Annotated in this window: 37 protein-coding genes; 17 read left to right on the forward strand and 20 right to left on the reverse strand. The window is 70.5% G+C overall.

Features of this window, described 5'->3' with window-relative positions:
• Positions 1-132: 132 nt before the first annotated feature.
• Positions 133-1,554: a bifunctional glutamate N-acetyltransferase/amino-acid acetyltransferase ArgJ gene (gene argJ / locus RTL41_RS19740; RefSeq protein WP_312166953.1), complete on the reverse strand. Its 1,422-nt coding sequence runs from the start codon at positions 1,552-1,554 to the stop codon at positions 133-135.
• Positions 1,551-2,537 (reverse strand): peptidyl-prolyl cis-trans isomerase, encoded by a 987-nt coding sequence (locus RTL41_RS19745; protein WP_312166954.1) that lies wholly within the window; start codon positions 2,535-2,537, stop codon positions 1,551-1,553. The genes argJ and RTL41_RS19745 overlap by 4 nt, the downstream gene beginning before the upstream one ends.
• A 151-nt stretch (positions 2,538-2,688) precedes the next feature.
• On the opposite strand from RTL41_RS19745, the gene RTL41_RS19750 reads away from it, so the two are divergent.
• The 4 genes from RTL41_RS19750 to RTL41_RS19765 all read left to right on the forward strand — a co-directional run bounded on the left by RTL41_RS19750 (position 2,689) and on the right by RTL41_RS19765 (position 9,057).
• Positions 2,689-3,864, forward strand: coding sequence for an acetyl-CoA C-acyltransferase (locus RTL41_RS19750; protein ID WP_312166955.1), 1,176 nt, complete (start codon positions 2,689-2,691; stop codon positions 3,862-3,864).
• Between the two features lie 419 nt (positions 3,865-4,283).
• On the forward strand, positions 4,284-7,046 hold the full coding sequence (gene secA / locus RTL41_RS19755) for a preprotein translocase subunit SecA (protein WP_312166956.1): 2,763 nt from the start codon (positions 4,284-4,286) through the stop codon (positions 7,044-7,046).
• Positions 7,047-7,056: 10 nt separating this feature from the next.
• Positions 7,057-7,851, forward strand: coding sequence for a class I SAM-dependent methyltransferase (locus tag RTL41_RS19760; RefSeq protein WP_312166957.1), 795 nt, complete (start codon positions 7,057-7,059; stop codon positions 7,849-7,851).
• Positions 7,852-7,917: 66 nt separating this feature from the next.
• Positions 7,918-9,057: a serine hydrolase domain-containing protein gene (locus tag RTL41_RS19765; RefSeq protein ID WP_312166958.1), complete on the forward strand. Its 1,140-nt coding sequence runs from the start codon at positions 7,918-7,920 to the stop codon at positions 9,055-9,057.
• A gap of 52 nt (positions 9,058-9,109) precedes the next feature.
• Here RTL41_RS19765 and RTL41_RS19770 read toward each other — a convergent pair whose 3' ends face one another.
• Positions 9,110-9,574 carry a hypothetical protein gene (locus tag RTL41_RS19770; protein WP_312166959.1) on the reverse strand — a complete coding sequence of 155 codons (465 nt, stop codon included), beginning with the start codon at positions 9,572-9,574 and terminating at the stop codon, positions 9,110-9,112.
• An 8-nt stretch (positions 9,575-9,582) separates the two neighbouring features.
• Positions 9,583-10,380: a DUF4198 domain-containing protein gene (locus RTL41_RS19775; RefSeq protein WP_312166960.1), complete on the reverse strand. Its 798-nt coding sequence runs from the start codon at positions 10,378-10,380 to the stop codon at positions 9,583-9,585.
• A 176-nt stretch (positions 10,381-10,556) separates the two neighbouring features.
• Between RTL41_RS19775 and RTL41_RS19780 the strand changes: the two genes are divergently transcribed.
• Both RTL41_RS19780 and RTL41_RS19785 read left to right on the forward strand, forming a co-directional pair.
• The gene (locus tag RTL41_RS19780; protein WP_312166961.1) at positions 10,557-12,599 is read left to right on the forward strand and encodes a TonB-dependent receptor domain-containing protein; all 2,043 of its coding nucleotides are present in this window, start codon (positions 10,557-10,559) and stop codon (positions 12,597-12,599) included.
• On the forward strand, positions 12,599-13,303 hold the full coding sequence (locus tag RTL41_RS19785; RefSeq protein ID WP_312166962.1) for an energy transducer TonB: 705 nt from the start codon (positions 12,599-12,601) through the stop codon (positions 13,301-13,303). Before RTL41_RS19780 ends, RTL41_RS19785 begins: the two co-directional genes overlap by 1 nt.
• Positions 13,304-13,527: 224 nt before the next feature.
• On the opposite strand, the gene leuA is transcribed toward RTL41_RS19785, so the two are convergent.
• Positions 13,528-15,195, reverse strand: coding sequence for a 2-isopropylmalate synthase (gene leuA / locus RTL41_RS19790; RefSeq protein WP_312166963.1), 1,668 nt, complete (start codon positions 15,193-15,195; stop codon positions 13,528-13,530).
• Between the two features lie 242 nt (positions 15,196-15,437).
• Here leuA and RTL41_RS19795 point away from each other — a divergent pair, with 242 nt between their 5' ends.
• Positions 15,438-15,641 (forward strand): hypothetical protein, encoded by a 204-nt coding sequence (locus RTL41_RS19795; RefSeq protein ID WP_312166964.1) that lies wholly within the window; start codon positions 15,438-15,440, stop codon positions 15,639-15,641.
• 12 nt (positions 15,642-15,653) lie between these two features.
• Here RTL41_RS19795 and RTL41_RS19800 read toward each other — a convergent pair whose 3' ends face one another.
• From RTL41_RS19800 to RTL41_RS19815, 4 genes are all read right to left on the reverse strand, one after another.
• Complete coding sequence (locus RTL41_RS19800; RefSeq protein ID WP_312166965.1) at positions 15,654-16,028, reverse strand: nuclear transport factor 2 family protein; 375 nt, start codon at positions 16,026-16,028, stop codon at positions 15,654-15,656.
• A complete protein-coding gene (locus RTL41_RS19805) occupies positions 16,025-17,005 on the reverse strand; it encodes an NADPH:quinone reductase (RefSeq protein WP_312166966.1) in 981 nt (326 codons plus the stop codon). Before RTL41_RS19805 ends, RTL41_RS19800 begins: the two co-directional genes overlap by 4 nt.
• Before the next feature lie 192 nt (positions 17,006-17,197).
• Positions 17,198-18,589: a carotenoid oxygenase family protein gene (locus RTL41_RS19810; protein ID WP_312166967.1), complete on the reverse strand. Its 1,392-nt coding sequence runs from the start codon at positions 18,587-18,589 to the stop codon at positions 17,198-17,200.
• Positions 18,590-18,615: 26 nt separating this feature from the next.
• Positions 18,616-19,665 carry a DUF2855 family protein gene (locus RTL41_RS19815; RefSeq protein ID WP_312166968.1) on the reverse strand — a complete coding sequence of 350 codons (1,050 nt, stop codon included), beginning with the start codon at positions 19,663-19,665 and terminating at the stop codon, positions 18,616-18,618.
• An 82-nt stretch (positions 19,666-19,747) separates the two neighbouring features.
• Here RTL41_RS19815 and RTL41_RS19820 point away from each other — a divergent pair, with 82 nt between their 5' ends.
• From RTL41_RS19820 to RTL41_RS19830, 3 genes are all read left to right on the forward strand, one after another.
• Positions 19,748-20,350 carry a TetR/AcrR family transcriptional regulator gene (locus RTL41_RS19820; protein WP_312166969.1) on the forward strand — a complete coding sequence of 201 codons (603 nt, stop codon included), beginning with the start codon at positions 19,748-19,750 and terminating at the stop codon, positions 20,348-20,350.
• 80 nt (positions 20,351-20,430) lie between these two features.
• A complete protein-coding gene (locus RTL41_RS19825; protein ID WP_312166970.1) occupies positions 20,431-20,766 on the forward strand; it encodes a hypothetical protein in 336 nt (111 codons plus the stop codon).
• A 77-nt stretch (positions 20,767-20,843) separates the two neighbouring features.
• Complete coding sequence (locus RTL41_RS19830) at positions 20,844-21,986, forward strand: alpha/beta fold hydrolase (RefSeq protein WP_312166971.1); 1,143 nt, start codon at positions 20,844-20,846, stop codon at positions 21,984-21,986.
• Positions 21,987-22,002: 16 nt separating this feature from the next.
• Here the strand turns inward: RTL41_RS19830 and RTL41_RS19835 are convergent, their stop codons facing one another.
• Positions 22,003-24,315: an ATP-binding protein gene (locus RTL41_RS19835; protein WP_312166972.1), complete on the reverse strand. Its 2,313-nt coding sequence runs from the start codon at positions 24,313-24,315 to the stop codon at positions 22,003-22,005.
• Positions 24,316-24,408: 93 nt separating this feature from the next.
• On the opposite strand from RTL41_RS19835, the gene RTL41_RS19840 reads away from it, so the two are divergent.
• Positions 24,409-25,416 (forward strand): beta-eliminating lyase-related protein, encoded by a 1,008-nt coding sequence (locus tag RTL41_RS19840; RefSeq protein ID WP_312166988.1) that lies wholly within the window; start codon positions 24,409-24,411, stop codon positions 25,414-25,416.
• 516 nt (positions 25,417-25,932) lie between these two features.
• Here RTL41_RS19840 and RTL41_RS19845 read toward each other — a convergent pair.
• Complete coding sequence (locus RTL41_RS19845; RefSeq protein ID WP_312166973.1) at positions 25,933-26,928, reverse strand: nitronate monooxygenase family protein; 996 nt, start codon at positions 26,926-26,928, stop codon at positions 25,933-25,935.
• A 270-nt stretch (positions 26,929-27,198) separates the two neighbouring features.
• A complete protein-coding gene (locus RTL41_RS19850; RefSeq protein ID WP_312166974.1) occupies positions 27,199-28,161 on the reverse strand; it encodes an acetyl-CoA carboxylase carboxyltransferase subunit alpha in 963 nt (320 codons plus the stop codon).
• A gap of 169 nt (positions 28,162-28,330) precedes the next feature.
• Between RTL41_RS19850 and RTL41_RS19855 the strand changes: the two genes are divergently transcribed.
• Complete coding sequence (locus RTL41_RS19855) at positions 28,331-29,236, forward strand: hypothetical protein (RefSeq protein WP_312166975.1); 906 nt, start codon at positions 28,331-28,333, stop codon at positions 29,234-29,236.
• A 48-nt stretch (positions 29,237-29,284) separates the two neighbouring features.
• Here RTL41_RS19855 and RTL41_RS19860 read toward each other — a convergent pair whose 3' ends face one another.
• Positions 29,285-30,193 carry a site-specific tyrosine recombinase XerD gene (locus RTL41_RS19860; RefSeq protein WP_312166976.1) on the reverse strand — a complete coding sequence of 303 codons (909 nt, stop codon included), beginning with the start codon at positions 30,191-30,193 and terminating at the stop codon, positions 29,285-29,287.
• Positions 30,190-31,476, reverse strand: coding sequence for a hypothetical protein (locus RTL41_RS19865; protein ID WP_312166977.1), 1,287 nt, complete (start codon positions 31,474-31,476; stop codon positions 30,190-30,192). The genes RTL41_RS19860 and RTL41_RS19865 overlap by 4 nt, the downstream gene beginning before the upstream one ends.
• 57 nt (positions 31,477-31,533) lie before the next feature.
• On the opposite strand from RTL41_RS19865, the gene RTL41_RS19870 reads away from it, so the two are divergent.
• From RTL41_RS19870 to RTL41_RS19885, 4 genes are all read left to right on the forward strand, one after another.
• Positions 31,534-32,115, forward strand: coding sequence for a shikimate kinase (locus RTL41_RS19870; RefSeq protein WP_312166978.1), 582 nt, complete (start codon positions 31,534-31,536; stop codon positions 32,113-32,115).
• Positions 32,112-33,224: a 3-dehydroquinate synthase gene (gene aroB, locus RTL41_RS19875; RefSeq protein ID WP_312166979.1), complete on the forward strand. Its 1,113-nt coding sequence runs from the start codon at positions 32,112-32,114 to the stop codon at positions 33,222-33,224. The genes RTL41_RS19870 and aroB overlap by 4 nt, the downstream gene beginning before the upstream one ends.
• A gap of 2 nt (positions 33,225-33,226) precedes the next feature.
• Positions 33,227-34,510: an HlyC/CorC family transporter gene (locus RTL41_RS19880; protein WP_312166990.1), complete on the forward strand. Its 1,284-nt coding sequence runs from the start codon at positions 33,227-33,229 to the stop codon at positions 34,508-34,510.
• A gap of 210 nt (positions 34,511-34,720) precedes the next feature.
• Positions 34,721-35,089, forward strand: a complete 369-nt coding sequence (locus RTL41_RS19885) for a response regulator (protein ID WP_312166991.1) — start codon at positions 34,721-34,723, stop codon at positions 35,087-35,089.
• A gap of 395 nt (positions 35,090-35,484) precedes the next feature.
• Here RTL41_RS19885 and RTL41_RS19890 read toward each other — a convergent pair whose 3' ends face one another.
• The 4 genes from RTL41_RS19890 to RTL41_RS19905 all read right to left on the reverse strand — a co-directional run bounded on the left by RTL41_RS19890 (position 35,485) and on the right by RTL41_RS19905 (position 39,565).
• Complete coding sequence (locus RTL41_RS19890) at positions 35,485-37,749, reverse strand: xanthine dehydrogenase family protein molybdopterin-binding subunit (RefSeq protein WP_312166980.1); 2,265 nt, start codon at positions 37,747-37,749, stop codon at positions 35,485-35,487.
• A complete protein-coding gene (locus tag RTL41_RS19895; RefSeq protein WP_312166981.1) occupies positions 37,746-38,693 on the reverse strand; it encodes an FAD binding domain-containing protein in 948 nt (315 codons plus the stop codon). The genes RTL41_RS19890 and RTL41_RS19895 overlap by 4 nt, the downstream gene beginning before the upstream one ends.
• The gene (locus RTL41_RS19900; RefSeq protein WP_312166982.1) at positions 38,690-39,196 is read right to left on the reverse strand and encodes a 2Fe-2S iron-sulfur cluster-binding protein; all 507 of its coding nucleotides are present in this window, start codon (positions 39,194-39,196) and stop codon (positions 38,690-38,692) included. The genes RTL41_RS19895 and RTL41_RS19900 overlap by 4 nt, the downstream gene beginning before the upstream one ends.
• A gap of 93 nt (positions 39,197-39,289) precedes the next feature.
• Complete coding sequence (locus RTL41_RS19905; RefSeq protein ID WP_312166983.1) at positions 39,290-39,565, reverse strand: BolA family protein; 276 nt, start codon at positions 39,563-39,565, stop codon at positions 39,290-39,292.
• A 52-nt stretch (positions 39,566-39,617) separates the two neighbouring features.
• On the opposite strand from RTL41_RS19905, the gene RTL41_RS19910 reads away from it, so the two are divergent.
• Entirely contained in the window at positions 39,618-40,274 is a 657-nt protein-coding gene (locus RTL41_RS19910) for a J domain-containing protein (protein WP_312166984.1), read from the forward strand.
• A gap of 27 nt (positions 40,275-40,301) precedes the next feature.
• Here RTL41_RS19910 and RTL41_RS19915 read toward each other — a convergent pair whose 3' ends face one another.
• Together RTL41_RS19915 and RTL41_RS19920 are read right to left on the reverse strand one after the other, a co-directional pair.
• A complete protein-coding gene (locus RTL41_RS19915) occupies positions 40,302-40,679 on the reverse strand; it encodes a VOC family protein (protein WP_312166985.1) in 378 nt (125 codons plus the stop codon).
• A 41-nt stretch (positions 40,680-40,720) separates the two neighbouring features.
• The gene (locus tag RTL41_RS19920) at positions 40,721-40,993 is read right to left on the reverse strand and encodes a CPCC family cysteine-rich protein (RefSeq protein WP_312166987.1); all 273 of its coding nucleotides are present in this window, start codon (positions 40,991-40,993) and stop codon (positions 40,721-40,723) included.
• Positions 40,994-41,142: the final 149 nt, after the last annotated feature.

Consider the following 41,142-nt stretch of genomic DNA (forward strand, 5'->3'; position numbering starts at 1 on the left):
GCCGAGCAGCTTGCGCCAGCCGCTGCCGGAGGAAAAACAGGTGTCATCCCGGTTTCAGCCGCAGGCTGAACACCGGGCCCCATGAACACCGGATGGGTCAGGACGTGGCTCGCGCCTGGCCCAGTCAGTCGCCTACGACCGATAGTCCCCGTTGATCGCGACGTACTGCTTGGTCAGGTCGCAGGTCCACATGGTCGCCGAGGCGCGGCCGACGCCGACGTCCACCGACACCTCCAGCTCCTGCTTCTTCATGTAGGCGCTCATCTTGGCCTCGTCGTAGGTCGGCGAGATCAGGCCGTCCTGCGCGGCGACCAGCGGCCCGAACTGCACCTTCACCCGGTCGCGGTCGATCGGCTCGTCGGCCCGGCCTACGGCCATCACGATCCGGCCCCAGTTGGCGTCCTCGCCGGCGAAGGCGGTCTTGACCAGCGGGCTCTCGCAGATGGTCCGGGCGATCTTGCGCGCCGAGGCCGAGCTCGCCGCCCCGCTCACGCTCACCTTCACGAACTTGCTGGCGCCCTCGCCGTCGCGGACCAGTTGCAGCGCCAGGTCCATCAGCACCGCCTCCAGCTTCTCGCGGAAGTCGGCCAGCCGCCGGTCGCCGGCGCGGGTGATGTTCGGCGCGCCCGACTGTCCGGTGGCGAACAGCAGCAGGGTGTCGTTGGTCGAGCGGTCGCCGTCGACCGTCACCGCGTTGAAGCTGTTGCGGGTATAGAGGCTGGCCAGGGTCTGCAGCGCCGTGGACGAGATCTTGGCGTCGGTGGCCACGAAGGCCAGCATGGTCGCCATGTCCGGCGCGATCATGCCCGAGCCCTTGGCGATCCCGCCGATCCGCACCTTCTCCCCATCGATCATCGCCTCGGCATAGGCGCCCTTGGGAAAGGTGTCGGTGGTCATGATCGCCTGCGCCGCGCCGGCCCAGCCGTCGTCGGTCAGCCTGGCTTCCACGTCCGGCAGCCGCTGGGTGATCTTGGCGTCGTCCAGCAGCACGCCGATGACCCCGGTCGAGGCCACCATCACGTCGCGCTGGCGGCAGTCGAAGCGCTTGGCCACCGCCGAGGCCACCCGGCGCACCGCGTCGGCCCCCGGCTTGCCGGTGAAGGAATTGGCGCAGCCGGCGTTGACCACCAGGGCGCGCACGTCGGCCCCCTTGGTCATCTCCAGGTGCTTCCTGCACCAGTCGACCGGCGCCGAGCCGACGCCATGGCGGGTGAACACCCCGGCGCCGGCGGTGCCCTTGGCGAAGCGCATGACCAGCAGGTCCTCGCGCTCGTGCTTGTAGAAGCCGGCCCGGCCGGTCGCCAACTGCACGCCCGGGATCGGCGGCATCTTCGGGAACGGCACGGCCAGCGGCGAGACCGGCAGCGCGCCCTTGGCCGGCTTGGGCTCCTCGGGCTTGGCGGCCGGCTCGGTCTTCTTGGTGGCGCGCTTGATGGCGGTGGTCAGCGGGTCAAGCGCCCCGGCCAGCGCCTCGACGGGCTTGGTCGCGGCCTCGAAAGCCTTCTCGGCGGTGGACTTGGCGGCCTTCTTCGGCGCGGCGGGCTTCTTGGTCATGGCTGGGCGGCCTTGGCTGGGGCGGCGGACGCGGCCGGCGCGGCCTTCGTCGCGGGCGTTTGCAGAGCGGTCTTCGGCGCGTCGGCGGGTTCCTTCGGCTGGCCGGGCACGTCCTGCGGCGCGCCGATCAGGGTCTGGACCTTCGCCCGGCTTCGGAGCTTCTCCAGCAGGTCGCGGACCTGGTCATAGGTCAGGAAGCGGACGATCTGCGGCCGCGCCGCCTCGAAGGTGATCGGCTGCTCCAGCCGCCGGTCCTCGACCTTCAGGATCGCCCAGCCGCCGTCGATGGCGAAGGGGCCGACGATGTCGCCCACCTTCGAGGTCTTCAGGTTCGCCGCATAGGCGTCGGGCATGACGTCGGTGGTGAAGTAGCCGAGGTCGCCGCCGTTGAAGCGGGTCGCCGCGTCCGTCGAGCGCTCCATGGCCAGGGCGTCGAACGAGGCGCCGGTGGCCAGCAGCTTCTGCACCGCCTCGGCCTCGGCCTCGGTGGCCACGACGATCTGGCGGGCGCGGATCTCCTCCGACTGCTTGGCCAGCTTCATCTGCTCCTGGTAGAGCCCGCGGATGGCGTTGTCGTTGACCGCGTCGGACACCACGCTTTCCACCAGCATGTCGCCCAGGATGCGCTCGCGCGCCGCGGCCAGCCGCTTCTGGGCGACCGGATCCTTGTCCAGCTTGCGGTTCAGCGCCTCGGCCGCCAGCAGCTTCTGGTCGACCACCTCGTCCAGCACCCGGCGGAACAGGTCCGAGGAGGCGTCCAGCGGCTCGCCCTCGCCGATCAGGCCCTGGGCCACCGCCTCGCGCTTGACGTCCGAGGCCCAGACCGTCTTGCCGTCGACCTTGGCCACCGCGGTGTCGCCGGGGGCCGGGGCGCCCTCGGTCCCGCCGCGATCGCCGCAGGCGACCAGCAGCAGGCCGGCGGCCAGCATGACCGCGACCAACGCCAGGGCGTTCGGAACGCGACGGAAGGCGGAGTTCGTCATCGGCGACGTACCTCGTAAGCGAAAACCGCCCGCAGGCGCTTGCCCGTCCCTAGCCAACTCGGCGCTGGGATGCAAAGGTCGCGCCCGATCTAACGCCGCCCGGACCGGATAACAGCCGTCGCGGCCTCAATTTTTTCGGAGGAATCATTTCATGACGCGTGAAGCCGTAATCGTCTCCTACGCTCGGACCGGGATGGCCAAGTCCCAGCGCGGCGGGTTCAACATGACCCCCACCGTGACCATGGCCGCCCATGCGATCAAGCACGCGGTCGAGCGCGCCGGCGTCGACAAGGCCGCCGTCGAAGACGTGATCCTCGGCAACGTGGCGCACGGCGCCGGCAACCTGGGCCGCCAGGCCGCGCTGCTGGCCGGCCTGCCGATCACCACCTCGGGCGTCACCGTCAACCGCTTCTGCTCCTCGGGCCTGCAGACCATCGCCACCGCCGCCAACTACATCCGCAACGACGGCGCTGAAGTCGCCGTCGGCGCCGGCGTCGAATCCCTGTCCTTCCCGGGCGGCGGCATGGGCGGCGGCGACAACTTCGACAAGAACCTGGTCGCCCAGTACCCGGCCATCTTCATGCCGATGATCGACACCGCCGACATCGTCGCCGAGCGCTACAGCGTCAGCCGCGAAGTCCAGGACGAGTACAGCCTGGAATCCCAGCGCCGCATGGCCGCCGCCCAGCAGGCCGGCAAGTTCAAGGACGAGATCGTCCCGCTCGCGACCAAGATGAAGGTCGTGAACAAGGAAACCAAGGAAGAGAGCATCGTCGACTACGTGGTCGACCGTGACGAGTGCAACCGCCCCGACACCACCATCGAAGGCCTGCGCAAGCTCCAGCCGGTCCGCGGCGAGGGCAAGTTCATCACCGCCGGCAACGCCTCGCAGCTCTCGGACGGCGCCGCCGCCGTGGTGCTGATGGAAGCCAAGGCCGCCTCCAAGGCCGGCCTCGAGCCGCTCGGCGCCTTCCGCGGCTGGGCCGTCGCCGGCTGCGCCCCCGACGAAATGGGCATCGGCCCGGTCTTCGCCATTCCGCGCCTGCTGGAGCGCCATGGCCTGAAGGTCGACGACATCGACCTCTGGGAACTGAACGAAGCCTTCGCCTCCCAGTGCGTCTATTCGCGCGACAAGCTCGGCATCGACCCGGAAAAGTACAACGTCAACGGCGGCTCCATCGCCATCGGCCACCCCTACGGCATGACCGGCGCCCGCCTGACCGGCCACATCCTGCAGGAAGGCAAGCGCCGCGGCGCCAAGTGGGGCGTCGTCACCATGTGCATCGGCGGCGGCATGGGCGCGGCCGGCCTGATCGAAATCTACTGATTTCAATCTAGCCCACGGATCAGGCCCTCCCCCGCGGGAGGGCCTTTTTCGTTTCCATTCCCCCCATGAACGGGGAGGAAAGAGACGGCTCCCTTCTCCCCCATGGTTCGTCATGGCCGGGCCGCCCGGCCATCCATAGACGCCGAGGTCTGCCGGCGATCCCAGGCGCGTATGGATCCCCGGCACGCCTGCGCGGCCGGATATGACGACCGGAGAAGACGGGTGCGAAGCGACAGCGACCCCTGCCTGGCCCGCGTTCACATCTTCGCTCAGAGCCGCCCTTGCGACCTCGCCGCGTTGACACTGGCATGGCCGCTGCTTAAGTCTCGCGCGCCCTGAAAAGAGCGGAATTTCCGGGCAGGCGAGCAGGCTTAGAGGCGCCGCCGCCTGGCCCTCCCGCAAATCCGGAACGATTTCCCTTGAGCATCTTCCAACGCTTCTTCGGCTCTTCCAACGACCGCAAGGTCAAAGGCATGAACGCGCGGGTCGCCAAGATCAACGCGCTCGAGCCGCAGATGCAGGCGCTGTCGGACGCCGACCTCCGCGCCAAGACCCAGGAGTTCAAGGACCGCCTGGCCCGGGGCGAAACCCTCGACCAGTTGCTGGAAGAAGCCTTCGCCGTCGTGCGCGAGGCCTCGCGCCGGGTCCTGGGCCAGCGCCACTTCGACGTCCAGCTCGTCGGCGGCATCGTCCTGCACGGCGGCGGCATCGCCGAGATGCGGACCGGCGAAGGCAAGACCCTGGTCGCCACCGCCCCGACCTATCTCAACGCGCTCGCCGGCAAGGGCGTGCACGTCATCACCGTCAACGACTACCTGGCCCAACTGCACGGCGACTGGATGGCCCAGGTCTACGGCTTCCTGGGCCTGACCACCGGCGTCATCGTCCACGGCCTCAGCCAGAGCCAGCGCCAGGCCGCCTACAACGCCGACATCACCTACGGCACGAACAACGAGTTCGGCTTCGACTACCTGCGCGACAACCTGGTCTACGACGCGGGCGAGATGGTCCAGCGCGGCCATAACTTCGTGATCGTCGACGAGGTCGACTCCATCCTGATCGACGAAGCCCGCACCCCGCTGATCATCTCGGGCCCGACCGAGGACCGCAGCGAGCTCTACAAGACCATCGACCTGGTCATCAAAGAGCTGATCAAGGACCCGACCACCTTCGACCACGACGAGAAGCAGCGCCAGGTCATCCTCACCGAGGAGGGCTCGGAAAAGGTCGAGGAGCTGCTGACCGCCGGCGGCCACCTGGAGCCCGACTCGGCCGGCCTCTACGACGCGGCCAACGTCTCCATCGTCCACCACGTGAACCAGGCCCTGCGCGCCAACGTCCTCTACACCCGCGAGAAGGACTACATCGTCCGCGCCGGCGAGGTGATCCTGATCGACGAGTTCACCGGCCGCATGATGCAGGGCCGCCGCCTGTCCGAGGGCCTGCACCAGGCCATCGAGGCCAAGGAAGGCGCCAACATCCAGCCCGAGAACCAGACCCTGGCCTCGGTGACCATCCAGAACTACTTCCGCCTCTACACCAAGCTCTCGGGCATGACCGGCACCGCCGCGACCGAGGCCCAGGAGTTCGGCGACATCTACAAGATGGACGTGTCCGAGATCCCCACCAACCGCCCGGTGGCGCGGATCGACGAGGACGACGAGGTCTATCGCACCGAGCGCGAGAAGAACGCCTCGATCATCAAGCAGATCGAGGACTGCTACGTCCGCGGCCAGCCGATCCTGGTCGGCACCGTCTCGATCGAGAAGTCCGAGCACCTGTCCGAACTGCTGAAGGCTCACAAGTTCGAGCACGAGGGCAAGACCCGGAACGGCATCCCGCACAACGTCCTGAACGCCCGCTACCACGAGCAGGAAGCCATGATCGTGGCCGACGCCGGCATCCCCGGCGCGGTGACCATCGCCACCAACATGGCCGGCCGCGGCACCGACATCCAGCTCGGCGGCAACATCGACATCCGCGTGCTGAAGTGGCGCGAGGAGCAGAAGGGCCTGGGCATCGAGGTCACCCCCGAGGCCGCCGCCGAGGAGCGCGCGCGCATCGAGGCCGACACCAAGGCCCTGAAGGAACAGGCCCTGGCCGCCGGCGGGCTCTACGTGCTCGGCACCGAGCGCCACGAAAGCCGCCGGATCGACAACCAGCTCCGCGGCCGGACCGGCCGTCAGGGCGACCCCGGCCACTCGAAGTTCTTCCTGTCCTGCGAGGACGACCTGCTGCGCATCTTCGCCGGCGAGCGCCTGGACGCGATCATGCGCACCTTCGGCGTCCAGGAAGGCGAGGCGATCACCCACAAGTGGCTGAACGCCGCCATCGAGAAGGCCCAGAAGCGCGTCGAGCAGCGCAACTACGAGATCCGCAAGAACCTGCTCAAGTACGACGACGTCGTGAACGACCAGCGCAAGGCCGTGTTCGAGCAGCGCGCCGAGTTCATGACCGCCACCGACCTCTCGGAAATCATCGCCGAGATGCGCCAGGACACCGTCGAGGACCTGGTCGAGCGCCACCTGCCGCCCAAGGCCTATGCCGAGCAGTGGGACATCGAGGGCCTCAGCGAGCGGGTCAAGGAACTGCTGGGCCTGGACCTGCCCCTGGCCGCCTGGGCCGCCGAGGAAGGCATCGCCAACGAGGAGATCCAGGATCGCCTCCAGAAGGCCGCCGAGGCCCGCGCCGCCGAGCGCGAGCAGGCGATCAGCCCCGAGCAGATGCGCGGCCTGGAAAAGAGCTTCCTGCTGCAGATGATCGATCTGCAGTGGCGCGAGCACCTGATGCACCTGGACCACCTGCGCAACGTCATCGGCCTGCGCGGCTACGGCCAGCGCGACCCGCTGAACGAGTACAAGACCGAGGCCTTCTCCCTGTTCGAGAAGCTGCTGGTCGACCTGCGCCAGAACGTCACCCGCTGGCTGATGACGGTGGAGTTCCAGTTCGCCGAACCGGAGCCGATCGCGCCGCTCTCGGGCCTGACCGAGGTCCACATGGACCCGCTGACCGGCGAGAACATCGCCCAGATGGGCGCCCTGCCCGACGGCCTCTCGGCCGAGCAGCGCCAGGCCCTGCCGATCACCTCCCTGCCGGACGGCTGGGAGAACACCGGCCGCAACCAGCCCTGCCCCTGCGGCTCGGGCAAGAAGTTCAAGCACTGCCACGGCGCCCTGATCTAGGGCGCCGCCTGTGGCCGACTTCCGCCTCCAGGTCGACGGGTTCTGTCCCGTCTGCGAGCAGCAGGCCAGCTTCCTGGCCACCGATCCGTGGCTGCGCGACCACTTCCTCTGCCAGTCGTGCAACGCCCAGCCGCGCGAGCGGGCGCTGTTCTCGGTCCTGGCCCAGTTGCGCCCCGACTGGCGAGGGCTGGCGATCCACGAGAGCTCGCCCGGCACCGCCGCCAGCCGGCGCCTGGCCGACCAGGCGCCCGGCTACCGCTTCAGCCAGTACGACCCGTCCATCCCCTGGGGCTCGGTTCACCCGACCGGCGGCTGGCGGGCCGAGGACCTGGAAGCCCAGACCTTCGCCGACGAGAGCTTCGACCTGGTCGTCACCCAGGACGTCATGGAGCACGTCTTCGCGCCGGACCTGGCCGTGGCCGAGATCGCCCGCACGCTGAAGCCGGGCGGCATGCACATCTGCACCGTGCCGATCGTGAACAAGGAAAAGCCCTCGGTCCGCCGGGCGGCCCGCAACGCGGACGGCAGCGTCCGGCACCTGCTGGAGCCGGTCTATCACGGCAATCCGATGGACCCGAACGGGTCGCTGGTGACCATCGACTGGGGCTACGACATCGCCGCCTACTGGGACGCCGCCAGCGGCATGAGCACCACGATCTGGACCATCGAGGACCTCGGCCGCGGCATCCAGGCCGAGTACATCGAGGTGCTGGTCTCGCGCAAAGCCGGCCTGCCCGACCTCTCAGGCGACGTGCGCCCCACCGCCGCGCCCCGCCGCAGCCTGCTGGGCAAGCTGTTCGGCTGATCGCCCGATAGCGCCTGCGTGCGTCCTGCTGTTAGGGTGGCCGCTCCCGACATGAGGAGCCAGCCCATGGCCGACGGTTCAGTTCAGGGTCTCGTCCACGACAGGTACGCCGGCGCCCGCACGGCGTTCGAGGCCAATCTCGCCAGCGGCGCCGACCTCGGCGCCTCGTTCTGCGCCACGGTCGAGGGCGAGACGGTCGTCGACCTCTGGGGCGGCTTCGCCGACGAGGCCCGCACCCGCCCCTGGGCGCGCGACACCATCGTCAACGTCTACTCGACCACCAAGACCATGACGGCCCTGACCGCCCTGCTGCTGGCCGATCGCGGCGAGCTGGACTTCGACGCCCCGGTCGCCCGCTACTGGCCGCAGTTCGCCGCGAACGGCAAGGACGCGGTCAAGGTCAGCCACCTGATGAGCCATTCGGCCGGCCTCTCCGGCTGGAAGGAGCCGCTCGCCAAGGAAGACCTCTACGACTGGGAGAAGGCCACCTCGCTGCTCGCCGCCCAGGCGCCGTTCTGGGAACCGGGGACCGCCTCGGGCTATCACGGCCTGACCCAGGGCTACCTGGTCGGCGAGGTGGTGCGCCGCATCACCGGCAGGTCGCTGGGCACGGTGTTCCGCGAGGAGATCGCCGAGCCGCTGGGCGCCGACTTCCACATCGGCCTGCCGGCCTCGGAGGACGCCCGCGTCGCCGACCTGGTCCCGCCGCCCCCGGCGGAAGCCGGCCTCGGCGCCGGCCCGCGGACCGAGCTGCAGGCCAACATGTCCGACAACCCGCCGCTCGACGTCTCGGCCACCCGCACCCGCGCCTGGCGCGGCGCGGAGATCCCGGCCGCCGGCGGGACCGGCAACGCCCGCTCGGTCGCCGAGGTCCAGTCCATCCTCGCCAATGGCGGCGTCGCCAAGGGCAGGCGCATCATGTCCGAGGCCGGCTGCCGCAAGGCGCTGGAGCTGCAGATCGAGGGCCCCGACCTGATCCTGGGCATGACCGCGCGCTTTGGCCTGGGGTTCGGCCTGGCCGGCGGCGCGATCCCGCTGCCCAACCCCAACACCATCTATTGGGGCGGCTATGGCGGCTCGCTGGTGATCGTCGACATGGACGCGCGCACCACCTTCGCCTACGCGATGAACAAGATGGCCGGGACCACCACCGGCGACATGCGCGCCTTCAGCCTGGCCATGGCCATGTGGGAAGCGTTGGGCTGAGGCGGCGCGCCCGTACACGCCGCCCCAGCCCTCGCCTTAGGGCGCGAGCGCCCTAGTCGCCCTTCTTCTTCTCGCCGGCGGTGATCACGCCGTCGCCGTCGCCGTCCTGTTCGGCGAAGGCCCGCACGCCCGAGGCCTCGAACTCGGCCGGCGTCATCTTGCCGTCCTTGTCGCTGTCCAGCACGCCGAAGCGGACGTGGGCCTGGCGCATCTGGCGAACGCGCTGCTCCTCCTTGCGCTCGGCGCTCTCGTTCGAGGCGGCGAGCTGGGCGGTCAGCCGCCCTTCGTACTCGCCGACATATTCGGCCTCGGTCAGGACCCCGTCCTTGTCGGCGTCCATGGCCGCGAACCGCTGGTCGCGGGCGGTCTTGAACTCGGCGGCCGTCACCTTGCCGTCCTTGTCGAGGTCGTAGTCGGTGATGAAGGCCGAATGCTCGTGCGGCGCGGCCTGGGCCGAACCGGCCGACAGCGCCAGCAGCGCGGCGGTCACGGCGAGGGGGAGTCGAAGGCTGGTCATGATCGGTCCTATTGGGTGGCTTCGAAGGTCAGGGTGTAGGAGTAGCTGCGGTAGGGGGTCTCGGCCCCGGCCGGCGCGGCCGTGCGGTGGCGGATCAGCGCCAGATAGGTCCCGGCGTCGGGCGGGACGATCGCAAAGCGGCCCGCCGCATCGGTGGTGATCTCGCCGCCCACCTGCTTCTTGCCGTCATAGACGCCGGCGCTGCGGAACACCTCGACATGGGCGCCGCTGACCGGCTTGCCCTCGAACAGCAGCTCGAACTGCGCCGGCTGGGCGGCGAAGATCTCGCTGGGATGGGTGATCGGGTGCAGCTCCAGCCCCTTGCCGGTCGGCGCCAGGGCGTCCTTGGTCGGCCCGCCGCGGGTCACATAGACCTCGGCCAGGGTCATGCTCTGCACGTCCACCAGCTCGGCCCCGACGGGCTTGTCCTTGCCCTCGCCGATCACCCACTGGCCCTTGGCGTCGCGGTACATCTTGCCCTTGCGGCCGAAGCGCTCGCCCGACGAGACGCGATAGGTCCCCTTGGCCGCGATCGGCGCCTCGAACACCGCCAGGTCGCGCAGATAGGTGACGCCCGCGATCGGCGTCACCGCGCCGCCCGGCCCGCGCGTGTGCCAGGCGTCGGACTTCATCACCACCTCGGCCTGGAACGGGTCCTCGGTGAAGCTGGCCTGCACCGTCACGTGGTCGCGGTCGGTCAGGTCGAACAGGTTCGGCAGCATGTAGGGCATGTGCGCCTGCGCCATGCCCGGCGCCGCCGCCATCAATCCGGCGCCTGCCAGCGCCGCCAGTCCAATACGCCCCATCGGGTTCCCCTTCATCAATTCGTCCTTCGCCGACTAATGCAGTTGCGAGTCACTTGCAATTATCTTTCGGATGCTGCATCACCGCGTCGCTGGCCGCCCACGGGGGGCGTCTTCTGCGAGTCATATGCGATTGACTCGCACTTGCATATCATTTGGAGACTTCTATGGGGCGAAGCATGGGCCGTAGACGGAGCGGACTTCTGGCGGGCGCGTCGGTTCTGTTGCTGGCCGGGGCGGCTCATGCCCAGCAGGCGCCCGACAGCGCGGCCTCGCAACTGTCGCTCGGCCGCATCGTCGTGTCGGCCGGCGCCGAGAAGGTCGCCATCGACACGCCCCAGGCGGTGACCGCCCTCGATCAGGACGACATCGACAACGCCCAGGCCACCACCATGGGCGACCTGCTGGAGGCCATTCCCGGCGTCAGCGTGGTCGGCGGCGTCTCGGCCCTGGGCCAGGGCTTCAACATCCGCGGCCTGGGCACCGGCATCGCCGACTCCGACAGCCGCATCCTCACCCAGATCGACGGGGTGACGAAGTTCTACGAACAGTACCGGATGGGCGCGCTGTTCAGCGAGCCGGACATGTACAAGCGCGTCGAGGTCCTGCGCGGCCCGGCCTCATCCACCCTCTACGGCGCCGGCGCCCTGGCCGGGGTGGTCAACTTCACCACCAAGGACGCCTCGGACTTCCTGAAGGGCGACGACCGCTTCGCGGTCCGCCTGCGGGCCGGCTTCGAGACCAATTCCGAGGGCGTGTTCGGCTCCGCCATCGTCGCCGGCAAGCCGGCCGAGAACCTCGACGTCCTGGCCATGTACACCCGGCGCGAGGCCGACGACTACGAGAGCGGCGACGGCGCGACCGTGATCCCCTCGGGCGTCTCGTCCAGCTCCTACCTGCTGAAGGGCCGCTACTACATCGGCGGCGACAAGGACCACAGCGTCTGGGCCACCTACCAGAACTGGCTGTCCGACAGCACCCAGATCTACGACCAGGCCGAGGCCTTCGGGACCACCCCGGTCCGCCGCAAGGTCGACGACATCACCGCCACCCTCGGCTACGAGAACGACTTCGGCGGCTCCAAGCTGTTCGACCTCGAAGCCCAGGTCTCCTACGCCAACTCCAAGGTCGAGCAGCGCGAGACCACCTTCCTGCCCGGCGTCGTCTATTCCGAGTTCTCCTACGAGACCTGGCAGGGCCGCATCCAGAACACCTCGCGCTTCGACTGGGGCGAGGACTGGACCGGCTTCCTGTTCGTCGGCGCCCAGGCCTACAAGCAGGAGCGGCGCAACCCGCGCGTCACCGCGGCCGGAACCACCACCCCCGGCGCGGCGACCCACCCCGAAGGCGACATGGAGAAGTACGGCCTGTTCGCCCAGGCCGAGCTGATCTGGTCCGACAAGCTGACCATCATCCCCGGCGTCCGCGTCGACTGGACCAAGCTGCAGCCCGGCGCCGGCGTCACCACCGGCGCGAAGGTCGAGGACAGCGCCGCCTCGCCCAAGCTGGCGGTGCTCTACTCGTTCACCGACAATTTCGCGGTGTTCGGCTCGGTCGCCCGCACGGTGCGCATGCCGGTGCTGGACGAGATCTACAGCCGCACCAGCGCCACCGCCTCCAACTTCAGCCTCAACCTGAAGCCGGAAGAGTCGGACAACTTCGAGGGCGGCTTCACCCTCTCCTTCGACGACGTGCTGAACCAGGGCGACGCGGTGCGCGCCAAGGTCACCGCCTTCCGCAACGACGTCTCCAACCTGATCACCCGCGGCACGGCCAACTCGGCCTACTTCGTCAATGTCGGCGAATCGCGGTTCGAGGGCGTCGAGATCGAGGCCGAATACGCCTCGCGCAACCTCTTCGCCCGCGCCGCGGTCTCGCGGATCGAGGGCGAGAACCGCCTGACCGGCCTGCCGCTCAACACCATCCCGGCCGACGAGCTCGACATGACCGTCGGCTGGCGCTTCACCGACCTCGACCTCAGCGCCGGCTGGCGCGGCGAGTTCGCCGCCGACCAGGAGGACATCGGTCCGGGCGGCCGGCGCACCGGCGGCTACGGCGTGCACAACCTCTTCCTCACCTGGACGCCGCAGGACGGCGCCCTGCAGGGGCTGGAGGTCCGCGCCGCGGTCGACAACGTGCTCGACAAGCAGTTCCGCCGCCACCTGGCCTCCCTCGACGCCGAGGGCCGGACATTCAAGCTGACCCTGGCGCGGACCTTCTGATGATCCGCGTCACGCCCACGCGAACGCTCGCCTTCGCGGTCTCCGCGGCGCTGAACCTGGGGCTCATCGCCCTGGTCATGCGCTCGGGGGCCGAGGCGCCGCCCGTGTGGGACGAGACCGCGATGCTGGTGGAACTGGTTCAGGTCCGGGGCGGCGCGAATAACGCCCCGGTCCCTGCGTCGGCGCAGGCTCCTTCCTCCCCTCCTCGGGAGCCTGCGCCGACGACTTCCGCCGCCCAGCCGATCCCGTCCGAGGTGCGGGAAGCCGCCGCTGCGCCGTCCGCTGCGCCCGCCCAGACGCCGTCGCCGGCCCCCGCGCCGATCCAGGTCGCCGCCGCAGGCCCGCCCGCCCAGGCCGCCCCGCCCCAGCGCCAGGGAACCCGCGAGGGCCTCGACATCGACGCCAGGAACGGCGCCAGCAACGACTACGCCTCGCGCCTGCGCGCCTGGCTGGAGGCGCACAAGACCTATCCCAAGCGCGCCCGCATGCGCCGCGAGGAGGGTGTCGTGCATGTCCATTTCGCGGTCGACCGCCAGGGCCGCCTGCTCGGCGGCGACGTCACCCGCTCGTCCGGCTACGCCAGCCTCGACGCCGAGGCCATGGCCATGCTGGACCGCTCCAATCCCTTCCCCGGCGCCCCGCACACCGTCCGCGGCGAACGCATCGAGATCTCCACCCCCGTGGAGTTCTACCTCACCCGCTGACGCTCATCCCGGCGAAGACCGGGGCCCACGGCCGTGCTTGGAGTCGGTCACCGGCCCGGTCGATGCGCTGGACCCCGGTCTTCACCCGGATGAGCGGTAAAATTCCTCCCCCGCTGGGGGAGGTGGATCGCGGCGCAGCCGCGAGACGGAGGGGGCCTGTTGAGCTCGAAGTCCCCCTCAGTCCGCCATTCGGCGGCCAGCTCCCCCAGAGGGGGAGCAATGGCTCACGCCCCGTTCGCCGCGCTCAGCACCGCCCGCACCGAGGCCGTCGCCACGTCGGCGTCCATCCCGACGCCGAAGATCGTCCGCCCGTCGGGCGTCCGGCACTGCACATAGGCCGCGGCCATGGCGTCGCCGCCCGACCCGATCGCGTGCTCCTGGAAGTCGGCCACGTCGAGCTTCACCCCGCAGTCGCCCTCCAGCGCCGCCAGCAGGCTGGAGATCAGCCCGTTGCCGCGCCCGCGAATGGCCATCTCGCGCCCGTCCAGCCGCAACTGGCCGACGAACACCCTCTGGCCGTCGACGCGGGACACGCCGGACTCCTCGAAGCTGACCAGTTCGTACTTCTGGCCCGGCGTCAGGTGATAGGCGCGCTCGAACGCCTCCCAGATGTCCGCCGTGGCCAGCTCGCGGCTGGTCTCGTCGGCCAACCGCTGCACGGCGCGGCTGAAATCGGCCTGCATCGGCTTGGGCAGCTTCAGGCCCTTGTCCTGTTGCAGCACCCAGGCGACGCCGCCCTTGCCCGACTGCGAATTGACCCGGATCACCGCCTCGTAGCTGCCGCCCAGGTCGGCCGGGTCGATCGGCAGGTAGGGCATCTCCCAGTATTCGTCGTTGCGCCGCGCCCGGGCCTCGAAGCCCTTCTTGATCGCGTCCTGGTGGCTGCCCGAAAACGCCGTGAACACCAGCTCCCCGGCATAGGGATGGCGCGGGTGCACCGGCAACTGGTTGCAGTATTCGACCGTCTTCACGACGCTCTCCATGTCGGAGAAGTCCAGGCCCGGATCGACCCCTTGCGTGTAGAGGTTCAGCGCCAGGGTCACCAGGTCGACATTGCCGGTGCGCTCGCCGTTGCCGAACAGGCAGCCCTCGACCCGGTCGGCGCCGGCCATCACCGCCAGCTCGGCCGCCGCCACCCCGGTCCCGCGGTCGTTGTGCGGGTGCACCGAGATCACCACCGCCTCGCGCCGCGACAGGTGGCGATGCATCCACTCCACCTGGTCGGCATAGATGTTGGCGCTGGCCGCCTCGACCGTCGCCGGCAGGTTCAGGATCACCGGCCGCTCCGGCGTCGGCTCCAGCACGTCCAGCACCGCCTCGCAGACCTCCAGGCTGAACTCCAGCTCGGCGGTGGAAAACGTCTCGGGGCTGTATTCATAGCGCCAGTCGGTCCCGGGCCGCCGCTCGGCCTGCTCGCGCATGATGCTCGCGCCCTCGACCGCCAGCGCCTTCACGCCCGCCCGGTCCAGGCCGAACACGACGTTGCGCCAGACCGGCGAGATCGCGTTGTAGAGGTGGACCGTCGCCGCCCGCGCGCCCTCCAGGCTTTCGAAGCTGCGCTCGATCAGGTCGCGGCGCGACTGGGTCAGCACCTGGATCATCACGTCGGCCGGCACGCGGCCCTGCTCGATCAGCCCACGGATGAAGTCGAACTCGGTGGCCCCGGCCGAAGGGAAGCCGACCTCGATCTCCTTCACCCCGATGCCGACCAGCAGGTCGAAGAAGCGCTGCTTCTTCTCGGCGTTCATCGGGTCGGCCAGCGCCTGGTTGCCGTCGCGCAGGTCGGTCGACAGCCAGCGCGGCGCCTTGGTGATGGTCTTCGACGGCCACTGGCGGTCGGGCAGGTGGACCTGGGGAAACGGACGATATTTGACAGATGGGTCGCGCAGCATGGGGCGGCTCTCTCTAGGAGGCGGACAGATAGGATTGTCGATGAGGCTGGCGTGCCGCCGCCGGGGCAGCCGTCTAGGTCCGGCGGCCGCCGGTAAGTCGCGCGCTGGCGCGAAGCAGGGCTGTGAAAGCGCTGACCATGCCTCCTTCATAGCCACCGTCCGCGCGCGGTTCAACCGGGCTCGGCTCTCACCCGATCGCCATGAGCGTTGCGCGCAGTCTGCGCTTCGATAACTTCAGAGCCATGTCGAAGCTCCTCGCGCCGCCGATCCTGATCAGTCTGCTCGTCGGCCTCGCGCTGGGCTTTGCGACCCAAAGCATCGGCGTCGGCGTCTCCACGGGCGTCGGCCTCTGGATTGCTCTGCGGCTTATGGTCAAGCGGCCTTTCGCCGACCAAATGCGTGACGAAGCCGAGCGGCGTGCGAGAGAATCCGCTGACGCTGAATAGGTCCCGAGCGATCTACCCGACGGTCACGAAGGTCTCGCTCTCGATCACCCACTGGCCGACGACCTTCTTCCAGGCCGCCAGATAGGGGCCGGTGGCGGTCTGATCCTTCCAGGTCGCCAGCCAGGTCCCGGCCTCGGCGGCGCGCATCCCGTCCGCCGCCAGGGTGACGTTCTGCGTGGTCCGCAGATAGGTCACGAAGCTCGGATCGGCGAACTGCCCCTCAAAGGCGGCGATGATCGCCGGCGCGCCCATCAGCAGGCCGCCCTCGCCTGAGATCAGGTTGGCGTCGGGCGCGAAGAACGGCTTCAGCCGCTGCGCATCGTGCGCGGCGATCAGCTTGTTGGTCAGCCTGCGCCGGGCGCGGATGGCGTCTTCCGGCGCGGTCACGGCTCGACCACCACGGTGCCGACCTTGCCGCCGCTCTCGACCAGTTCGTGCGCCCCGGCGCAGTCCTCCAACGGGAAGCGCCCGGCCACCGCCAGGATGCGCTCGCCGGTCGCGATCCAACGGGTGATGTCGGCCTGCGCGCGGCGCCGCGCCTCGTGCGGCGACACCGGCAGGTAAACGCTGTTGATCTGCAGGTTCAGGCCCATGGCCGCCCCGGCCGCAAAGACCGGCTCCCGCGCCCCCTTGGTGGCGTAGTAGGCGATCGAGCCGTTCATCCGCACGCTGGCCAGGGTGGCGGCCAGGTTGCCGCCGAAGTCGACCTCGACCACGTGATGCACGCCCTGGCCGCCGGTCAGCTCGCGCACCCGCGCGGCGACGTCCTCGCGGCGATAGTCGATGACGTGGTGCGCCCCGCCCTCGCGCGCCCGCTGCGCCTTGTCCTCCGAACTCACCGTGGCGATGACCGTGGCCCCGGCCCAGGCCGCAAGCTGCACCGCATAGTGGCCCACCGCGCCCGCGCCGCCGGTGACCAGCACCGTGCGCCCCTGCACCGGCCCGGCCAGGAACAGGCTGCGGTGCGCGGTCATGCAGGGAATGCCCAGGGTCGCCCCTTGCGCGAACGACACGTCGTCCGGCAGCTCGCCCAGCAGGTCGACGTCCAGCTCGATATACTCGGCCGCCGAGCCGAACGCCCGGCCGTTGCGCTGGCCGTTGTAGAACCAGACCCGCTTGCCGACCCAGCTCTGGGCGACGCCCGGCCCGACCGCCTCGACCACGCCGGCCCCGTCGCTGTTCGGGGTGATGCGCGGGTAGGCCATCGGCGCAGGTCCCGCCCGCATGCCGGCGTCGGACGGATTGACCCCCGAGGCCCGCACCCGGATCAGCGCCTGGCCCTGCCCCGGCTGCGGCGTCGGCCGCTCGCCCAGCTCCAGCACCTCGCGCGCCGGCCCCGTCCGGTCATACCAGATCGCCCGCATGGCCCCTCCCGCTTGTTCAGGGCGACAGGTCTAGGGCCAAAGGCTCGGTACGTCAGCCTCTCGATCCAGTTGCTCCCCCTCTGGGGGAGCTGTCAGCCGAATGGCTGACTGAGGGGGCCTGCTGAGTCAGCAGAACCCCCTCCGTCGCGCTTCGCGCGCCACCTCCCCCAGAAGGGGAGGAATTTACGCCGCCTACTCCGCCACCCAGTTCCCATGGAACCCGAACGGCACGCGCCGCGGCAGGTGCGCCGTTCCGATCGGGCCCCTGGCGATGTCCTGGGCGTCGAACACCAGGAAGTCGCTGCGGTTCTCGGCCGCCCGCCAGACCACCGCGGTGATCCACCCGTCGCCCTCGTCCGCCGTGTCCGAGCGCGGCGTGAACACCGGCTCGGAGGTCATGTCGCCGCCCGACAGCTCATAGACCTGCCGCCTGCCGGTCTTCAGGTCCAGGTGCGCGATCGCCGTCTGCTTGATGGTCTTGGCGTTGGCCGGATCGGCCGCATACCAGCCGTGCCGGTAGGCCAGGCCCGCATGGCGTTCGTCGAAGCGCGGGAACTCGCCGTCCAGGTCGTCGATCGCCTCTTCCTTGATGGCGTCGGAGTTGCCCGCCAGGTCGAAGGTCCAGCGCACCAGCCGCGCGGCCGCCTTCGCGCCGGGCGAGCCGTCCGCGTTCGGGAACAGCGGCGCGCTGTCGTAGCGGAACACGTCGGCGACGATCTTGCCGTCCTCCTCCCAGGCGTTCATCGGGTGGAAGACATAGGACGGCGGGGCGTTGAACCAGCGGATGGTCGAGACGTCGGCGTCGCGGCGCATCACCGCCACGTGGCTGCCCTTCTCGGGCTCCCAGGCGAAGGCCGGCAGGCCGCTCATCGCCCGCTGCAGGCTGCCGGTCAGCGGCAGCACCGGGAACAGCACGTAGTTCTCGGTGACCAGGAAGTCGTGGATCATCGAGGAATAGGGCGCCTCGAAGTCGTCGCGCCGCACCACCTTGCCGCTGGCGTCGGTGACGCCATAGCTGATCCCCGTGCCGAACGGCATCGGCCCGATCCCATAGCCGAACCAGACCATCTCGCCGGTCTTCGGGTCGATCTTCGGGTGCGCGGTCGTGCGCCCCCTGTACTGCTCGACCGGCCCCTTCGACTCCAGGGTCCGCGGCTGCATCTCGAAGGGGGTGTGCCCCTCTTCCAGGGCCAGCAGCTTGCCGGCGTGGAAGACGATGTTGGTGTTGGCCACCCCGCCGCTGTCCTTGCCGACCACGCTCGGATCGCTGGTCATCGGATTGCCGAACGCGCCCCACAGCGCCCGGCCGGCGGCGTTCTCCGCCTCCCACTTGGGCGTGCGCACATAGCGGTTGCGGTAGCTGACCTTGCCGTCCTCGACATGGAAGGCGTGGATCATCCCGTCGCCCGAGAACCAGTGGTACTCGCCCCGCGGCTCGAACTGCGGGTTGGGCCCGGTGCGATAGAGCGTGCCGCGCAGTTCCCTGGGGATCTCCCCCGTCACGGTGAGGTCGAAGTCGTCCTCGCTGCGCACCGGAGCGAAATTGCCGGAAAGATACGGATTGATGCGAACATCGCCGTCCATGGTGCTTCCTCCTCGTTCGCCGGCGTTCAGGCCGGTCGGATGATATGGCCTTCGTCCGGGCGGGCCCGGCCCTCCAGCACGTCGCGATAGGCGGCCATCAGGCCCTCGGGGCCCGTCGATTGCTTGAGCTTCAGCCAGCCCGCCTCGGCCACGAAGGCGCGCAAGGCGGCCATGAACCGCGTGTCCAGCGCCTCCGGCCCCCACTCGGCCGCCCGCTTGCGGATCTGGTCGGGGGCGAAGAACAGCACCGGCGCGGGACCGGGCAGGTCGCCGGCCGTGCGCTCGGCGCTCCAGTGGGTGCCGCCGACGATGATGCTGCGCGACAGCTCCGCGCCCAGCGCCCGGTGCACGCCCAGCGTCACCTGCGGATCGCCGGCGAAGTCGACATAGACCGCCGGCCCCTCGACCTTCAGCCCGCCGACCTCGCCATAGGGCACGATGCGGTCATGGAGGTTCAGGCCCGCCAGGGTCTGCGCATTGCCGGGCGAGGTCAGCCCCACCACCGGCAGGCCGCGGCGGCGCGCGAACCAGGCCAGGCCCATGGCCGTCTTGCTGGACGCGCTCGACAGCACCAGCGTCCTGATCGACGCATCCTCGGCCAGGAAGTCGTCCAGCAGCCACGAGGTCATGAACAGCGGCCGCAGCAGCGCCCGGTGGTCGTCCAGCTCGTCCTCGACCGCTTCGGCATAGGCGTTGTAGGTCGGCGGCAGCTCGGCGCGGTGCGGCGCGGTGTCGACATAGCCGCCGGCCTTGCGCGCCAGCCGCGCGGTGAAGCTGGTCGACATCGGCAGGTAGCCGAACAGCCGCAGGCCCACCGGCGCATCCGGCGCCCTGGATTCCACCACCCGCGCGAAGCCCCAGACCGGGATGCGGCCGAACGCGCCCTCGGCCGGGAAGAACCGCCAATAGCCGAAGCTCTCGCCGATCATGCCGTAGGTGATGTTGTTGGCGGTCAGCGCGAACCGCTCGATCTCCAGCCGCGCCTCGCCCTCGGCCAGCGGAGCCCGATCGGGGGCATGGCGCAGCTCGATTTCGCGCAAATCGTCCCGTGCAACCAGCACATCCCAGTCCGACATCGCTTCCTCGCCTTTTTACGTTGTAAATTTATTACGTAAGAGCTAACCCAGGACAAGCACTTTCTTTGGGTCGAGTTTACCGATGCCCCGCGTCCTCTCCGAGTCCGATGTCGCCGACTTCCGCGAACGCCTGTGCGACGCGGCCGAGAAGCTGTTCGCCGAGAAGGGGCCGGACGCGGTGACCATGCGCCAGCTCGCCGCCGAGCTGGGGGTCAGCCCGATGACCCCCTACCGCTACTTCACCGACAAGGAGGACATCCTGGCGGCGGTGCGCACCAACGGCTTCAACCGCTTCGCCGAGGCGCTGGAGACCGCGCTCTCGACCACCCAGGGCAGCGCCAGGGCCAAGAGCTCGGCGGTGGGCGAGGCCTATCTCAACTTCGCCTTCGAACACCCGCAGACCTACAAGCTGATGTTCGACCTCAACCAGCCGCACGAGCAGGACTATCCCGAGCTGGTCACCGCCGCGGCCCGCGCCAACGCCATGCAGTCGGCCTACATCCGGGGCCTGGTCGAGGCCGGCGTGATGGAAGGCGACCCGGAAGAGATCGGCCGCATGTTCTGGGCCGCCACCCATGGCGCGGTGACGCTCGAACTGGCCGGCAAGCTGCCCAAGGGCATGGCCCGCGTCATCAACCGCCAGCTCGGCCACACCCTCGCCAAGGGCCTGCGCCCGGGGGCGTAGCGCCGCACGATGCCCATTGCTGAGGCCGAATCTTGGCCTTAGCGTCCGCTGCAACTTTTGGTTTCAGGGAACGACCGGGAATGGAACTGCGGACGGTGGGCGGACGCCTGAAGGCGAGCAGCGCGTTCAAGTTGGTCGCTACGGGTTACCTGGTGGGCGCAGGCGCGATCTTCATTCCATTGTTCACGCTCGTGACGGTGATGCTGGTCGCCACAGGCGCGCCCGCGAGAGTAAACGGCGAAGTTGTCGAAGGCGGCGAGCTCCTCAATCTCATGCCAATCCTCCTAGGGCCGATCATCCTGGCCATGCAGGCGGTGACGTTCGGCGTTCTTGTGGTCTTCGGCCTGTGGCTATTCCAGAAGCGTTGGCCGCTTCTGATCGTCGCGGAGGACGCCGCGCCCCCGCCGAAAGCGTAGCTTGCTTCGGCCCTTGACGCCCCCTGCGGCAAGCCCGCCATCTTCCCGATCGACGATCAGGGGAGAGGGAGCGCGGCATGGTTCAACCGTTCGAGGTCGCCTGGAGCGACGAGGCCGTGCAGGCGGTGCTGGACCAGGTCCGCGCCTATCCCTGGCCGCCGGCCCCCGAGGTTCCCGACGGCTGGGCCTATGGCTGCGACGGCGCCTACCTCAAGGACCTCTGCGCCCACTGGACCGGCGCCTATGACTGGCGCGCGGCCGTCGCCGACCTCAACCGCTTCCCCCAGTTCACCGCCAGGGTCGAGGACTACGACCTCCACTTCCTGCACGTGGTCGGCGAGGCCGGCGGCCGGCGGCCGCTGCTGCTCACCCACGGCTGGCCCGGCTCGCACTACGAGTTCTGGGGCGCCATCGAGAAGCTGGCCTTTCCCAGCCGCTTCGGCGGCGACCCCAGGGACGCCTTCGACCTGGTGATCCCGTCCCTGCCGGGCTTCGGCTTCTCGTCCAGGCCGGCCCGCCCGATCGGCCAGCGCACCACCGCGCGGTTGTTCGACGCCCTGATGACCCAGGTGCTCGGCTATTCGACCTATCTCGCCCAGGGCGGCGACTGGGGCGCGATGGTCACCTCCTGGCTCGGCCGCGACCACGCCGACCACGTCCGCGCCATCCACCTCAACATGATGGCCTTCCGCCCGTTCGGCGGCCCCAAGGACGAGGCCGAGGTCGCCTGGCTGACCCGCCAGGGCCAGATGATGGAGCTGATGGGCGCCTATTTCCGGCTCCAGGCCTCCAAGCCCCAGTCCCTGGCCTGGCTGGGCGCGGGCAACCCGGTCGGCCAGGCCGCCTGGATCGCCGAGCGCTTCCATGACTGGTCGGACCTGCGCGAGAAGCCCTTCGACCAGGTCCATCCCAAGGACAAGCTGCTGACCAACATCATGCTCTATGTGATGACCGACAGCTTCGCGACCGGCGCCTGGTACTATCGCGGCTTCCTCGAGGAGGGCGGCGTCGCCCTGGCCGAAGGCGAGCGCTGCGAGACCCCGACCGCCTTCGCCAACTTCCCGGGCGAGCCGCTCTACACCGCCCCGCCCAGGGCCTGGGCCGAGCGCGCCTACAACATCGTCCGCTGGAGCGACCAGCCCCGCGGCGGCCACTTCGCCGCCATGGAAGAACCCGACCTCTTCGTCGCCGACGTCCAGGCCTGGGGGCGGGAGCACTGACGCCGCCTGGCCGGCGCTATTCCCCCACCACCGCCGAGATCGCCCCGATCAGCCGCGCCACCTCCAGCGGCTTGGGCACCAGCACGTCCATGCCGGCGGCCAGGTATTCCGCCTCGTGGTGGGCCATGGCGTTGGCGGTCAGGGCGATGATCGGCGTGCGCGCCAGCCCCTGCGCCGCCTCGCGGGCGCGGATGTGGCGCGCGGCGGTGGGGCCGTCCATCACCGGCATCTGCACGTCCATCAGGATCACGTCCCAGGCGCCCTGCGCGGCCGCCTCGATCGCCGCCTGCCCGTCCTCGACGCAGCAGACCTCGACCCCGAGCTGGCCCAGCAGCGTCTTCAGCACCATGCGGTTGACCGGATTGTCCTCGGCCGCCAGCACCCGCAGGCCGTCGGCCGGCGCCTGCTCCAGCGGCGCGCTCACCGGCTCGGCGCCCGCCCTGGCCCGCGTCAGCGGCAGGCGGACGGTGAAGGTCGCCCCCTCGCCCGGCTGCGAGGCGACGGCGATGGTCCCGCCCATCAGCTCGGCCAGCTCGCGGCAGATCGCCAGCCCCAGGCCCGAGCCGCCATAGCGCCGGGTGGTCGAGGCGTCCTCCTGGACGAACTTCTGGAACAGCGCGCCCTGCCGCTCGGACGAGATCCCCGGCCCGGTGTCGGACACCTCGAAGACCAGCTTGCCGGCCCGCCGCACGGCCCGCGCCAGCACCCGTCCCTGGGCCGTGAACTTCACCGCGTTGGAGACCAGGTTGTGCACGATCTGGCGCATGCGGGTCGGATCCCCGGCCCAGACCCCGTTCAGGGCCGGCTCGACCTCCAGCTCCAGCGCCAGCCCCTTCTCCGCGGCCAGCGGCCCGAACGTCGCCGCCACCCCCTGCATCAGCGCCTGCAGGTCGATGACCCCGTCCTCCAGCTCCAGCCGGCCGGCCTCGATGCGCGACAGGTCCAGGAGGTCGTTGAGCAGCACCAGCAGGGTCTCGCCCGCCTGGCGGATCACGCCCAGCCGCTCGCGCTGGACCGGCGCCAGCTCGTCGCGCTCCATCGCCTGGGCCATGCCCAGCACCCCGTTCAGCGGCGTGCGGATCTCGTGGCTCATGGTCGCCAGGAACGCCGACTTGGCGACATTGGCGGCGTTGGCCTGGTCGCGCGCCCGCTTCAGCGACGTGTTCAGCACCCGCAGCCGCCGCTCCGAGCGCTTCAGGTCCTCGATCGACTGGGTGATCACCACGCAGCGCACCGGCCCCTCGCCCTGGAACCGCGCCGCGGTCAGCCGGAACCACTCGCCGTCCGTGGCCTGGTAGGCCCGGTTGAAGCTGTCGGCCGCGCCGGAGATCACCGACTTCACCCCGCGGATCAGGTGCTTGCCGCGACCGCCGGGCAGCCGCTCGAACACCTGGAACAGGTTGCGGCCCATCGGATAGACCTCGGTGTCCAGCAGGTCGGCGCCGAGTTTGCGGAAGGCCGAGTTGGCGGCGATGATCCGCCCGCCCTCGTCGACCACCGTCAGCAGCGCCGGCAGCCCGTCGATCACCCCGCGCCCGAAGCGCTCGGATTCCCGCAGTTCGGCCGTGGCCTCGCGCTGGGCGGTGACGTCCTGGCTGGCGCCGTGCAGCGCCACGCAGCGCCCGTCGACCATCCGCGGCTCGCCCATCACCCGCAGCCAGATGCGCTCGCCGTTCGGCCGCTGCGCCTGGGCCTCGAAGTCGATCGGCACGCCGGTGGCGATCGCGGCGCGCACGTGCTCCAGCACCCACTCGCGATCCTCTTCGGCATAGACCTCCAGCGACTCCAGCAGGTCGTCGACCCGCGTCGTGCGGCCGAACAGCTCGGCCAGCTCCTGGCTCCAGCGCACGACGCCCTCGACCAGGTCGACCTCCCAGCCGCCCAGCCGCGCCAGCCGCCCGGCCGAGGTCAGGGCCACCGAGGCGGCGGTCAGCCGCTCCTGCAGTTCGTGGGCGGCGGTGATGTCCGCCTGGATCGCGATGAACCCGTCCAGCTCGCCGCCGGCCCCGAAGGTCGGCCGCACGTCCAGGTCGATCCACAGCCGCCGGCCGTCCTTGGTCTGGTTCTGGACCTCGACCCGGAACCCCTGGCCCGCGGCGATCTGCGCCGACATCAGGGCGATGGTCTCGGGATCGGTTTCGGGACAATGCAGCAGCGCGCCGGGCGTGCGCCCCGCAGCCTCGTCGAGGCGAAATCCGGTCATCGCCGTGAAGCCGTCATTGACCCAGTCGATCCGCCCGGCCGGATCACACAGCACGACCGCATGCGGCGTCAGCCGGGCCACGCTGGCCAGCCGCGACGTAAGGCCTGCCGCCTTGGTTTCGCCCATACGCACCCCCTGTGGCCAGGATGGCCGCGTTCTATGAAGAAAGCAGAAAATTCCCGGCTTCGCCGTGACCAGACGCCGCGCTACGAAGAGCCCATGGCCCGCTACGACTTCGCTTCCGACAACACCGCCCCCGCCGCGCCCGAAGCGCTCGAGGCCCTGATCGCCGCCAATTCCGGTTTCACCTCGGGCTACGGGACCGATGCGGTCAGCGCTCGGGGCGCCGAGGCGGTGCGGGCCCTGCTCGACGCCGACGCCGAGGTGCGGTTCGTGGCCTCCGGCACCGCGGCCAACGCCATCGCCCTGGCCGCCCTCTGCCGCCCGTTCGAGGCGGTCCTCGCCCACCAGCACGCCCACGTCTGCACCGACGAGACCGGCGCCCCGGGATTCTTCGGCCAGGGGCTGGGCCTGGTCGGCCTGCCGGGCGCCTCGGGCCGCATCGACCCGGCCGGCCTGGCCGAGCCGCTCGGCCAGGCCGACGTGGCCCACCGCCAGTCTCCCGCCGCCCTCTCCCTGACCAACGCCACCGAGTACGGCACGGTCTATTCCCGCGACCAGCTCGCCGCCCTGATCGAACCGGCCAAGGCCAAGGGCCTCTCCGTCCACCTCGACGGCGCGCGCCTGGCCAACGCCGCGGCTGCCGGCTTCGACCTCAAGGCCATCGGCCCGCTCGGCGTCGACATCCTGGTGATCGGCGGGACCAAGGCCGGCATGACCGCGACCGAGGCGGTGGTGATCTTCGACCGCGCCCTCGCCCGCCGGTTCGACGCCAGGCTGAAGCAGGCGGGCCAGTTGCCCTCCAAGGGCCGCTTCTACGCCGCCCCCTTCATCGGCATGCTGGACAGCGGCGCCTTCGTCGCCCGCGCCGCCCACGCCAACGCCATGGCCCGGCGCCTGGCCGCGCTCTCGCCCTTCCCCCTGCGCCACCCGGTCGAGGCCAACGCCGTGTTCGTCGAAATGGACGAGCCGGCCCTGCGCCGCCTGCATCGGGCCGGCTGGTTCGCCTACCGCTTCCTGGACGGCTCGGTGCGCTTCATGTGCTCATGGGCCGTCACCCCTGAAAGCGTCGACGAACTGGGCGCGGCGCTCAAGGCGATCGCCTGACGGGCAAGGCCCCTTGTCATCAAGTCAGTTGAGCTTTTGGGGCGGGGCGGCGCCTCATTCGTCGGGCCCGGCGCGAATGGGTCCCGGACAAGCCCTCCGGGCTTTCCGGGATGACACGAGAAGCACACCCGTAACAAACGCGCCAAAGGCGCACTCCACCCCTCGCACCACGCCCGCCGTCCCCACGGCGCCTTCGTGCTCTTCGCGTCCTTCGTGGTCTTGGTGTTACAAAATCCGCCGAGCAACTTGCGCCGACCGCCACCGGAGGAAAACAGGCGTCATCCCGGTTTCGGCCGCAGGCCGAAGACCGGGACCCATGAACACCAGATCCCGCCAGCCACGGCGCAGCCGGCGCCCCATCCCGCCATCGCGGGCGTCATTGGATCCCGGTCTTGCCCCATGATCGTCATGGCCGGGCCGCCAGGTCCCGGCCATCCATAGACGCCGAGCCTCGCCGAAGCCCCCCGGCGCGCCTGCGCGGCCAGGGATGACGATCGGAGGAAGGGGGCCAGCCCCCTACGCCGGAACCGCCTGCTTGGTCGGCGCGAAGCGGGCCAGGCGGCCGTGGATGATCTCCTCGGCCTCGCGGACGATGCGGCTGACCAGTTCCTCGCAGGACGGGATGTCGTGGATCAGGCCCTGGATCTGGCCGGCCGACCAGATGCCGGCGTCGTTGTCGCCCACCTCGTAGACGCTGCGGCCCCGCGTGCCGGCCACCAGTTCGCGCACGTCCTCGAACTTGGCGCCCTGCCTCTCCAGCGCCACCACCTGCTGGCTGACGGCGTTCCTCGCCACCCGGCTGGTGTTGTGCATGGTGCGAAAGATCAGGTCGGTGGCGCGCTCGTCGTTGGCGACGATCTGTTCCTTGATCGCCTGGTGGATCGGGCTCTCCTTGGTGCACATGAAGCGGGTGCCCATGTTGATCCCCTCGGCGCCCAGCGCCAGGGCCGCGACCAGGCCGCGCCCGTCGCCGAACCCGCCCGAGGCGATCATCGGGATCTTGATCTTGTCGGCTGCGGCCGGGATCAGGATCAGGCCGGGGACGTCGTCCTCACCCGGGTGGCCGGCGCACTCGAAGCCGTCGATCGAGATGGCGTCCACGCCCATCCGCTCGGCCGACAGGCCGTGGCGCACGCTGGTGCACTTATGGATCACCACGATCCCGTGCTTCTTGAACTCCTCGACGTGCTCGGCCGGCTTGTTGCCCGCCGTCTCGACGATCTTGATCCCGCTGTCGATGATCGCCTGGCGGTATTCCGCATAGGGCGGCGGGGTGATGGCCGGCAGGATGGTCAGGTTCACCCCGAACGGCTTGTCGGTCAGCGCGCGGCAGCGCTCGATCTCCTCGCGCAGCTTGTCCGGCGTCGGCTGGGTCAGGGCGGTGATGAAGCCCAGGCCCCCGGCGTTGGCCACGGCCGCGACCAGCTCGGCCCGGCCGACCCACTGCATGCCGCCCTGGACGATCGGGTGCTCGACGCCCACGAGCTCGGTGAAACGGGTTTTCAAGGCCATCACGCCCTCCCAAACGGTTGTTTGGAAGACAGTGAACCCGGCGCCGGCGCGTCAGGCAAGCTGGTTTAGACCGGAACAATATCCGACCCCGCCGGGCAGGGCTGTCGCGCATGCCGCAGATAACCCCGAAAGACGGCGCGCAAGCGACGTCAGCATCCCACCACCAAGCACACCAAGAGCACCAAGGCCCCCGCGCTCACCGCGCCCCTTCGTGTCCTTGGTGTGCTTGGTGGTGAATCTTCAACGCTCGCCCGCTCCAGCAGGCCCCGCCTATTGAAGCCCCGAACGCCCGATCGCGTAGAACCGGTCCGCGCGCTGCTTCTTCAGTTCCTCGGGGCTCAGCCCGCCGATCTGGGCCAGCTCGTCGGCGATCGCCTCGCCCACCGCCGCGACCATCGCCTCCTTGTCGGAGTGCGCCCCGCCGGCCGGCTCGGGGATGATCCGGTCGACGATCTTCATGCCGATCAGGTCCTGGGCGGTGATCTTCATCGCCTTGGCCGCTTCCTCGGCCGTGCGCGCCCCGCGCCACAGGATCGAGTTCGCCCCCTCCGGCGGGATCACCGAATAGATGGCGTGCTCCAGGATCAGCACCCGGTTGCCGCAGGCGATGCCCAGCGCCCCGCCCGAGCCGCCCTCGCCGGTGACGATGGCGATCATCGGCACCTCCAGCATCAGGCTCTTCTCGGTCGAGCGGGCGATGGCCTCGGCCACGCCGCGTTCCTCCGAGCCGACGCCCGGATAGGCGGCCGGGGTGTCGACGAAGCTGATCACCGGCAGGTTGAACCGCTCGGCCAGCTCCATCAGGCGGATGGCCTTGCGATAGCCCTCGGGCCGCGCATAGCCGAAATTGTGCTTCACCCGGCTGACGGTGTCGCGGCCCTTCTCGTGGCCGATCACCACCACCGGCTGGCCGCGGAACCGGCCCAGGCCCCCGATCAGCGCCTGGTCGTCGGCGAACTTGCGGTCGCCGCGCAGCTCCACGAACTCGTCGATCAGCCCGCCGACATAGTCGATGAAGTGCGGCCGGTCGGGGTGGCGCGCGACCTGGGTCTTCTGCCAGGCGTCGAGCTTGGAATAGGCCTGGCGGCGGACTTCCTGGGCGCGGGCGCGCAACGCCTCGATCTCGGCGTCCAGGGTTCCCGAGCCGGTCGTCTCCGACAGCTTCGACAGTTCCTCGATCTTCGCTTCGAGGTCGGCGATGGGGCGCTCGAACTCGAGATAGTGTGCGGCCATACGAGGAATCTTCTCTTTCCGTTTGCGGAAGCGGCGGAAACTAGGCCCGAAGCGCCCGCCTCACAACCCCGAGGAACAGCCATCGCGCCCGCCGCGTCAAGCCGCGCGGCCGCCTGGACTGCAACTGGCCCGGCTCCCTCACGTTTTGTTGCGGACCAGGGAGTCGCCCATGCAACCGACCAAAGCCGTCATCGCCGTCGCCGCAGCCCTCGCGGTGATCGCCCCGCCCGCCTTCGCCCAGTACCAGGGGCCGTATCAGGGTCAGTATCCCAGCCCGACCCCCTATTCCGATCCGCGCCCGACGCCGCAACACCAGTCCGACCAGAGCCGCTACCAGGCCGACCGCGCCGCCTACGAGCAGTCGCGCCAGGACTACGAGGCCGCCCGCGCCCGCTGGGAACGCTCGCGCGAGCAGTACGACCGCCAGTACGGCTACGGCGCCTACGCCCGGTCCTACGGCCAGGCCCCGGCCCAAAACGACCTCGGCTATCAGGGGGCCGGCGGCTATCCGTCCGGCGAGAGCCGCGCCGACTTCGACCGCCGCATGGCCGCCTATGACAGCGCCCGCGCGGCCTACGACCGCCGCTGGGGTTCGGGCGCCTATGAGCGCGCCTACGGCCCGCCGCCGGTCTGGAGCGCCGACGCCTATGCCCAGGACGCCTCGACCACCGCCTACATCAGCAACGACCCGTCCTGCACCAACAGCAAGACCAACCGCTCCATCGGCGGCGCCGTGATCGGCGCCCTGCTCGGCAGCGCGCTCGGCTCCAACGTCGCCGGCCGCGGCGTGCGGACCGAAGGCGCCGTGCTGGGCGCCCTGGTCGGCGGCGGCATCGGGCTCGGCGTCGGCCGCGCCTCGGCCAAGTGCGACGAACGCGGCTACTACTACAGCTACGACCAGACCATCCCGTACCAGGAAAGCGACTACGACCGCAGCCGCCGCTCGGGCCAGTACGGCTACAGCGACTACGACCGCATGCAGTGCCGCCTCGCCCCGGCCCAGGTCTCCAGCAGCGAACAACGCTACGTCCGCGTCTGCCCCGACGGCCAGGGCAGGTATCGGATCACGGGCTGAGCCGCCGGCTTCATCCTTCTCCCGCAAGGGGAGAAGGAACGTAGCCCCCTACCTCTTCGCCAGCGGGTGCTTGGTCTCCACCACCTCGCGCAGCCGGTCGCCGGCGACGTGGGTGTAGATCTGGGTGGTGGCGATGTCGGCGTGGCCCAGCAGCTTCTGCACCACCCGCAGGTCCGCTCCGCCCTCCAGCAGGTGGGTGGCGAAGGCGTGGCGCAGCACGTGGGGGCTGACCCTGGCCGGATCGATCCCGGCGTCGGCCGCCGCCTCGTCCAGCAGTTGCGCGAACCGCCGCGGCGTCAGCCGCCGCGCCTTGCCGCGCGAGGGGAACAGCCAGGGGTTCGCCGCGTCCCCCTTCGGCAGGAAGCCCTTGCGGACCTCCAGATAGGCCTTCACCGCCGCCCGCGCGGCGTCGTTCAGCGGCGCCAGCCGCTCCTTGCCGCCCTTGCCCTTGACGATCAGATAGGCCGGGTCGCGCGCCAGCACCGACAGCGGCAGCGCCGTCAGCTCCGAGATCCGCAGGCCCGAGGCGTAGGCCAGCTCGACCATGCAGGCCAGCCGCAGCCCCTGCGCCCCGTCGCGCCCGGCCGCCGCGGCGATGATCGCGTCCATCTCCGCCCGGCTCAGCACCTTGGGCAGCGGCCGGCCCTTCTTGGGCGCGTCCACCCGCCGCGAGGGATCCTCCGCCCGCCAGCCCTCGCCCAGCACGAAGCGGTAGAACTGCCGCACCGCCGAGCGCCGCCGCGCCGCCGTGGCCGGCGACATGCCCCGGTCGCTCAGGGCCGCGAAATAGGCTTCGATCTGCCCGGCCGAGGCGCTGGCCAGGTCCGCCCCGCGCCCCTTCAGGAACGCCTGGGCGTCGGCCAGGTCCTTGCCATAGGCGGTCAGGGTGTTGCGGGCGCTGGCCCGTTCCCCGGCCATCATCTCCAGGAAGGCTTCGATCCAGCCCGCGCCGCTCATCTCTGCGCCAGCAGCCCTTCGACCGCGAAGGCCCGCGCGTCCTCGTCCAGCCCCGCGGCCCGCAGCGCCCGCACGATCCGCGCCCGGTCGCCGACCGCCGGCCCGGCCGCGCCGGCGTCGGCGCTGATCCACAGCGCCAGCAGCGCGCTCTCGCCCATCAGCTTCGCATCCCCGGCCAGGTCCAGCGCCAGGCCCCGCGCCACGCTCGCCTTGCCGGCCTCGGCGGCCGCGAACCTGGCGAACTCGCCGCGCGCCTGCGGCCCCATCGGCGCGCCCAGGGCGGCCAGCAGGATCGCCGCGTTCTGCATCTTGCCCCGCGCCTTGGCGTCCGAGACCGCGCCGCGCTCGACCAGCCGGTCCAGGGTCGGCCCGTCGGGCCTGCCGCTCGCCGCGGCGATCAGCGCGTCCAGCAGCGCCAGCTCGTTGACCGGCGTCGCATCGGCCGTCAGCCCCGCGCGCAGCGCCTGGGCCCCGGCCAGGTCGCCCGCGGCCACCGCCGCCATCGCCGCCTTCAGCTCGCCCGGGCCGTTCTCGATCGTCCAGCGGGCGGGGCCGGGCTCGGCCGCCGCCAGGGCCGCGGCCACGGCCGGCGCGGGGGTCGCCGCCTCCAGGTCGAGGCCGAGGCTGCGCGACAGCGCATAGTCCAGCCCGCCCCGCAGCGAGGCCGCGCCCGGATTTCCCGTCCCGGCCAGCTTGGCGCCCATCAGCCGCCCATAGGTCGTATCGCGCGCTACCCCCTGGGCCAGGTCGAAGGTCAGGTGCGCGGCGTCGGTCTGGCCCTCCCGCGCCTGGCAATAGGCCCGCAGCCGCAGCCAGTAGATCTCCTCGCGTCCGGTCGCCAGCCGCTCGCCGATCTCGCAGGCCCGCTCGTCCTCGCCGGCCAGCAGCGCCGCCTCGGCCCCCGCCTGGGCCAGGGCCGGCGCGCGGTCCAGGCCCGAGCTGCGCGACAGGATCGCCCCGGCGTCCTTCACCCCGCCCTGGGCGATCAGCGCCGCGATCCGCGCCCCGGCCAGGTCGCGGTCCTGCCCCGCGCCGTCGGGGCCGTCGGCGCCGGTGGCCAGCACCCGCCGGGCCAGGGCCGCGGCGGCCGGCGACAGCGGCTTGGCGGCCAGCAGCGGCAGCACCGTCCGCGCCGTCTCCACCGAGGCGCCGCGCCACAGCCCGGGCGGCAATCCGGTGTCGCGCGCGCCGTTCGAAAAGAAGTCCGGGGCGGCCAGCGGCGTCACCTCCACCGCCGTCTGCGCGGCGGCCGGGGTGCAGATCAGCAGCGCGCCGAACGTCATGCGAAGAAGCCTGCGGCTCATCATCATCTGCCCTTGTGCTACGGCCAACTTGGCGCGATGGCCCTTGCTCGTGTAAGACCTGCGCCGTTCATGGACCGTTACACACCGCTGCGCGCCCGCACCATCACCCTCGTGGGCCTGATGGGGGTCGGCAAATCAAGCGTCGGCCGTCGCCTCGCCAACGCGCTTGAACTCCCGTTCAAGGACGCCGACGTCGAGATCGAGGCCGCCGCCGGCCGGTCTATTCCCGACATCTTCGCCGAGATGGGCGAGCCCGCCTTCCGCGAGGGCGAGCGCCGGGTCATTGCCCGGCTGCTGGAGGACCCGCCCCACGTGCTGGCCACCGGCGGCGGCGCCTTCATGAACGACGAGACCCGCGCCCTGATCAAGGAGCGCTCGATCTCGGTCTGGCTGAAGGCCGACCTCGAGGTGCTGGTGCGCCGCGTCTCGCGCAAGGACAGCCGCCCCCTGCTCTCGGGCAAGGACCCGCTGGAGGTCCTGACCGAGCTGGCCGAGAAGCGCTATCCCGTCTACGCCCAGGCCGACGTCATGGTCGAGACCGGCGACACCGCCCACCACGTCACCGTCGACCAGGTGATCCGCGCCCTGACCATCTATCTCGAGGAACACCCCAGATGAGCCGCACCGTCCGCGTTGGCCTGGGCGATCGCGCCTACGACGTCGTGGTCGGCGGCGACCTGCTGGACCAGGCCGGCGTCCATCTCGCCCCGTTCCTGAAACAGGGCCGCACCGCCGTCGTCAGCGACGAAACGGTCTGGGCCCTGCACGGCCCGCGCCTGACCGCCGCCCTCGCGGCGGCGGGGATCTCGTCCCAGGCCATCGTCGTCCCGGCCGGCGAGCCCTCCAAGAGCTGGGAGGTCCTGGCCCAGGTCAGCGACCGCCTGCTGGAGCTGGAGCTCGACCGCGGCGACCTGATCGTGGCCTTCGGCGGCGGCGTGGTCGGCGACCTCGCCGGCTTCGCGGCGGCGATCTACAAGCGCGGGATCGACTTCGTGCAGATCCCCACCACCCTGCTGGCCCAGGTGGATTCGTCGGTGGGCGGAAAGACCGCCATCGACACCCCGCGCGGCAAGAACCTGATCGGCGCCTTCCACCAGCCGCGCCTGGTCCTGGCCGACCTCGACATCCTCGCCACCCTGCCCGCCCGCGAGATGCGCGCCGGCTACGCCGAGATCATCAAGTACGGCCTGCTGGGCGACTTCGCCTTCTTCGAGTGGCTGGAGGCCAACGCCGCCAAGGTGCTGGCCCGCGACCCCGACGCCCTGGCCTACGCCGTCGCCCGCTCGGTGGAGATGAAGGCCGAGATCGTCGCCGAGGACGAGAAGGAGGCCGGCCGCCGCGCCCTGCTCAATCTCGGCCACACCTTCGGCCACGCGCTGGAGGCCGAGACCGGCTACGGCGAGGCCCTGCTGCACGGCGAGGCCGTCGCCGCCGGCAGCGCCATCGCCTTCCGCTTCTCCGCCGCCCAGGGGCTCTGCGCCCGCCAGGACGCCCAGCGCGCCGAGGCCGCCATCGCCGCCGCCGGCCTGCCGACCCGCCTCGACCAGGTCGGCTCGGGCGGCTTCGACGCCAGCCGGCTCGTGCGCCACATGGCCCAGGACAAGAAAGCCGAGGGCGGCCGCCTGACCTTCATCCTCGCCCGCGCGCTGGGCGAGGCCTTCGTGGCCCGGAACGTCGACGGCCAGGCCGTGCGCGACTTCCTGGTCGCCGAAGGGGCGCTCCCGTGACGATCATCGCCGTCCTCGCGGGCCTGGCGCCCGCGCTGGTCGTCCTGCTCTCGCTCTCGGGCCTGATTTCCGCGGCCGAAACCTCGATGACCGCCGCCAGCCGCGCGCGCATGCACCAGCTTGAGCGCGAGGGCGACCGCGCCGCCCGGCGCATCAACGGGATGATGGCCGATCAGGAGAAGATGATCGGGGCCATCCTGCTGTCGAACAACGTCATCAACATCGGGGCCTCGGCCCTGACCACGGTGGCCCTGTCGACCGCCTTCCCAGGCCCGGTCGGCGCCCTGATCGCCACGGCGCTGATGACCGTGCTGATCGTCATCTTCAGCGAGATCCTGCCCAAGACCCTGGCCATCGCCCGCGCCGACGACGTCGCCCGCGCCCTCTCGATCCCGACCTGGTGGGTGGTGCGGATCTTCGGCCCGCTGGCCAACGGCGCCCAGTGGGTGGTGCGCCAGACCCTGCGCCCGTTCGGCATCAAGCTGTCGATGGAGACCGACGTCCTGGCCGCCCACGAGGAGATCCGCGGCGCGGTCGAGTACCACCACTCCGAGGGTCTGGTCGCCAGCAGCGACCGCCACATGCTGGGCGGCGTGCTCGACCTCTCGGAGATGGACGTCACCCAGGTCATGGTCCATCGCCGCTCGATCGCCATGATCGACGCCGCCCTCGGCCCCAAGGACCTGGTCGCCGAGCTGCTGGAGACCGGCCACAGCCGCGTGCCGCTCTACCGCGACGACCCGGAGAACATCGTCGGCGTCCTCCACGCCAAGGACGTGCTGGCGGCCCTGGCGGCCAGCGGCGGGAAGCTGGACGCCCTCGACATCCCCGCCCTCGCCCGCGAGCCCTGGTTCATCCCCGAGACGACGACCCTCAACGGTCAGCTCGGCGCCTTCCTCAAGCGCCAGAGCCACTTCGCCCTGGTCGTCGACGAGTACGGCGCCCTGGAGGGGCTGATCACCCTCGAAGACATCCTCGAGGAGATCGTCGGCGAGATCGAGGACGAGCACGACAGCGCCCTCGAGGGCGTGCGCCGCCAGGCCGACGGCTCGGTGGTGGTCGACGGCTGGGTGGCGATCCGCGACCTCAACCGCGCCCTGGACTGGGATCTGCCCGACGACGACGCCGTCACCGTGGCCGGCCTGGTCATCCACGAGGCCCAGACGATCCCCAAGGTCGGCCAGACCTGGACCTTCTACGGGCACCGTTTCCAGGTGGTCCGCCGCGAGCGCAACCAGATCACCGCCCTGAAGATTTCGCCGCCCCAGCCGCGCGCGCAAGACTAGCTCTTTGGACCTAGCCTCTTGACCAAGCTGGGAAAACCACCTTGGTTTGCAGCGGACCTCCGCACAAGTCTGGGGCGCCGGCAAAGTCGTGAACATGACCGACACATCATCCGCCGATGATCGCGGCGCCCGACTGGACTATCATCCGGCGGGATTGTCCCGTCGCATGGAAACCCCCTTGAAGGTTTTGGAGCCCTCGGAATGACCGGACTGAGCGACCTCGCCGGCCTGCGTGTCCTGGTGGTCGAAGACGAGATGATGGTCTCGATGCTGATCGAGGACATGCTCCAGGACCTGGGCTGCAAGGTGGTCGGGCCCGCCTCCCGGCTCGACGAGGCGATCGAACTCGCCAACAGCGTCGAGCTCGACTGCGCGGTGCTGGACGTCAACCTCGGCGGCCAGCCGATCTTCCCGCTGGCCGACCTGCTGCGCGAGCGCGGCGCCCCCTTCGCCTTCGCCACCGGCTACGGCGACGCAGGCCTGCGCGAAGCCGACAGGGGCTCCCCCGTCCTGCAGAAACCCTTCCGCGAAGGCGACCTCGCCCGCATCCTCGGCGAACTGCTGCCGCGGGTGGGGTAGGGCCAGCGGCCGTCATCGCGGTTGCAGCAGAACCGCACCCACGGCCGCCATCGCGGTTTGCGCAGCAGAACAGCACCACGGCTGTCATCCCGGTTTGCGAAGCAAGACCGGGACCCATGAACACCAGATCTCGCAGGTTGGGCGCGGCCGAACCATCGTCCCCGGCCACCGCACGAATGGATCCCGGACAGCCGCTGCGCGACTTCCGGGACGACACCCCCAACAGCCCCCCTTTTCCTCCCCTGCGCAGCGGGGGAGGGGGACCGCCCGAAGGGTGGTGGAGGGGGCGAGCCGCAAGCTCGGCACCAGCCGCCGCCCCCTCCACCGGCTGCGCCGGTCCCCCTCCCCCATCACGATGGGGGAGGAAAAGATCCCGACAGTCCCGCTCGCAGGCCCTACAGCCCCTTCGCCATCAACCCCGCCAGCACCTTGTCCGGCGTCATCGGATAATCCCGCAGCCGCACGCCGGTGGCGTTGTAGATGGCGTTGGCGATCGCCGCCCCGGCCCCGGCGATGCCCAGTTCGCCGACCCCCTTGATGCCCATCGGATTGGCCTTGTCGTCGGCCTCCTCCAGGAACATCGAGTCCAGGTCGACGATGTCGGCATGCACCGGGACCAGGTACTCGGCCATGTCCTGACTGGCGAACGAGCCGAAGCGCGGATCGACGGCGTTGGACTCGGTCAGGGCCGCGCCCACGCCCCAGATCATCCCGCCGGTGATCTGGCTCTTGGCGGTCTTGGCGTTGAGGATCCGCCCGGCCGCGAACACCCCGAACATCTTCCGCAGCCGCACCTCGCCGGTCACCTGGTTCACCCCAACCTCGGCGAAGTGGGCGCCGTAGGTGTGCTGGGAATAGTCGCGCGCGTCGGCCGCCGGCGAGATCGAGCCCTCGACATAGACCCCATCCGGCGCGGGGCGGGCGACCAGGGCCGCCAGCGTCTCGCTGCGGTTCTCGATGGCGATGTTCCCGTTCTCGAAGGTCACGTACTCCGCCGGCCCGCCATAGAGCGGCGAGCGCGGATCGCCCACCGCCAGCTCGGTCAGCGCCCGGCGCAGGTTCATCCCGGCCTCGAACGCCGCCGATCCGGCCGTCGCCGCCCCGAACTGCCCGCCCGAGCCGGGCGCCGGCGGGAAGTCGGAATCGCCGATCTCCACCTTCACCTGCTCCAGCGGCACGCCCAGGGTCTCGGCGGTGATCTGCGCCAGGATGGTGTAGGTGCCGGTGCCGATGTCGGTCATGCCCTGGCGCAGGGTGATCGTCCCATCGGCGTCGATCCGCACCCCCGCCTTGGCCGGCAGCAGGAAGTTGCCGCGGATCGCCGCGGCCATGCCCATGCCGACCAGCCAGCGCCCGTCGCGCATCTGGCCCGGGACCGGATTGCGCCGCGCCCAGCCGAACCGCTGCGCGCCCTCGGTCATGCAGCGCACAAGTTGGCGGATCGAGAACGGCTTGCCGGTCTCCGGGTCGACGTCCGGCTCGTTGCGGATGCGCAGCTCGATGGGGTCCAGGCCCAGCTTCTCGGCCAGCTCGTCCATCGCGCATTCCAGGCTCAGCATCCCCGGCGCCTCGCCCGGCGCCCGCATCGGCCCGGCGTGCGGCAGGTCCATCCGCACCAGCCGGTGCCCGGTCAACCGGTTGGGCGCGGCATAGAGGTTGCGCGAGAAATTGGCCGCGTGCTCGGTGAAGGTCGCCGCCCGCGCGCAGTGCGTCGTCGCCTCGACCGCGAACGCCGTCAGCCGCCCGGTCTCCTCCGCCCCCAGCCGCACGCGCATGCTCACCGCCGGGCGGTGGATGGTGCCGTGGAACATCTGCTGGCGGGTGTAGGCCACCTTGACCGGCCGCCCCAGCGCCCGCGCCGCCAGGGCCGAGAGGACCAGGTCGTCATAGGGCTGGCCCTTGCCGCCGAACCCGCCGCCGATATAGCGGGTCATCAGGTGCACGTCGCTGGACGGGATCGCCAGGGTCTCGGCCAGGGCGTGCTGGCCGCCCTTCACCATCTGGATCGAGGTGTGGACGGTGACCTTGTCGCCCTCCCACCAGGCGATGGTGGCGCAGGGCTCCATCTGCACGTGGTTCTGGATCGGGCTGAAATAGGTCTCGTCGATGGTCACCGGCGCGGCGGCGTAGGCGCCGGGGAAGTCGCCGATGTGCACGTCCTCCTCGTCCGGCGGCAGGGTCGCCTGGTCGAAGCTGGCGGCGAAGTCGACCACCGCCGGCTCGGCCGCGTATTCCAGCTTCACCAGGTCGGCGGCGGCGCGGGCGTTCTCGAAGGTGTCGGCGACCACGAAGGCCACGCTCTGCCCGAAATATTCGACGCGGTCGCTGGCCAGGGCCGGGTTCGAGGCCCGCTGGCTGCGCGGATTGGCCCGCGTCCCGCGCGGCGCCTGGGCCGGCGCGTTCAGGTGCGTCCAGACCAGCAGCACGCCCGGCGCGGCCTGCGCCGCCGCCGTGTCGACCGACGTCACCCGCCCGCGCGGGATCGCGGCGGTCACCAGCACCCCGATCGCCGGCGGCGAAGGGGCCGGCGTGTCATAGGCGTAGGGCGCGGTCCCGGTGACCTTCAGCGCCCCTTCGTAGCGGTCGACGCCCTTGCCGATCGTCCCGCCGCGGTTCTCGGTGACGGGGTTGGGCTGGGCCCAGTCGCGAACGGAGGTCATCGCGCGCTCCCGGCGTCTTCGATGGTCGCGGCCGCCAGGCGGCGGACCAGGGCGATCTTGTGGGTCCGGCCGTCGTCGGCGTCGGCGCCGGCCAGCTCGGCCGCCGCCGCCTCGGCGGGGCTCGCGCCCGCCTCCAGCGCCGCCTGCGCCTTCGCCGCGCGCCAGGGCTTGTGCGCCACCGCGCCCAGCGCCACCCGGTTCCCGGCCACCGCCACCATGGCCAGGCCGTGGGCGTAGGACGCCCGGTCGCGGACCTTGGCGTAGGCCTGCCCGCCCGGCGGGGGCGGCGGCAGCACCACCGCGGTGATCAGCTCTCCGGCCGCCAGGTCGGTCTCGATCTGCGGCGTCGATCCGGGCAGCCGGTGCAGCGCCTCGACCTTGATCGTGCGCGTGCCGCCGTCCGGGGTCATGGTCTCGACGCTGGCGTCCAGCGCGGTCAGCGCCACGGCCATGTCCGAGGTGTGGGTGGCGATGCAGGCCTCGCTGGCCCCGAAGATCGCCCCATAGCCGGTCGGCCCGCCCAGGGCGCTGCACCCCGATCCGGGCTGGCGTTTGTTGCAGGGCTTGGTGGTGTCGTAGAAATAGTCGCAGCGGGTCCGCTGCAGCAGGTTGCCCGCCGTCGTCGCCTTGTTGCGCAACTGGCCCGAGGCCCCGGCCAGGATCGCCCGCACCAGCACCGGATAGCGCTCGCGCACCTGCGGATGCGCCGCCAGCTTGGCGTTGGTCATCGCCCCGCCGACCCGCAGGCCGCCCGCCCCGGTCTCCTCGACCCCCGCGAACGGCAGCCGGCCGACGTCGACCAGGTGGGTCGGCGCCTCGATCTCCAGCTTCATCAGGTCCAGCAGGTTGGTGCCCCCGGCCAGGAACCTCGCGCCCGGGTTCTCGGCCACCGCCTTCACCGCCGCCTTGGCGTCGGCGGCGCGCTCGTAGGTGAAGGGCTTCACGCCGGTTCTCCGGCCAGGTCGCGGATCGCCGCCAGGATCTGCGGATAGGCCGAGCAGCGGCAGATGTTCCCGCTCATCCGCTCGCGGATCTCGGCGTCGGTCAGCGACACCCTCGCCGTCAGGTCGGCGGTCTCCTTGCTGGCCCAGTCGTCGGCCGCCTCCTGCAGCATGCCGACCGTCGAGCAGATCTGCCCCGGCGTGCAGTAGCCGCATTGCAATGCGTCGTGCTCCAGGAACGCCTGCTGCACCGGATGCAGCGCGCCCGGCTGGCCCAGCCCCTCGATGGTCGTCACCTGGTCGCCGTCGTGCATGGCCAGGATCGACAGGCACGAATTGATTCGCACCCCGTTGACCAGCACCGTGCAGGCGCCGCACTGGCCGTGGTCGCAGCCCTTCTTGGAGCCGGTCAGCCCCAGGTGCTCGCGCAGGGCGTCCAGCAGCGTGGTCCGCGGATCGACGTCCAGCGTCCGCGCCGTCCCATTGACCGTGATCGTCGTTCGCATCCCCACCTCCCCTGATGTGAGTGCTCACATACGGCCAGACTACGCCGTCGCGATACGAACGTTCAAACGCTCGTTCCGGTCCGTGGCCGCGTTCTAGCCGTTTTCCCCAGGCGCCAGCGCCTTCAGCGACAGCGCATGCACCGGCCCGGCCAGTTCCTCGGCCAGAACCTTGTAGACCAGCCGCTGGCGCACCACCTTGGACGCTCCGGCGAAAGCCGCGGACTCGATCAGCACGTTGAAATGGCTTTCCCCGCCCGGCGTGGCGCCTGCATGACCGGCATGCCGGTCGGAGTCGTCCTCGACCTCCAGGCGGGTGGGCGAAAACGCCGCGGTCAGCTTGTGTTGGATAGCCTCAAATATGGCGCCCATCGGATCGATGTTCAATTCTTGAAAGGGACTTTGGGAGCCTCATACTTGGGCCATGGCCGGCGCGTTTCAATACAAGCCTAAGTTCGTCGATATCCGCGTGCGTCCCCCCGCTTCGGAGGAGGAGGCCGCGCGCAACGACGACGTCTTTGCGCTGAAGCCCGGCGAGCGGGCTTGCGACCATCCGGGCTGCCGGGCGGTGGCGACCGCGCGCGCGCCCAAGTCGCGCGAGATGCTCAACGAGCACTACTGGTTCTGCCAGCCGCACGCGGCCGAGTACAACAAGCAGTGGAACTTCTTCGCCGGCATGAGCGAGGGCGAGATTCGCGAGCGCCAGGCCCAGAGCGCCACCGGCGACCGGCCGACCTGGCAGTTCAAGGCCAGCAAGTTCTCGCGCGAGGCCGCCTCCGCCGCCCACAACTTCGCCAAGGGCGAAGGCTACGCCGACCCCTTCAGCCTGTTCGGCGCCGGCTCCCACCCCCAGCCCAAGGCCGAGACCGCCATCGGCCGCCGCCTGGGCAAGATCGAGCGCCACGCCCTGGCCGACCTCGACCTCGACGAGGACGCCGACGGCCCGACCATCCGCGCCCGCTACATCGAGCTGGTCAAGCGCACCCACCCCGACTCCAACGGCGGCGACCGCTCGGCCGAACACAAGCTCCAGCGCGTCATCAAGGCCTACCAGGCCCTCAAGAAAGCCAAGATGGCCTGACGGCCGGCGCCTGGGCGGCGCCCGCGGTCAGGGGCGCCGCTTGGCTGGCCGCTCGACCAACTCGTGCACGATCCCGCCCGGCGCGCGGAACGCCGCATAGGCCAGCCCCGCCTCTGCGTTCCAGGCCGGCTGCGCGTGCAGGAACTCCACGCCCTTGGCGGCCAGGTCCGCCATCGCCGCCTCGATCGCCTCGACCTCGAAGCTGATGACGCTGGCGCCGTCGGCGCCATGCTCGGCCTCGGGCGCCGGCCGCGCGCAGCCGAAGACGTGCAGCACCTGGCCGCCCAGGTCGAACACCAGTTGGTTCTCGAACCGCTCGGCCAGCGTCAGGCCCAGCATGTCCCGATAGAACCCCAGCGCCGCCTCCAGGTCAGGCGTCATCACCAGCGCCGGGCCGAGTTTCATAATCGAAGCTCCCAAAAGTTGCTCCCCCGGCGGGGGAGCATCTAGACCGGCGTCTCATCTGGCCGCGGCGGCCGGGCATAGGCGATCCATTGAGGGTCGCTGACGCCGAGCTTGCGGTAGTTCTCCCTCGCCTCGGACAGCGACACGTCGTTTGCGCCGCCGGGAAAGTTCGGATCCCGCGATTGCACCTGATCGTCGGTCCAGCAGCAAACAGGACAGCCCTCATGGCCGTCCTCCCAAGGAGAGAACTTCAACGTCGCGCACCCGCAGCACGCGCAGGGCCACGACGGCGTCCTTTCGGTCTCGGCAGTCATCGTCCGAGATTACTGCGAGCCGCCGTCGCGCGACCAACCCAAACTGTCATCAAGTCAGTTGAGCTTTTGCGGCGGGGCCGCGCCTCATTCGTCCGGCACGGCGCGAATGGGTCCCGGACAAGCCCTGCGGGCTTTCCGGGATGACACGG

The sequence above is a fragment of the Phenylobacterium sp. genome, from assembly GCF_031984885.1.
GTDB lineage: Bacteria > Pseudomonadota > Alphaproteobacteria > Caulobacterales > Caulobacteraceae > Phenylobacterium.

Coding starts and splice junctions, on each gene's coding strand:
- argJ (WP_312166953.1), bottom strand. CDS start 1,554: ATGACCAAGAAGCCCGCCGCGCCGAAGAAGGCCGCCAAGTCCACCGCC.
- RTL41_RS19745 (WP_312166954.1), bottom strand. CDS start 2,537: ATGACGAACTCCGCCTTCCGTCGCGTTCCGAACGCCCTGGCGTTGGTC.
- RTL41_RS19750 (WP_312166955.1), top strand. CDS start 2,689: ATGACGCGTGAAGCCGTAATCGTCTCCTACGCTCGGACCGGGATGGCC.
- RTL41_RS19765 (WP_312166958.1), top strand. CDS start 7,918: ATGGCCGACGGTTCAGTTCAGGGTCTCGTCCACGACAGGTACGCCGGC.
- RTL41_RS19770 (WP_312166959.1), bottom strand. CDS start 9,574: ATGACCAGCCTTCGACTCCCCCTCGCCGTGACCGCCGCGCTGCTGGCG.
- RTL41_RS19775 (WP_312166960.1), bottom strand. CDS start 10,380: ATGGGGCGTATTGGACTGGCGGCGCTGGCAGGCGCCGGATTGATGGCG.
- RTL41_RS19780 (WP_312166961.1), top strand. CDS start 10,557: ATGGGCCGTAGACGGAGCGGACTTCTGGCGGGCGCGTCGGTTCTGTTG.
- RTL41_RS19785 (WP_312166962.1), top strand. CDS start 12,599: ATGATCCGCGTCACGCCCACGCGAACGCTCGCCTTCGCGGTCTCCGCG.
- leuA (WP_312166963.1), bottom strand. CDS start 15,195: ATGCTGCGCGACCCATCTGTCAAATATCGTCCGTTTCCCCAGGTCCAC.
- RTL41_RS19795 (WP_312166964.1), top strand. CDS start 15,438: ATGTCGAAGCTCCTCGCGCCGCCGATCCTGATCAGTCTGCTCGTCGGC.
- RTL41_RS19805 (WP_312166966.1), bottom strand. CDS start 17,005: ATGCGGGCGATCTGGTATGACCGGACGGGGCCGGCGCGCGAGGTGCTG.
- RTL41_RS19810 (WP_312166967.1), bottom strand. CDS start 18,589: ATGGACGGCGATGTTCGCATCAATCCGTATCTTTCCGGCAATTTCGCT.
- RTL41_RS19815 (WP_312166968.1), bottom strand. CDS start 19,665: ATGTCGGACTGGGATGTGCTGGTTGCACGGGACGATTTGCGCGAAATC.
- RTL41_RS19820 (WP_312166969.1), top strand. CDS start 19,748: ATGCCCCGCGTCCTCTCCGAGTCCGATGTCGCCGACTTCCGCGAACGC.
- RTL41_RS19825 (WP_312166970.1), top strand. CDS start 20,431: ATGGAACTGCGGACGGTGGGCGGACGCCTGAAGGCGAGCAGCGCGTTC.
- RTL41_RS19830 (WP_312166971.1), top strand. CDS start 20,844: ATGGTTCAACCGTTCGAGGTCGCCTGGAGCGACGAGGCCGTGCAGGCG.
- RTL41_RS19835 (WP_312166972.1), bottom strand. CDS start 24,315: ATGGGCGAAACCAAGGCGGCAGGCCTTACGTCGCGGCTGGCCAGCGTG.
- RTL41_RS19840 (WP_312166988.1), top strand. CDS start 24,409: ATGGCCCGCTACGACTTCGCTTCCGACAACACCGCCCCCGCCGCGCCC.
- RTL41_RS19845 (WP_312166973.1), bottom strand. CDS start 26,928: ATGGCCTTGAAAACCCGTTTCACCGAGCTCGTGGGCGTCGAGCACCCG.
- RTL41_RS19850 (WP_312166974.1), bottom strand. CDS start 28,161: ATGGCCGCACACTATCTCGAGTTCGAGCGCCCCATCGCCGACCTCGAA.
- RTL41_RS19855 (WP_312166975.1), top strand. CDS start 28,331: ATGCAACCGACCAAAGCCGTCATCGCCGTCGCCGCAGCCCTCGCGGTG.
- RTL41_RS19860 (WP_312166976.1), bottom strand. CDS start 30,193: ATGAGCGGCGCGGGCTGGATCGAAGCCTTCCTGGAGATGATGGCCGGG.
- RTL41_RS19865 (WP_312166977.1), bottom strand. CDS start 31,476: ATGACGTTCGGCGCGCTGCTGATCTGCACCCCGGCCGCCGCGCAGACG.
- RTL41_RS19870 (WP_312166978.1), top strand. CDS start 31,534: ATGGCCCTTGCTCGTGTAAGACCTGCGCCGTTCATGGACCGTTACACA.
- aroB (WP_312166979.1), top strand. CDS start 32,112: ATGAGCCGCACCGTCCGCGTTGGCCTGGGCGATCGCGCCTACGACGTC.
- RTL41_RS19890 (WP_312166980.1), bottom strand. CDS start 37,749: ATGACCTCCGTTCGCGACTGGGCCCAGCCCAACCCCGTCACCGAGAAC.
- RTL41_RS19900 (WP_312166982.1), bottom strand. CDS start 39,196: ATGCGAACGACGATCACGGTCAATGGGACGGCGCGGACGCTGGACGTC.
- RTL41_RS19905 (WP_312166983.1), bottom strand. CDS start 39,565: ATGGGCGCCATATTTGAGGCTATCCAACACAAGCTGACCGCGGCGTTT.
- RTL41_RS19910 (WP_312166984.1), top strand. CDS start 39,618: ATGGCCGGCGCGTTTCAATACAAGCCTAAGTTCGTCGATATCCGCGTG.
- RTL41_RS19915 (WP_312166985.1), bottom strand. CDS start 40,679: ATGAAACTCGGCCCGGCGCTGGTGATGACGCCTGACCTGGAGGCGGCG.
- RTL41_RS19920 (WP_312166987.1), bottom strand. CDS start 40,993: ATGACTGCCGAGACCGAAAGGACGCCGTCGTGGCCCTGCGCGTGCTGC.